This is a genomic window from Amycolatopsis sp. NPDC049253, assembly GCF_040678995.1.
Taxonomy (GTDB): domain Bacteria; phylum Actinomycetota; class Actinomycetes; order Mycobacteriales; family Pseudonocardiaceae; genus Amycolatopsis.
On record NZ_JBFAQX010000005.1, the window covers coordinates 460,650 to 511,396 of the forward strand.

At 70.5% G+C, this 50,747-nt stretch carries 51 protein-coding genes, 1 tRNA gene and 1 pseudogene; 35 read left to right on the top strand and 18 right to left on the bottom strand.

Annotated elements, in window-relative coordinates; translation table 11 throughout:
* Nucleotides 1-474 precede the first annotated feature (474 nt).
* On the top strand, nucleotides 475-2,157 hold the full coding sequence (locus AB0K15_RS15495) for an L-lactate permease (RefSeq protein WP_364049815.1): 1,683 nt from the start codon (nucleotides 475-477) through the stop codon (nucleotides 2,155-2,157).
* 110 nt (nucleotides 2,158-2,267) lie between these two features.
* A complete protein-coding gene (locus AB0K15_RS15500; protein WP_364049817.1) occupies nucleotides 2,268-3,137 on the top strand; it encodes a nuclease in 870 nt (289 codons plus the stop codon).
* A gap of 9 nt (nucleotides 3,138-3,146) precedes the next feature.
* Here AB0K15_RS15500 and AB0K15_RS15505 read toward each other — a convergent pair whose 3' ends face one another.
* From AB0K15_RS15505 to AB0K15_RS15515, 3 genes are read right to left on the bottom strand one after another with little or no spacing between them, the layout of a single operon-like run.
* Nucleotides 3,147-4,397, bottom strand: coding sequence for an RNA polymerase sigma factor (locus tag AB0K15_RS15505; RefSeq protein ID WP_364049819.1), 1,251 nt, complete (start codon nucleotides 4,395-4,397; stop codon nucleotides 3,147-3,149).
* A gap of 54 nt (nucleotides 4,398-4,451) precedes the next feature.
* Nucleotides 4,452-4,802: a YciI family protein gene (locus AB0K15_RS15510; protein ID WP_364049821.1), complete on the bottom strand. Its 351-nt coding sequence runs from the start codon at nucleotides 4,800-4,802 to the stop codon at nucleotides 4,452-4,454.
* On the bottom strand, nucleotides 4,802-5,230 hold the full coding sequence (locus tag AB0K15_RS15515; protein WP_364049823.1) for a YciI family protein: 429 nt from the start codon (nucleotides 5,228-5,230) through the stop codon (nucleotides 4,802-4,804). The genes AB0K15_RS15510 and AB0K15_RS15515 overlap by 1 nt, the downstream gene beginning before the upstream one ends.
* Nucleotides 5,231-5,365: 135 nt before the next feature.
* On the opposite strand from AB0K15_RS15515, the gene AB0K15_RS15520 reads away from it, so the two are divergent.
* Together AB0K15_RS15520 and AB0K15_RS15525 are read left to right on the top strand one after the other, a co-directional pair.
* On the top strand, nucleotides 5,366-6,373 hold the full coding sequence (locus AB0K15_RS15520) for a small ribosomal subunit Rsm22 family protein (RefSeq protein ID WP_364049825.1): 1,008 nt from the start codon (nucleotides 5,366-5,368) through the stop codon (nucleotides 6,371-6,373).
* Nucleotides 6,374-6,377: 4 nt separating this feature from the next.
* Entirely contained in the window at nucleotides 6,378-6,950 is a 573-nt protein-coding gene (locus AB0K15_RS15525; protein ID WP_364049827.1) for a dihydrofolate reductase family protein, read from the top strand.
* On the opposite strand, the gene AB0K15_RS15530 is transcribed toward AB0K15_RS15525, so the two are convergent.
* Nucleotides 6,932-7,075 carry a hypothetical protein gene (locus AB0K15_RS15530; RefSeq protein WP_364049829.1) on the bottom strand — a complete coding sequence of 48 codons (144 nt, stop codon included), beginning with the start codon at nucleotides 7,073-7,075 and terminating at the stop codon, nucleotides 6,932-6,934. The genes AB0K15_RS15525 and AB0K15_RS15530 overlap by 19 nt on opposite strands.
* A 125-nt stretch (nucleotides 7,076-7,200) precedes the next feature.
* Here AB0K15_RS15530 and AB0K15_RS15535 point away from each other — a divergent pair, with 125 nt between their 5' ends.
* The 5 genes from AB0K15_RS15535 (at nucleotide 7,201) to AB0K15_RS15555 (ending at nucleotide 11,304) form a co-directional block, all read left to right on the top strand.
* Entirely contained in the window at nucleotides 7,201-7,551 is a 351-nt protein-coding gene (locus AB0K15_RS15535; RefSeq protein ID WP_364049831.1) for a hypothetical protein, read from the top strand.
* A 168-nt stretch (nucleotides 7,552-7,719) separates the two neighbouring features.
* Entirely contained in the window at nucleotides 7,720-8,571 is an 852-nt protein-coding gene (locus tag AB0K15_RS15540) for an SDR family NAD(P)-dependent oxidoreductase (protein ID WP_364049833.1), read from the top strand.
* A gap of 67 nt (nucleotides 8,572-8,638) precedes the next feature.
* Complete coding sequence (locus AB0K15_RS15545) at nucleotides 8,639-9,397, top strand: maleylpyruvate isomerase family mycothiol-dependent enzyme (protein WP_364049835.1); 759 nt, start codon at nucleotides 8,639-8,641, stop codon at nucleotides 9,395-9,397.
* Between the two features lie 82 nt (nucleotides 9,398-9,479).
* On the top strand, nucleotides 9,480-10,640 hold the full coding sequence (locus tag AB0K15_RS15550) for a histidine kinase (RefSeq protein ID WP_364049837.1): 1,161 nt from the start codon (nucleotides 9,480-9,482) through the stop codon (nucleotides 10,638-10,640).
* Between the two features lie 13 nt (nucleotides 10,641-10,653).
* Entirely contained in the window at nucleotides 10,654-11,304 is a 651-nt protein-coding gene (locus tag AB0K15_RS15555; protein ID WP_364049839.1) for a response regulator transcription factor, read from the top strand.
* On the opposite strand, the gene AB0K15_RS15560 is transcribed toward AB0K15_RS15555, so the two are convergent.
* A complete protein-coding gene (locus AB0K15_RS15560) occupies nucleotides 11,185-11,748 on the bottom strand; it encodes an RDD family protein (protein WP_364049841.1) in 564 nt (187 codons plus the stop codon). The two genes, AB0K15_RS15555 and AB0K15_RS15560, sit on opposite strands and share 120 nt — an antisense overlap.
* 157 nt (nucleotides 11,749-11,905) lie before the next feature.
* Between AB0K15_RS15560 and AB0K15_RS15565 the strand changes: the two genes are divergently transcribed.
* Nucleotides 11,906-13,591: an alpha/beta fold hydrolase gene (locus tag AB0K15_RS15565; protein WP_364049843.1), complete on the top strand. Its 1,686-nt coding sequence runs from the start codon at nucleotides 11,906-11,908 to the stop codon at nucleotides 13,589-13,591.
* A 2-nt stretch (nucleotides 13,592-13,593) separates the two neighbouring features.
* Nucleotides 13,594-13,803 carry a hypothetical protein gene (locus AB0K15_RS15570; protein ID WP_364049845.1) on the top strand — a complete coding sequence of 70 codons (210 nt, stop codon included), beginning with the start codon at nucleotides 13,594-13,596 and terminating at the stop codon, nucleotides 13,801-13,803.
* On the opposite strand, the gene AB0K15_RS15575 is transcribed toward AB0K15_RS15570, so the two are convergent.
* The gene (locus tag AB0K15_RS15575; protein WP_364049847.1) at nucleotides 13,791-15,062 is read right to left on the bottom strand and encodes a cytochrome P450; all 1,272 of its coding nucleotides are present in this window, start codon (nucleotides 15,060-15,062) and stop codon (nucleotides 13,791-13,793) included. The two genes, AB0K15_RS15570 and AB0K15_RS15575, sit on opposite strands and share 13 nt — an antisense overlap.
* 48 nt (nucleotides 15,063-15,110) lie before the next feature.
* Between AB0K15_RS15575 and AB0K15_RS15580 the strand changes: the two genes are divergently transcribed.
* Nucleotides 15,111-15,848: an alpha/beta hydrolase gene (locus AB0K15_RS15580; protein ID WP_364049850.1), complete on the top strand. Its 738-nt coding sequence runs from the start codon at nucleotides 15,111-15,113 to the stop codon at nucleotides 15,846-15,848.
* Nucleotides 15,849-15,868: 20 nt separating this feature from the next.
* Nucleotides 15,869-16,690 (top strand): acyl-CoA thioesterase II, encoded by an 822-nt coding sequence (locus AB0K15_RS15585; RefSeq protein ID WP_364049852.1) that lies wholly within the window; start codon nucleotides 15,869-15,871, stop codon nucleotides 16,688-16,690.
* Here AB0K15_RS15585 and AB0K15_RS15590 read toward each other — a convergent pair.
* Nucleotides 16,659-17,210, bottom strand: a complete 552-nt coding sequence (locus AB0K15_RS15590; RefSeq protein ID WP_364049854.1) for a hypothetical protein — start codon at nucleotides 17,208-17,210, stop codon at nucleotides 16,659-16,661. The two genes, AB0K15_RS15585 and AB0K15_RS15590, sit on opposite strands and share 32 nt — an antisense overlap.
* A gap of 128 nt (nucleotides 17,211-17,338) precedes the next feature.
* Between AB0K15_RS15590 and AB0K15_RS15595 the strand changes: the two genes are divergently transcribed.
* Nucleotides 17,339-17,611 (top strand): hypothetical protein, encoded by a 273-nt coding sequence (locus AB0K15_RS15595; RefSeq protein WP_364049856.1) that lies wholly within the window; start codon nucleotides 17,339-17,341, stop codon nucleotides 17,609-17,611.
* An 81-nt stretch (nucleotides 17,612-17,692) separates the two neighbouring features.
* On the opposite strand, the gene AB0K15_RS15600 is transcribed toward AB0K15_RS15595, so the two are convergent.
* The 3 genes from AB0K15_RS15600 to AB0K15_RS15610 all read right to left on the bottom strand — a co-directional run bounded on the left by AB0K15_RS15600 (nucleotide 17,693) and on the right by AB0K15_RS15610 (nucleotide 18,868).
* A complete protein-coding gene (locus tag AB0K15_RS15600) occupies nucleotides 17,693-17,884 on the bottom strand; it encodes a LuxR C-terminal-related transcriptional regulator (RefSeq protein ID WP_364049858.1) in 192 nt (63 codons plus the stop codon).
* Nucleotides 17,885-18,147: 263 nt separating this feature from the next.
* Nucleotides 18,148-18,220 (bottom strand) — tRNA-Thr (locus tag AB0K15_RS15605).
* A gap of 120 nt (nucleotides 18,221-18,340) precedes the next feature.
* Nucleotides 18,341-18,868 carry an NlpC/P60 family protein gene (locus AB0K15_RS15610; protein ID WP_364049860.1) on the bottom strand — a complete coding sequence of 176 codons (528 nt, stop codon included), beginning with the start codon at nucleotides 18,866-18,868 and terminating at the stop codon, nucleotides 18,341-18,343.
* A gap of 515 nt (nucleotides 18,869-19,383) precedes the next feature.
* Between AB0K15_RS15610 and AB0K15_RS15615 the strand changes: the two genes are divergently transcribed.
* The 6 genes from AB0K15_RS15615 to AB0K15_RS15640 all read left to right on the top strand — a co-directional run bounded on the left by AB0K15_RS15615 (nucleotide 19,384) and on the right by AB0K15_RS15640 (nucleotide 27,494).
* Complete coding sequence (locus AB0K15_RS15615) at nucleotides 19,384-20,889, top strand: threonine/serine exporter family protein (protein WP_364049967.1); 1,506 nt, start codon at nucleotides 19,384-19,386, stop codon at nucleotides 20,887-20,889.
* 83 nt (nucleotides 20,890-20,972) lie between these two features.
* Complete coding sequence (locus AB0K15_RS15620; RefSeq protein WP_364049862.1) at nucleotides 20,973-22,415, top strand: trehalose-6-phosphate synthase; 1,443 nt, start codon at nucleotides 20,973-20,975, stop codon at nucleotides 22,413-22,415.
* A 38-nt stretch (nucleotides 22,416-22,453) separates the two neighbouring features.
* The gene (otsB, locus tag AB0K15_RS15625) at nucleotides 22,454-24,988 is read left to right on the top strand and encodes a trehalose-phosphatase (protein WP_364049864.1); all 2,535 of its coding nucleotides are present in this window, start codon (nucleotides 22,454-22,456) and stop codon (nucleotides 24,986-24,988) included.
* Nucleotides 24,989-25,140: 152 nt separating this feature from the next.
* On the top strand, nucleotides 25,141-25,671 hold the full coding sequence (locus AB0K15_RS15630; protein WP_364049866.1) for a hypothetical protein: 531 nt from the start codon (nucleotides 25,141-25,143) through the stop codon (nucleotides 25,669-25,671).
* Between the two features lie 60 nt (nucleotides 25,672-25,731).
* On the top strand, nucleotides 25,732-26,352 hold the full coding sequence (locus tag AB0K15_RS15635; RefSeq protein ID WP_364049868.1) for a sigma-70 family RNA polymerase sigma factor: 621 nt from the start codon (nucleotides 25,732-25,734) through the stop codon (nucleotides 26,350-26,352).
* Nucleotides 26,349-27,494: a hypothetical protein gene (locus AB0K15_RS15640; RefSeq protein WP_364049870.1), complete on the top strand. Its 1,146-nt coding sequence runs from the start codon at nucleotides 26,349-26,351 to the stop codon at nucleotides 27,492-27,494. The genes AB0K15_RS15635 and AB0K15_RS15640 overlap by 4 nt, the downstream gene beginning before the upstream one ends.
* Here the strand turns inward: AB0K15_RS15640 and radA are convergent, their stop codons facing one another.
* Nucleotides 27,495-28,856: a DNA repair protein RadA gene (radA, locus tag AB0K15_RS15645; RefSeq protein WP_364049872.1), complete on the bottom strand. Its 1,362-nt coding sequence runs from the start codon at nucleotides 28,854-28,856 to the stop codon at nucleotides 27,495-27,497.
* Between the two features lie 35 nt (nucleotides 28,857-28,891).
* Entirely contained in the window at nucleotides 28,892-29,530 is a 639-nt protein-coding gene (locus AB0K15_RS15650) for a hypothetical protein (RefSeq protein ID WP_364049874.1), read from the bottom strand.
* 285 nt (nucleotides 29,531-29,815) lie between these two features.
* Between AB0K15_RS15650 and AB0K15_RS15655 the strand changes: the two genes are divergently transcribed.
* The 8 genes from AB0K15_RS15655 (at nucleotide 29,816) to AB0K15_RS15690 (ending at nucleotide 37,312) form a co-directional block, all read left to right on the top strand.
* The gene (locus AB0K15_RS15655; protein WP_033294400.1) at nucleotides 29,816-30,307 is read left to right on the top strand and encodes a CarD family transcriptional regulator; all 492 of its coding nucleotides are present in this window, start codon (nucleotides 29,816-29,818) and stop codon (nucleotides 30,305-30,307) included.
* A 64-nt stretch (nucleotides 30,308-30,371) separates the two neighbouring features.
* Entirely contained in the window at nucleotides 30,372-31,058 is a 687-nt protein-coding gene (locus AB0K15_RS15660) for a 2-C-methyl-D-erythritol 4-phosphate cytidylyltransferase (RefSeq protein WP_364049876.1), read from the top strand.
* Nucleotides 31,059-31,063: 5 nt separating this feature from the next.
* A complete protein-coding gene (ispF, locus tag AB0K15_RS15665; protein WP_364049969.1) occupies nucleotides 31,064-31,528 on the top strand; it encodes a 2-C-methyl-D-erythritol 2,4-cyclodiphosphate synthase in 465 nt (154 codons plus the stop codon).
* A 457-nt stretch (nucleotides 31,529-31,985) separates the two neighbouring features.
* Complete coding sequence (locus tag AB0K15_RS15670; protein ID WP_364049878.1) at nucleotides 31,986-32,672, top strand: HAD family hydrolase; 687 nt, start codon at nucleotides 31,986-31,988, stop codon at nucleotides 32,670-32,672.
* Nucleotides 32,673-32,714: 42 nt separating this feature from the next.
* Nucleotides 32,715-34,103, top strand: coding sequence for a cysteine--tRNA ligase (gene cysS, locus AB0K15_RS15675; protein WP_364049880.1), 1,389 nt, complete (start codon nucleotides 32,715-32,717; stop codon nucleotides 34,101-34,103).
* 37 nt (nucleotides 34,104-34,140) lie between these two features.
* Nucleotides 34,141-35,100: a 23S rRNA (guanosine(2251)-2'-O)-methyltransferase RlmB gene (gene rlmB / locus AB0K15_RS15680; protein ID WP_364049882.1), complete on the top strand. Its 960-nt coding sequence runs from the start codon at nucleotides 34,141-34,143 to the stop codon at nucleotides 35,098-35,100.
* Nucleotides 35,101-35,296: 196 nt separating this feature from the next.
* Nucleotides 35,297-36,730: an MBOAT family protein gene (locus AB0K15_RS15685; RefSeq protein WP_364049884.1), complete on the top strand. Its 1,434-nt coding sequence runs from the start codon at nucleotides 35,297-35,299 to the stop codon at nucleotides 36,728-36,730.
* Between the two features lie 84 nt (nucleotides 36,731-36,814).
* Complete coding sequence (locus tag AB0K15_RS15690; RefSeq protein WP_364049886.1) at nucleotides 36,815-37,312, top strand: TFIIB-type zinc ribbon-containing protein; 498 nt, start codon at nucleotides 36,815-36,817, stop codon at nucleotides 37,310-37,312.
* On the opposite strand, the gene AB0K15_RS15695 is transcribed toward AB0K15_RS15690, so the two are convergent.
* Together AB0K15_RS15695 and AB0K15_RS15700 are read right to left on the bottom strand one after the other, a co-directional pair.
* On the bottom strand, nucleotides 37,297-37,947 hold the full coding sequence (locus AB0K15_RS15695) for a class II aldolase/adducin family protein (RefSeq protein WP_364049888.1): 651 nt from the start codon (nucleotides 37,945-37,947) through the stop codon (nucleotides 37,297-37,299). The two genes, AB0K15_RS15690 and AB0K15_RS15695, sit on opposite strands and share 16 nt — an antisense overlap.
* 125 nt (nucleotides 37,948-38,072) lie before the next feature.
* Entirely contained in the window at nucleotides 38,073-39,245 is a 1,173-nt protein-coding gene (locus AB0K15_RS15700) for a hypothetical protein (protein WP_364049890.1), read from the bottom strand.
* Nucleotides 39,246-39,629: 384 nt separating this feature from the next.
* Here AB0K15_RS15700 and AB0K15_RS15705 point away from each other — a divergent pair.
* The 3 genes and pseudogenes from AB0K15_RS15705 (at nucleotide 39,630) to AB0K15_RS15715 (ending at nucleotide 43,442) form a co-directional block, all read left to right on the top strand.
* A pseudogene (locus tag AB0K15_RS15705) lies at nucleotides 39,630-40,804 on the top strand (DUF445 family protein).
* Nucleotides 40,805-40,846: 42 nt separating this feature from the next.
* On the top strand, nucleotides 40,847-42,070 hold the full coding sequence (locus tag AB0K15_RS15710) for a DUF445 domain-containing protein (protein ID WP_364049892.1): 1,224 nt from the start codon (nucleotides 40,847-40,849) through the stop codon (nucleotides 42,068-42,070).
* 52 nt (nucleotides 42,071-42,122) lie between these two features.
* Nucleotides 42,123-43,442: a hypothetical protein gene (locus tag AB0K15_RS15715; protein WP_364049894.1), complete on the top strand. Its 1,320-nt coding sequence runs from the start codon at nucleotides 42,123-42,125 to the stop codon at nucleotides 43,440-43,442.
* 319 nt (nucleotides 43,443-43,761) lie between these two features.
* Here the strand turns inward: AB0K15_RS15715 and AB0K15_RS15720 are convergent, their stop codons facing one another.
* Genes AB0K15_RS15720 through AB0K15_RS15730 form a run of 3 tightly spaced genes read right to left on the bottom strand, consistent with a single transcriptional unit; the run spans nucleotide 43,762 to nucleotide 46,412 of the window.
* Nucleotides 43,762-44,649: a metal ABC transporter permease gene (locus AB0K15_RS15720; protein ID WP_364049896.1), complete on the bottom strand. Its 888-nt coding sequence runs from the start codon at nucleotides 44,647-44,649 to the stop codon at nucleotides 43,762-43,764.
* A gap of 3 nt (nucleotides 44,650-44,652) precedes the next feature.
* Nucleotides 44,653-45,489 (bottom strand): metal ABC transporter ATP-binding protein, encoded by an 837-nt coding sequence (locus AB0K15_RS15725; protein ID WP_364049898.1) that lies wholly within the window; start codon nucleotides 45,487-45,489, stop codon nucleotides 44,653-44,655.
* A complete protein-coding gene (locus tag AB0K15_RS15730) occupies nucleotides 45,489-46,412 on the bottom strand; it encodes a zinc ABC transporter substrate-binding protein (RefSeq protein WP_364049971.1) in 924 nt (307 codons plus the stop codon). The genes AB0K15_RS15725 and AB0K15_RS15730 overlap by 1 nt, the downstream gene beginning before the upstream one ends.
* Before the next feature lie 196 nt (nucleotides 46,413-46,608).
* Between AB0K15_RS15730 and AB0K15_RS15735 the strand changes: the two genes are divergently transcribed.
* The 4 genes from AB0K15_RS15735 to AB0K15_RS15750 all read left to right on the top strand — a co-directional run bounded on the left by AB0K15_RS15735 (nucleotide 46,609) and on the right by AB0K15_RS15750 (nucleotide 50,284).
* A complete protein-coding gene (locus AB0K15_RS15735; protein WP_364049900.1) occupies nucleotides 46,609-47,709 on the top strand; it encodes a LacI family DNA-binding transcriptional regulator in 1,101 nt (366 codons plus the stop codon).
* 114 nt (nucleotides 47,710-47,823) lie between these two features.
* The gene (locus AB0K15_RS15740; RefSeq protein ID WP_364049902.1) at nucleotides 47,824-48,315 is read left to right on the top strand and encodes a carbonic anhydrase; all 492 of its coding nucleotides are present in this window, start codon (nucleotides 47,824-47,826) and stop codon (nucleotides 48,313-48,315) included.
* A 15-nt stretch (nucleotides 48,316-48,330) separates the two neighbouring features.
* Nucleotides 48,331-49,215: an A/G-specific adenine glycosylase gene (locus tag AB0K15_RS15745; RefSeq protein WP_364049904.1), complete on the top strand. Its 885-nt coding sequence runs from the start codon at nucleotides 48,331-48,333 to the stop codon at nucleotides 49,213-49,215.
* A 115-nt stretch (nucleotides 49,216-49,330) separates the two neighbouring features.
* Nucleotides 49,331-50,284 (top strand): N-acetylmuramoyl-L-alanine amidase, encoded by a 954-nt coding sequence (locus AB0K15_RS15750; protein WP_364049906.1) that lies wholly within the window; start codon nucleotides 49,331-49,333, stop codon nucleotides 50,282-50,284.
* Nucleotides 50,285-50,338: 54 nt separating this feature from the next.
* Here the strand turns inward: AB0K15_RS15750 and AB0K15_RS15755 are convergent, their stop codons facing one another.
* A complete protein-coding gene (locus AB0K15_RS15755) occupies nucleotides 50,339-50,659 on the bottom strand; it encodes an SDR family oxidoreductase (RefSeq protein ID WP_364049908.1) in 321 nt (106 codons plus the stop codon).
* Nucleotides 50,660-50,747: the final 88 nt, after the last annotated feature.

A 50,747-nucleotide genomic window follows, 5' to 3' on the forward strand; every position in this document is an offset into this window, starting at 1 on the left:
CGAGTCCGGGCTGCGACTCCCGCTCTGGTTTCAGCCTCGGCCGACCGCCTCACCGAACCGGGCATCCGCCAGCCGCATCCGAGTTCTCGGCTCCCTGCGGCCGGCCACAGGCCGGCCCGACCCACCCCCGACGCGGCCGCCACCGCAGCCGAACCGCACCCGCCCGGCCGCCACCGCGTCCGGTGAACCCGCCAACCCCGGCTCGGCCTCGCCAGAGCCCACCGGCCTCCGGCCGGCGCGGCCGCAGCCCACAAGGCCCGGCGCCGCCACAGCCGACAAAGCCCGGCGCACCTCGCCGCAGACAACCCGACCAATCCACCCACCCCAGGCTCGGCGCCAGCCGCAGCCGAGAACACCCGCCGCCAGCGTAGGCCGGCTCGGCGTCCGCCGTGGCCGGTAGGAAAACGAAACCCGTGGGTCTCCCGGAACCGCCGCCGTCGGGAGGGCCGGACGGATCAGCGAAGGGGCTGACGCGTGACCTGGATCCAGGATTACCAACCGGCGGGCGGGCTGTGGGTGTCCGCGCTGCTCGCCGCGCTGCCGATCATCGTGTTGCTGGTGGCGTTGGGCGTCGTGAAGCTGTCGGCGCACCTGTCGGCGGCGCTGGCGCTCGTGACGGCGCTCGGGGTGGCGCTGCTGCTCTACCGGATGCCGGCGGGGCTCGCGCTCGACTCGGCGGTGATGGGTGTGGTCTTCGGCGTGTGGTCGGTGGCGTGGATCGCGTTCCACGCCGTGTACTTCCACAACGTCACGGTGACCACGGGCCGCTTCGACGGCATCAAGCGTGTGCTCGCCGGGTTCAGTGAGGATCGGCGGCTGCAGGCGTTGCTGATCGCGTTCAGCTTCGGGGCGTTGCTGGAGGGAGTCGCGGGCGGTGGGTCGCCGATCGCGATCACGGCGGCGATGATGGCGGCGCTCGGGTTCCCGCCGGTGAAGGCCGTGGTGCTGGCGCTGCTGGCGAACACCGCGCCGGTGGCGTTCGGCGGGCTCGGCAACCCGCTGATCGTGCTCGGCCGCCTCACCGGGCCGATCATGCACCTCAAGCCGGAGGAGGCGACGGCCGCGTTCTCCTCGATGGTGGGGCGGCAGGTGCCGTTCCTGGCGGTGATCATCCCGGCGTTCCTGATCGTCGTGCTGGCCGGCTGGAAGAAGATGCTGGAGGTCTGGCCCGCCGTCGTCACGGCCGGGCTGGCGTTCGCGCTCATGCAGTTCGCGGCGTCGAACTACATCAGCGCGAGCCTCGTCGACGTGCTCGCCGCCCTGGCCGCGATGGCCGCGCTGTACGTGCTCACGCGGTTCTGGCAGCCGAAGACCGTGTGGCGCTTCGCGGGCGAGGAACCCGTCAAGTCGACGAGCCTGGGCGCGGCGAAGTCCGAACGCGGTGCGCTCTACGCGTGGACGCCGTACGTCATCCTGATCCTCGCGATCTTCCTGTCGCGCATCGGCACGATCTTCGCGCACCTGCCCGTGTGGTTGGACCTCACGAAGCTGCTGCACAAGGCCGACTGGGTGTTCGCGTGGCCGGGGCTGCACAACCACGTGATCCAGCACGCCCCGATCACGCCGAAGGACACGCCGTACGCGGCGACGTTCACCGTCGACTTCCTGTTCTCCCCCGGCACGGTCGCGCTCATCGCCACGGTGATCGCCGGCTTCGCGATGGGCGCACGGCCGAAGCAACTGGTGCAGACGTACCGCGACACGTTGCACCAGATGCGCTGGGCGCTCGCGACGATCTTCATGATCCTCGCCATCGCGTTCGTGATGAACTACTCCGGCGCCACGCAGACGCTGGGCCTCGCGCTGGCCACGACCGGCGTGCTGTTCCCGATCTTCTCCGCCTACATCGGCTGGCTCGGCGTGTTCCTGACCGGCTCCGACGCGTCGACCAACAGCCTTTTCGGTCCCATGCAAGTGATCTCCGCGCAGCAGCTGCACCTCAATCCGGTGCTGGCGGGCGCCACGAACACGTCCGGCGGCGTGATGGGCAAGATGATCTCGCCGCAGAACCTGTCGATCGGCGCGACGGCGATCGGGCAGAGCGGCAAGGAAGGATCACTGCTGCGCCAGACGTTCCTGTGGTCGCTCGCGCTCACCGCCGTGGTCGGCGTCATCTCACTGCTGCAGGCGACCGTGCTCGGCTTCATGATCCCCTGACCCGGTTTCGGCGTTTCCGGGCAACCAGTCACCGTCCACTGTGGGCGGTGACTGGGCTGTCCGGATGAAAACCGGACACACCCGGCTCCGCGCGACCTACCGTGGTGCACATGCCACTGACACTGATCAAAGGCACGTTCCAGCTCCTCGGTGCCGCACCGGACGGCGACTCCGTGCGGTTCTACCCCGACGACCCGGCCGCCACGAAGAACGCCGGGCTGCGGGTCCGCCTCAACTCCCGCGGCGGCATGCAGCTGCGCCTCGACGCCATCGACGCGCTGGAGACCCACTACCGCCCGCGCGGCGGCGAAATGCTGCACCAGCCGGCGTCCCTCGGCACCGCCGCGGCCGACCGGCTCGTGTCGCTGCTGGGTTTCACGTCCGTGACGAGGGACGAAGACGGCGTCGTCACGGCGGCGAAGCCGGAGAAAGTCGCGGGGCACATCCTCACGCGCTTCGCCGACAAGTACGGGCGCGCGGTCGCGTTCGCCTTCCCGGGCCAGCGCCCCGGCCGTTCGGTGGACGGCAGCGACGTGTTCCTCGACGCGAAGACGCTGAAGAACTCCGTCAACTTCCAGCTGGTTTCCGAAGGTCTCACCTACCCGACCTTCTACTCGCTGCTGTACGTGGATCTCCGCCAGGCGCTTGCCGACGCCGCGTCGTCGGCCCGCTCGTCGGGCAGCGGGGTGTGGGCTTCGGATGTGACGACTTCGGGTTTCCGGCTCCGGTCTCGAGCCCAGTTGCAGGACGAGCTCGTGCTTTTGCCCAAGCTCTTCCGCCGGCTGGCCGATTACCTCGCCCTGGACGAGACGGGCGGCGTCTCACTGGCCGGCTTCGCCCACTTCCTCGACACCCGCGACGACCGGCTGTTCACCGTCCCGGATGGACACTCGACGGAGCTCGCCACGCTGGTGGAGGTGAAGCGTCAAACGGTGAAGCTCGTCGTGCCGCCGGAGCGGATCGTGTTCGTGGAGGCGTGAGACCGCAGATCAACAAGCCGCCGCGCGGTCCAGCAACAGCGTGCGCTCCCGGGCGTTGCCCGTCATGTCCGCCGCTCGTTCGAACTCGGCCTTCGCTTCGGCCAACCGGCCCAGCTTGACCAGGAAATCCCCCCGGACACTCGGCAGGAGGTGGTAGTTCTTCAACGCCGGCTCGTCCTTCAGCTTGTCCACCAGCTCGAGACCGGCCTCAGGCCCCTCGGCCATCGACACCGCCACGGCCCGGTTCAGCTCGATCACCGGCGAAGGCGTCAGCTGCGCAAGCCCGGCATACAACGCCGCGATCCGCGCCCAGTCCGTCTCCTCCGGCACCCGCGCCCGGGCGTGACACGCGGCGATCGCCGCTTGCGCCGAGTAGGGCCCGTACGCACCCTCGGCGAGTTCCTCCGAACGAGCCAGCGCCGCGAGCCCGCGACGGATCAGCAACTGGTCCCAACGACCCCGATCCTGCTCCAGCAGCAACACCGGCTCCCCGGACGGGCCGGTCCGCGCGGCCGACCGCGAGGCCTGGATCTCCAGCAGTGCCGTCAGCCCGTGGACCTCGGGCTCCGTCGGCATGAGCCCCGTGAGCACGCGCGCCAGCCGCAGGGCGTCTTCGCACAGGGCGGGGCGCAGCCAGTCGTCGCCGCGGGTGGCGGAGTAACCCTCGTTGAAGATCAGGTAGATGACTTCCAGCACGGACGAAAGGCGGGCCATGCGCTCTTCGCCGACGGGGACCTCAAAGGGCACCTTCGCGTCGGCCAGCGATTTCTTCGCGCGCACGATCCGTTGCGCCACAGTGGATTCCTTGACGAGGAACGCACGGGCGATCTCGTCGGTGGTGAGCCCGCCGAGCATGCGCAGCGTGAGGGCGACGCGCGCCTGGGTGGGCAGCACCGGGTGGCAGGCGGTGAAGACCAGCCGGAGGATGTCGTCCTCGATGTGTTCCTCGTCGAGGACCGCGTCGAACTCGTCGAGGTCCGGCTCGAAGACCTGCTGCTCGCGGCCGAGCTCGTCGAGCTTGCGCCCGAACGTCTCGTTGCGTCGGAACTGGTCGATGGCGCGGCGTTTGGCCGTGGTCATCAGCCAGGCGCCGGGGTTGCGCGGCACGCCGGTCTCCGGCCACTGCTCCAGCGCGGCGACCAGCGCGTCCTGCGCGAGCTCCTCCGCGAGCCCGACGTCGCGCACCATCCGCGCGAGGCCCGCGATCACCCGCGCCGACTCGATCCGCCAGACCGCCTCCACGGCACCGTGCGTCTCCACGGGCCCATCAGACAGGCTGGCCCGCCCGAGAGCAAGCCTCGGGCGGGCGCGGCGTCACGGAACGAGCGGCCTGATCTCGACGACCCCCGCCTGCAACTCCGGGTTGGGCGCGCGCTTGAGCAGCTCGACGATCTCCGCCACCGACTCCCCGCGCAGGATCCACAGCCCGGCCACGAGCTCCTTCGTCTCCGCGAACGGCCCGTCGACCACCTGCGGCTGCGGCTCGCCGTCGAAGTAGACCAACCGCGCGCCCTTCGAGCTGGGCGCGAGGCCCTCGGCCTGCACGAGGTGCCCCGACGCCGCCAGCTCTTCGTTGAACTTCCCCATCTGCTCCATCAGCTCGGCGCTCGGCATGACCCCGGCCTCGGAGTCGGCGTTGGCCTTGACCATCACGAGGAAGCGCATCAGGCGTTCTTCGCCGCTTCCGCGCGCAGCTTCTCCTCGGCCTCGCGCAGCTCCGGCGTCAGGTTGTCGCCGAAGTCCTCGGCCTCGGCGATGCGCCGGATCTCGATCTCGTGGTGCGCGCCGTCCGTGTTGGGCACGCGCTTCACCCACTCGATGACCTCTTCCTTCGACTTCACCTGCAGGATCCAGAAGCCGGCCACGAGCTCCTTGGTCTCGGCGAACGGGCCGTCGATCACGGTCGGCTCGGCGTTGCCCGCGAAACGCACGCGCGCACCGTCGGCGCTCGAGGTGAGGCCTTCACCGGCGAGCAGCACGCCCGCCCGCACGAGCTCCTCGTTGAACTTCCCCATCTCTGCGAGCATCTCGGTGGTCGGCAGCTGGCTGGCCTCGGACTCTTCGCTCGCCTTCATGATCACCATGAACCGCATCGGGAGATCCTCTCTCTGTGGTTTGTGCCGTCACGCTTACGTCGAACGGGCGGCCACTGGATCGACAGGGCCCCCGAACTTTTTTCCCGCGGCCGAAACTAGCAGGTCAGGCACCTACCTGGGGACAAATCGGGCGTGGGAGAATTCTCCGTCGTGGCGCACCTTCCCGACGACCTGCGAACCGCCCTCGACAACGAGCTCGGCCGCTTCCCCGAATCCCGGCTCGCCCAGGCGGTCGACAAGCTCAGCTCGCGCTACCGCTCCGGCGAAGCCGCGACGTCACCGATCCTCACCTCGGAGCTCGACGTCGCCGCCTACGCGGGCTACCGCATGCCGGCGACGTACGCGGCGGTCAGCTCGGTGCTCGGTGAAGTGGCCGCGGCCGCCCCCGAGTTCACGCCGCGCACGCAGCTCGACATCGGCGGCGGCACGGGCGCGGCGATCTGGGCCGCGGCCGGCGCGTGGCCGACGCTGGAGAAGTGCACGGTCGTCGAGCAGGTCGCCGGCGCGCTCACCCTGGGCCGCAAGCTCGCGGCGAGCGCCGAAGACGCGGCGGTCCGCGGGGCGACGTGGCAGCGCGGGCTGATCGATCCGGCGTCGCCGCTGCCGGCGGCCGACCTGGTGACGCTGTCGTACGTCCTGGGCGAGCTGCCGGAACGCACACGTGACGAAGTGGTGCGCTGGCTCGCCGCGTCGGGTGGTGCGGTGGCGCTGATCGAGCCCGGCACGCCCGCCGGGTTCGCCCGCGTCCGCGCGGCGCGCGACGTGCTGCGCGGCCTCGGCCACACGGTGCTCGCGCCGTGCCCGCACGACGGCGAATGCCCCGTCAAACCCGGCGAGGACTGGTGCCACTTCGCCGCGCGCCTGCCGCGAAGTGGCGTGCACCGGCGCATCAAAGCGGGCACGCTGGGGTTCGAGGACGAGAAGTTCTCCTACGTCGTCGCGGCTCCGGCGGGCGTCACGGCCGACCGCGCCGACGCGCGAATCCTGCGGCACCCGCGCAAGCACAAGGGCTTCGTGCAGCTCGACCTGTGTACGGTGGATGGCCTCGCTTCCGGCGTCACCGTGTCCAAACGCCACGGTCCCCGCTACCGCGCCGCGCGCGACGCGGAATGGGGCGATGCCTGGACCACGAAGGAGTAGTCCGATGGGGAAGGTCGTCGCGGAAATCAGCATGTCGCTCGACGGGGTCGTCGCCGGCCCGGGCACGGACACCGACAACCGCCTCGGCCGTGACGGCGAGCTGCTGCACACGTGGATGGCCGACGGCAACGAGACCGACCACGACGTGATGGCCGAGTTTTTCACCGACACCGGCGCCTTCGTGCTCGGGCGCACCACGTTCGACATGGGCATCGACGTCTGGGGCCCCGACGGCGCCTTCGAGCGGCCGGCGTTCGTCCTCACCCACCGCGCGGCCGACCCGCTGGAGCGCGGGAAGACCACGTTCACCTTCGTCACCGACGGCCCGGAAAACGCGCTGGCTCAAGCCCGAGACGCCGCGGGCGAACGCGATGTCGTCATCATGAGCGGCTCGGCGATCAGCCAGTACCTGTGCCTCGGCCTCGTCGACGAGCTGCGCCTGCACCTCGTGCCTCTGCTGTTCGGGGACGGCGTGCGCCTGTTCGACGCCCTCGCCGACCACCGCGTGACGCTGGAGCGCACCGACGCCGTCACCACCCCGACGATGACGCACCTGACCTACCGCGTCACTTCCTGAGGACGCGCGGCGTAGCTGTCGAGCATGAAGTCGAGCAACGTGTCCACCGGGCGCTCGCCGTCCTCGCCGACCGCCCGGCGCAACGCCTCCGGCAACCCCCGTTTCGTGCGCGGTGCTCGACGCACGAGCCCAGCCCCTCGCGCGACGCGCCGGCCGGGCCGCGTGCCGGCAGCAAGACCGGAACCGAATCGCACAACCGCTCCGGATCGGCGAGGTACACCGCCGCCACCAGCGCGGCCCGGCCGGCGAAGTGGCGGTAGCGCGTGCCGACGCCCACCCCGGCCTCCTGCGCGGGTCGATCCGGGCCGGGTTCGCCCAGGCGTTGCGCTTCACCGAGGAGCTCCCCGCGTACCGCCACGGCGCCCTCGCCGAGTTCCGGGCGTTCGTGCGCGACGCCGGGCCGGAGGGGTTCACCGGGGATCCGGCTGCCGTCGCCCGCGCCGTCTACGACGTCGGCCGCCAGGACCGGCCGCCGCTGCGGATGCCGCTGGGCGGGGACGCGTTCCACGCGGTCACGGCGGCGTTGCGCGAACGCCTGCGCGCGATCGAGCCGCGGGAAGAGCTCGCGCGGTCCATCGCGTTCGGCGCGGACCCGGCCTGAGTGAGTAGCACAGTCGCCCGCTTGCCGAGCCCGGGAAGGAAAGCCCGAGGCCGACGGACACAACGTGTTCCCGAAAGCCTCCGCCGCCACGCTGCCGGTGCCGCGCCGAACCCCTTCCTCCCAGCCTCGCGCTCGCCTTCCCCGCCGCGCGAGTTCCTGGAGTCGCAGATGAGTGCTGTCCGTCGCTGGTTCGTCACCGGCGCCTCCCGAGGTCTGGGCCGGGCGCTGGCCGAGGTCGTGCTCGACCGCGGCGAACGGGTCGTCGCCGCGGTCCGGCGGCCCGAGAGCGTGGCCGACCTCGAGCAGAAGTACGGCTCGCGGATCGAGGTCGAACAGCTCGACGTCAGCGACCTCCCGGCCATCGACGAGGTCCTCGGCCGGGTCCTGGCCCGCGGGCCGCTCGACGTGGTCGTGAACAACGCCGGCTTCGGCGTGATCGGTGCCCTCGAAGACCAGAGCCCCGAGCTCGTGCAGAGCCAGCTCACCACGATGCTGCACGCGCCGATCGCGATCACGCGCGCGGTGCTGCCCGCCCTGCGCGAGCACGGCGGCGGGCACATCTTCCAGATCTCCAGCATGGGCGGCCAGACGGCCTTCCCCGGCAACACCGTCTACAACGCGGTCAAGTGGGGCCTGGAGGGCTTCAGCGAGTCGCTCGCCCAGGACGTGGCCCAGTTCGGCATCCGCGTCACCATCATCGAGCCGGGTGCCATCCGCACCGACTTCCACCACGCGGCGAGCTTCCCCGAGGGAAACCCGGCCTACCAGGAGGGCGCGGTCGCGGCCGTGCGCGGCTACTTCCGCACGGCGGGCCTCGATCTCTACCAGGGCGACCCCGACAAGGTCGCCGGCGCGATCCACGACCTCAGCACCCAGGAGCACCCGCCGCTGCGGATCCCGCTGAGCAGCGACGCCTTCGATGCGTTGTCCGCCACGCTGCAGGCTCGCCTCGACGCCCTCGCGCCGCTGGAGACGCTCGCCCGCTCCGTGGCCCTCGGCCCGGCTCCGGAGCAATCCTGAGCCACCGTGTCCGGTCGGGGGCACCGGCTCCGACTCCGTGGTGAGCCGAACCGGAAGGACGACCACCATGGACTTCGAACGCCGGGCCGCCGAGATCGTGGCGCAGACCGAGCTGCTGCGAGCCGCCGCGAAAGGCGCTGACCTCGCCACGCGGATCACGGCGTGCCCGGACTGGAGCCTGGGCCGGCTGCTCAACCACGTCGGCGCGGGGCACCGGTACGCCGAGGCAATCGTGCGCACGCGCGCGTCCGCGGCCCCCGCCGACGACTACCTGCGTAACCCCGGCCACGAAATCCGGCCGAGCAGCTGGCTCACCGACGGCGCCGAGGCCCTGGCGACGACCTTGCGTGAAGCCGGGCCCGACGCCGAGGTCTGGACCCCCGTCCCCGCCGGAGCGCCGCGAGCCGCGTTCTACGCCCGCCGATTCCTGCACGAGACGGCGATGCACCGTGCCGACGTGACGCTCGCCCTCGGGCGGAGCTTCCAGCTCGACGGCGACATCGCCCGCGACACCCTGGACGAGTGGCTCGAACTCGGCTCCCTGCCGGTGATGTTCGACTACTTCCCCGAACGCCGCGCGCTGCAGGGACCCGGCCACACCATCCACCTGGCGCCGACGGACCACGCGGCGTCGTGGACCGTCGACCTCACCGGCGACCTGCCCGCGTGGCACCCGGGCGCCGGTGAGGCCCCGGCTGTGACCGTCGAGGCACCGCTGACCGACCTGCTGCTGATCGTCTACGCCCGCGTGCCCGCCACCACCGCGAAGGTCACCGGCGACACGGCGTTCCTCGACACCTGGCTGTCGCTGGTGAGCTTCGGCTGAACACCCGGCTCAGCCTCCCGGCCGAGGCACTTCGCACCCGCGCAGGAGGCGAAGCACGCCCCGGCACGAGACGATCAGGACCATGACCACCCAGCGCGTGGGCCCGCGCATCGCCCTGGTCGCCGAAATCGCGGCGCTCGGGGCACTCGTGGTGCTCGACGCCGTGGTGTTCGCGCGCTCCGGGCCGGCGCAGGGCACGCTCGCGCTGATCGCCGTGGACTTCGCACCCGGGCTGGGGCCCGTGGTGGCAGTGCTCGCCGTGCTGCGGCGCCGATTCCCGGACCACGTGGCGCTCGTGGCGACGGCGGTGTCGTGCCTGTCGTTGCTCGGCACGGCCGTCACGGCGGGCGTCGCGGCGCTGGGCCAGCGGCTGCCGGTGCAACCCAGCGGCGCGGAGGCGCTCGCGATCGCGCTGGTCGTCGGCGCCTGCTGCCATCGGCTGCAACGCCCGCCCGCCGCGACGTTGTCCGTCCTCGGCGGGATCGCGGCCGTGGCGGCGCCGGTGTTCCGCTACGGCATCGGCTCGCCCGCGGCGCTGTTGTCCGCCGCCGCGGCCGTCGCGTGGGGTGCGGCGCTCGCGATCGGCCTGCTGCTGCGCGACGCCGACGCGCGCGCCCGCGCCGAAGCCGTCGAGGTGCGCGCGGCGGAACGGCTGAACCTCGCGCACGAGCTGCACGACCTGGTCGCGCACCAGATCACCGGCATCGTCGTGCGCGTGCAGGCCGCGCATCGCGTGACCGAACGGCAAGGCGGCGACACCAGCGCGTTCGCCGAGATCGAGCAGGCGGGCGCGGAGGCGCTGGCGTCGATGCGCCGGCTGGTCGGCACGCTGCGGACCGATGGCGAGAACTTGTTCAGTCCACCGTCCGGGCTCGCTTCGGCCGTGGACCGCGCGGTGCCCGACGACGGCACCGTCACCCTCGACGTGCCCGACGACCTCGGCGGCCTCAGCGCGACACCCGAGGTCGTGACCACCGTCCACCGGCTGATCACCGAGGCCCTCACCAACGTCCGCCGCCACGCGCCACGCGCCACCGAGGTGCGGGTGAGCGTGCGCCGCGACCTGCGCGACCTCGTGGTGGAGGTCGGCAACGACGGCGCCGCCAAGCCCGCGCGTCCCGGCGGCTACGGCTTGATCGGCATGACCGAACGCGTCACCGCCGTCGGCGGTACGGTTTCCGCGGGCCCGGCGGCCGGGCACCGCTGGCTGGTGGCCGCGCGGCTACCGCTCGAAACAGCCTGAGCAGGAGGAACCCGTGCCGGTGACCGTGTTGATCGCCGACGACCAGGCGATGGTCCGCACCGGCTTCCGGCTGATCCTCGAAGGCGAGCCGGACATCGAGGTGGTCGGCGAGGCCGCCGACGGTCAGGACGCCGTACGGCTGGCGCGGCAGCTGCGTCCCGACGTCACGCTCATGGACATCCGCATGCCCGGCATCGACGGGCTGCAGGCCACGAAACTCCTGGCCGGTCCCGAGGTCGCCGATCCGCTGCACGTCGTGATGGTCACGACCTTCGGGCTCGACGAGAACGTCCACGCGGCCCTGCGCGCCGGCGCGTGCGGTTTTCTCTTGAAGGACGCGGGCGCGACACTGCTGATCGAGGCCGTGCACGCGGCCGCGCACGGCGAAGCGCTCGTCTCGCCGGCCATCACCACACGGCTGCTGGCCCACTTCGTCGGCAGCGCGAGCAAGGAACGGTCCGAACCGGACGGTCCGCTCACGAACCGCGAGCTCGACGTGGTGAAAGCCGTGGCGGGTGGCCAGACCAACGCCGAGATCTGCGAGTCACTCGTCCTGTCGCTCTCCACCGTGAAGACTCACCTCGCGGCCGCCCAGCGCAAGCTGCGGGCTCGCAACCGCACCGAGATCGCCATCTGGGCCTGGGAGACCGGGCTCGTCCGCTGAAGCTGGGACGCGCACGACCAGGGTCCCCGCGACCAGGTCACCGAGGCGTTGCCGGCGTGGGCTGACCAGCATGATCACCACACCCGCGAGACCCCAGCAGAACCCGTCGACCACCATCAGCACCGCGCGGATCACGTAGGCGCGCAACGGCGGCTGCCCGCCGTCGGGCAGCACCACGCGGATCCGCAGCCAGCGCATCGCCGGCGTCTGCCCGCGGTGGCGGTGCGGCCACCAGATCTCGAGGTACAGACTCGCGAGCGCCCAGATCCCGAACGTCGTGAACGCCACGACCTTGATGAACGTGAGCAGCGAGCCGGGCGGGTGCAGGTAGAGCACGACGAGCACCGCGACCACCGCCACGGGCACGGTGGCGAGCAGCTGGTCGAGCACGCGCTGCACGACCCGCCGGCCCACCACGCCGGGGCCGGGCGCGGGAATGGTCATGACCCCAGTTTCCCCGCCGCGGCAGCCTCGCGCGCGTTGGCCCGCCTCGTTCGCACGGCCGAGGCGGCACCGGAAGTTCGTCCGCGAGACTGATCGCCGGCGTCCGCGCGCGCACGAGACTCGACGGCAAGCGGATCACGGACGAAAGGACTTCCCGGTGCGAACTCCCAGAGCAGTACTGGTCTCGGCGGTGGTCGCGGCCGCCACCGCCGCGTCGGTCCCGGCGGTGGCGAGCGCGGCGGACGACCCGCTCGCGCCTTACACGAGCCAGAAAATCACGTGGGGCGACTGCGCGTTCAAACCGGCCACCGGGGCGAAACCCGCACAATGTGCCGAAATCACCGTGCCACGCGACTGGGCCGACCCGGCCGCGGGCACCGACCTCAAGGTGTCGATCAGCCGCGTCGCGGCGACCGGCGACCGGCTGGGCGCGATCCTCGTGAACCCCGGCGGCCCCGGCGGCCAGGGCACCTCGCTGGCCGGCTCGCTCGCGGGGCTGGAGCCGTCCGTGAGCGCGAGCTACGACTTCATCGGCATGGACCCGCGCGGCACCGGCCAGGAAGGCAGCAGCGACAAGGGTTTGCAGTGTGAAGTGCCGACCGGCCGGCTGCCCACCACGGCCCTCGACGCCCGTGACCGCTCCGCCGCCAGCATCGCCGCCCACCAGGCGACGCCGCGGGCGATCGCCGAGGCCTGCCAGAGCGACGCGCTCACGCCGTACATCACGACGTGGCAGACCACGCACGACATGGACCTCATCCGCACGCTGCTGGGCGATCAGCAGCTCAACTACCTCGGTTACTCCTACGGCACCTGGCTCGGCGCGAAGTACGCGTCGATGTTCCCCGACCACGCGGGCAAGATCGTGCTCGACTCCAGCGTGAACTTCGAGGGCCGGCTGCAGGCCGACTTCGAGGCGTTCCCCGAGGTCGACCAGCGCCAGTTCGACGACGTGTACGTGCCGTGGCTGTCGCGCCAGTTCCCAGACCAGCTGGGCAAGACGCCGGAAGCGGTGAAGCAGAAGTACGAACAGGTGCGCGCGTATTACGCGGGGAAGGGCATGTCGCCCGACAACTTCGACCACATTTTCGTCGGCAACGGCAGCAAACTCCAGTGGCTGCTGGGCGCGCTGATCTTCACGCAGGGCGCGGCCGCGCTGGACGGCACCGCACCGGCGCCGCCGAAGGATCTCGCGGCCGACCTCGACGCTGAGTCGCGCACCGCGTTCGGCGTGCCGGCCGCGGACCTCACGGTGGCGAAGGTCGTCGCGGCGACGCCCGACTACGCCCCGGTGGGCGGCACCCGCTACGCCGTGGCCTGCGGTGACCAGCCGACGCGGTCGGCGGCCTGGTACAAGAACCTCAGCGACCGGCAAGGTCCCGCCGACCCGCTCTACGGCTGGTCCTACGGGCTCAGCGAGCCGTGCGGCTACTGGTCGGAAGCGCCGCAGCACGAGTTGCCGAACCTGCCGGCGTCCGTGAAGAGCCACGTCCTCGTGGTGCAGGGCGAATTCGACCCGCAGACCGGCTACGAACAAGGCCGCGCCGCGGCTCGCGCGGCCGGCGTGCCGCTGATCTCCGTGGACGACGCGCCCTTCCACGGCGAGTACGCGATCAACGGCAACCCGTGCGTCGACGGGCTCGTGAACACCTTCCTCACCAAGAACTCGCGACCCGCCTCGACCACGTGCCCTGGCGTGCCGCTGCCGGGTGAGGACGAGGTGCACCCCGTGGCCGGGCCGGTCGACCACCACGTGGGCGTCACGACCGAGGTGCGTGACGCGCTTTCGGACCTGCGCCAGACCGTGCAGGACCTGATCCGCGACCTCAACTCCGGCAGGTAGACATGGGACTTCGGTGGCTTCCCCGCACGCGGGGCACGGCCTGGGCGTACGTCGTGATCGGTCTGCTGATGCTGGGTCTGCTGATCGCGGAGCTGTCCACGGGGTTCGCCAGGGATTCCCTGGTGCAGTATGGAATCCTGGCGTTCGTCTTCCTCGGGTTCACCTCGACCGGAGTCGCCAAGCTCGTCGTGACCCGCGGTCATCCCCACTGAATGGGCAGGCTCTTGAGGCCGTTCTGGAAGTTCGACCGCAGCCGCCGCGGTTCGCCCGCGAGGCGGACCTCGCCGAGCTGCTCCAGGACGGCCTCGAAGAGCGCCCGCATCTGCACGCGCGCCAGGTGCGAGCCGAGGCAGAAGTGCGGGCCGTGGCCGAAGGTCAGGTGCTCGCCCGGCGCGCGGGTGACGTCGAACGCGTCGGGGTCGGCGAACACGGTCTCGTCGCGGTTGGCCGAGGAGAACCAGACCACGACCTTGTCGCCGGCCTTGATGTCCACATCGGACAGCCGGGTGTCCTCGGTGGCCGTGCGGCGGAAGTGCATGACGGGCGTCCACCAGCGCAGCATCTCCTCGACGGCGCCCGGGAGCAGCGAGCGGTCGTCGAGGAGCTTGCGGTACTGCTCCGGGTGGCGGAGCAACGCGGCGAGCCCGCCGGGCAGGCCGTTGCGCAGGGTTTCGTTGCCCGCCACGGAAAACAGCCAGAACAGGTTCTCGAACTCGGCGATCGAGACGCGGCCGCCCTCGTCGTCGACGTGCTGCATGAGGTTGCTCATCACGTCGTCGCCCGGGTGGCTGCGCTTGTATTCGCCGAGGGCATTGGCGTACGCGTAGAGGTCCGGCATCCCGGCGCGTGTGCGCGGATCGGGCATCGAGCCGTCCGGACCCGGTTCGGGCCGCACGGCGAGGGCGGCGCGGGCGAGGTCGGTGAGCTCTTCCGGCCGGACGGTGGCGCTCACCGCGTATTCGGCGTCCTGGAAGCCGATCACGCGGTTGCTCCAGTCGAACATCAGCCGCCGGTCCTGCTCGGGCACGCCGAACACCTCGGCGAGCGTGAGCAGCGGCAGATCAGCGGCCACGTCCTTGGCGAAATCGCATTCGCCGCGGTCCGCGACGGCCGCGACCAGGTCGTGGGCCCAGCCTTCGATGCGCTCGGTGAGCCGGCCGATCGCGCGCGGGGTGAACGCCTTGGTGAGCAGCCCGCGCAGCCGGCCGTGCTCGGGCGGGTCCATGTTCAGCATCATGCGCCGCACGTAGCCGAGGTCGTCGGGCGTCGCGGGGTCCCGGATCTGCGTGCCGCCGAGCTGTGACGAGAACGTGGCGGGGTTGCGCAGCACATCGCGCACGTCGGAGTGGCGCAGCACAGCCCAGAAGTCACCGACCCGCGTCACCGGCGTCTCGCGGCGCAGCTTCGCGAGGACGTCGTAGGGCACGCCTTCGACGTAGGTGTCCGGGTCGGCGATCAGGGCACTCGACACGGTCTCGACCCTAGCCCCGGAACCCCTGCCTGGGGAAAGATCCGACTGGTGGAAACGCTGAAGCTGCGCACCGACGGGTCCGGCGAGCCGGCCGTGCTGCTGCTCCACGGGCTGGGCGCGACCGGCACGGTGTGGGACGGGCTGGCCGAGCTGCTGGACCGGCGCCTGCTCGTGCCCGACCTGCCCGGTCACGGTGGTTCGGCGCCGTTGCCGGCCTACTCGTTCCCGGCGCTGGCGGAGGCGGTGGCCGCGGTGCTCGACGAGGCCGGGCCGGTGGTCGTCGTGGGTCATTCCCTCGGTGGGGTGGTGGCGCTGGAGCTGGCATCCGGGCGGCACGGCCTGGACGTGGCCGGAGTGCTGGCGCTGGGCGTCAAGGTGGAGTGGAGTGCCGAGGACCTGGAGCGCACCGCCGCGATGGCCGCGCGTCCGCCGCGGCGGTTCGCCTCGCGGGAAGACGCCGAGGTCGCGTATCTGAAGGTTTCGGGGCTCACCGGGTTGGCGCCCGCCGATCCCGATGGCGTGGTGGAGACCGCCGACGGCTGGCGGCTGGCGTTGGACTCCGCCGCGTTCGGCGTGGGCGCGCCGGACATGCCGCGACTGCTGGCCGAAGCGACGTGCCCCGTCGTGCTCGCCGCCGGCGCCGAGGACCCGATGTCGCGGCCCGAGCAGCTGCGCGCGCTGGCTGCCGGCTCCGTCACGTTGGCCGGCCTCGGGCACAACGCCCACGTGGCGGACCCCGCCGCGCTGCTGCCGTTGTTGACGCAGCTCACCCCACGTGGCGAGTGAGCGGTCCTTAGGATGACGGGGTGATCACCGACCCCGTGCACCCCGGCATCGACCAGCTCCTCAAGCTGGAACCGCTCGAGCGCAACCTCTTCCGCGGCACCAGCCACGAGGGTTCGCCGCAACGGGCGTTCGGCGGGCAGGTGGCGGCGCAGGCGCTCACGGCGGCGGGCGCGACCGTGCCCGAGGACCGGCACGTGCACTCGCTGCACGGCTACTTCATCCGCGGCGGTCGCACGGATCTGCCGATCGTCTACGAGGTGGAGCGCACGCGCGACGGCGGCTCGTTCACCACCCGGCGCGTGGCCGCGATCCAGAACGGCGAGACGATCTTCAGCCTTTCGGCCTCGTTCCAGAAACCGGCCGACAGCAGCGAACACCAGGCGCGCATGCCCGAAGTCCCGGCACCTGACGACGTCGAGGTCCGCGACGAGGACGAGCTGCCGATCATGCTTTCGGTGATCGAGGCGCGGTTCATCAGCGACCCGGCGGCGGGGCTGCCGGACGTCGGCAGCGGGCCGCGCCAACGCATCTGGGTGCGCGCGAAGGGCCGGCTGCCGGACAACCCGCTGGCGCACGTGTGCGCGCTCACCTACATCTCCGACATCCGCCTCGCGGGCACCGCGGCGCTGCCCCACCGCGACGAGCCTGGGCGCGCGCAGCTGACCTCACTCGACCACGCCGTGTGGTTCCACCGCCCGTTCCGCGCCGACGAGTGGTTGCTGTTCGACATGGAGAGCCGCAGCTTCACCAACGAGCGCGGCCTCACCCACGGCGAGTTCTACACCACCGACGGCCGGCTGGTGGCCTCCGTCACGCAGGAAGTCCTGCTGCGGCGGCGGTGAGCTCACCGTCCTTGATGGACACTCCATTGAGGACTTTGGTCAGGCTTCGCGCCTCGAGCCCCGCGAGCACCGTGTTGGCCACCGCGAGCACGAGGTACACGCCGGCCTGCAGTGAGAGCGTGAACGGGTGCAGCCCCGACGCCCCCGCCAGCAGCACGAAGTGACACACCGCGACGACGACCAGGGACGCGGCGGAGAACACGCCCAGCGCGAACAGCAGACCCCGCAGCACGCGGGCACGGCGCCAGCGCAGGCGGCCGGTCTTCACGAGGTCGGGCGTGCTGACCATCACGAGGCCGCAGCCGTAGCCGCAGAAGCCGCCGAGCACGCCGCCGCCGGCGACCAGCGCCGTGGTGGTGTGGTACGACACGGGCACGCGGTACGCGGCCAGGATCGCGGCGACGCAGACCAGCAGGCCGAGCGGCAGGTGCGGCCACCCGAACCAGGGCAGCCTCCGCTCCATGCGGACGATCGTCGGCAGGTCGACATCACGGTACGACCCGGAGTCAAGCAGGGGCATCTCGCCATTCCTGTTCTTCCGGTGATCGGCGCAGCCTAGGCCAGCGCGCGCCCGGCCGCAAAAACGCGGGTCAGCCGCTCGTCCACGGTGGACGGCTTTTTGTCGGTGGTCGTCGCTAGGGTTCCCCCATGAGTTCCGAGGAAAACTCCGCTCTCGACAACGCCGGGGGGAACACCGTGGGGAACACGATGGGCGACGCTGTGGACGAGGTCGCCGCCGAGGATCTGACGCAGGGCCAGTGGTTCTGGCACGTCCCCGTCCCGGGGCTGGCGGGCTGGCCCCTGCAGGTCGCCACCGCCGAACTCCTCGACGACGCCGTGCGCATCATCACGACGGACGAGGTGCGCGAGCTCGTGTCCTACGCCCGCGACCGCCGCGTCCGGCTGGCCGCCGCGTCCTGACGCGCGGCGGCCGGACCGGCTCGATAGCCTTTCCTGCCAGCAAGTTTGATCAAGCTCCGCTCGGCGCGGTTCAGCACACCGTCACCCGGGCAAGGGAGCTTCCGACGCCGGTCGCACCAGCTCGGTGCGGCGGTGCACGTCGCGCCGGCGCACCATCGACGTGATGTGGTGCTTCACCGCGCGCGGATTGATGTGCCGGTGCTCGCCGATCTCGTGACGGCTCTCGCCACGGCCGATCCCAGGCCCGGTCACTGAACGTGGGCGGTCCGACATGAGTCACCCGCCCGGCGCCGCGACCGCTCACTCGGGATCCGAGGTTCGAACCGGCTGCCGCTCGCGGCGATCTCGCGCGAAATGCCCGGGCACGCGCCCGACTGTGCTCACCGTCGGTGGTCACGGACCATGCCGAACCACACGGCCACTACATCGCGATGATGGCGGCCGTTTCCCCTGCCGGGCCGCGGACCGTTCCCCGCCGGACAGCCGCATCTCAGTCCATTGAGGACTGAAACAGGCTTGGGCGAGGAGAAGATCGGAGCCGGCAAGGGGGCTCGAACCCCTGACCTTCTGTTTACAAGACAGATGCTCTACCAGCTGAGCTATACCGGCCGACGCCCCGCGCAGCAGCCCAGGACGGGAGAAGTATATCGGCCTGCCACCACTCGGCGGCACCCGGAAGGCGGCTGCGGGGGAACAGCCGCGCGACCGGGTGCCGCAGCGCGTGGCCCGTCAGATGCGGCGGGCGTTGTGGAACGGCATCGAGGACAGCGGCGACAGCTTCACCGGGACTCCGGGCCGGCTGGCGTGCAGGACCATTCCGCCGCCGGCGTAGATGCCGACGTGGCTCACGGGCGTGTAGAAGAACACCAGGTCACCGGGCTGCAGCGCGGCCTTCGAGACGGGGGCGCCCGCCGTGGACTGCAGGCGCGAGCTGTGCGGCAGCGCGACGCCGGCCTGCTTGAACGCCCACACGACGAGGCCTGAGCAGTCGTAGGCGTTCGGGCCGGCCGCGCCCCAGACGTAGGGCTTGCCCTGCTGAGTCAGGGCGCGGCTCAGCGCGGTGGCGCCAACCCGAGCGCTGGCCGACGCGGAGGCGGCCGGGGCCGCGGTCGCGGCGGACGCGGTGCTCGCGAGGACCGGGCCGGCGGTGGCCGACATCGCGGCGGCCAGGGCGGTCGCCGTCAGAGCGGCGCGGACGAAGCGCCGCTTGCGGGACGGCGCGGCTTCGGATCGAGCTTCGAATCGGTGGAGTGCCATGTCGGGGTAGGGCTCCTTCTCGGGGGACCGAAATCGCAGGTAACTGCGAGAACACGGGCACATTACGAAACGAAATATGAGAATGCACCAAAGAGTGATCAGCGGCACAGATCAACAATTCCTGGCCGCGAGTCGGCGCAAATACGGAGTGACACCGACCGCGATTTACCGATGGTCAAAACCAGTTCTACCAGCGTAGATGAGCCCAGAAAACGGCACTCGAGATTCACTCAGCGGAATTCCGGAAAACACTTTTCGAAACCGGTTTCACCCAGGAATTCCGCACTCGTGGCACCCGCCGGCCGGAACACCCCGGCACGAGCCTGCCCAGACCACCCCGAACCCCCCAGCTCAACCCCCGAAAACGAGCGCCCTGGACGACCCTGCGAGACGATCAGGAGCAGACGTGGTGCACACCACTTCCGGATCAGTGCAACGGTCGGGACGCGTCGGCCGATGGTCCCCGGGAACGTCGAGGAGAACGACGCCAGATGGACGAGGAGGTGGGATCGATCATGAAGATCAACGAACGCGCCGACCAGGGGATTCACCGCAGACGGTGGCCGATCCTGGAGCCTCCCCGGCCGCGTTCGAACCAGCGGCACCGGCCGAACCTCCTGCGGCGCCGCGCGTGGCACATCCTCGAGGCGCCGACGGCTGAACAGCCGGCCGTCGAAAGCGATGAGGCACTGGGCCCGCAGCCGCCCGACGACGCGACAGTCAACTTCGTCCTCGACCTGACACTGCGCATCGGCGAGGTGCAGATGGCCAGCGGCGCCGGCGCGTCCGACGTCACCGCCACGATCCTCGCGCTCACCGCCGCGCTCGGGCTGCCCCACTGCGAGGTCGACGTGATCTTCACGTCGATCACCGTCACCTGCCACCGCGGCACGGACCTGGCGCCGGTCACCGCGTTGCGCGTGGTGCGAAGCCGCAGCCTCGACTACACGCGGCTCACGCAGGCCGAGATCCTGGTGCGCAAGATCGTCCGCGGCAACATGGGCGCCGAGGAAGCGCACACGGAGCTGGAGCGCATCACGGCGGCGCCGCACCCCTACCCACGCTGGGTCGCCACCATCGCGTGGGGCGGGCTGGCCGCGTTCATCACGCTGCTGCTCGGCGGCGGCCCCGACGTGGCCGTGGTGGCGTTCGTGATCTCCTCGGTCGTCGACCGGCTCGGCCGGCTGCTCAACCGCTACCACCTGCCGTTCTTCTTCCAGCAAGTCGTCGGCGGGCTCGTCGCGACGCTGTCGGCGATGGCGATCGTGAGCAGCAACGTCCTCACCACGGACCGCCCGACACTCGTGGTCGCCGCGGCCGTCACGGTGCTGCTGTCCGGGCTGTCCACCGTCTCGGCGGTCCAGGACGCGATCACCGGCTACAACGTCACGGCCGCCGGCCGCACGATGGAGACCGCGCTGATGTCCGCGGGCCTGATCACCGGCGTGGTGCTGGCCCTGAAGATCGCCGTGATGCTCGGCCTGCCGAGCACGCCGCTGCCGGAGGTCATCAACTCGACCCCGCAGCAGCTGCCCATCGTGGTCATCACGGGCGCCGGCGCGGCCGCGTGCTTCGCCCTGGCCTCCTACTCGACGCTGCGCGCGCTGCTCGTCGCCGCGGCGGCGGGCGCCATCGGAGCGCTCGTGTACGGCTCGCTGATGCTCACGCAGTTCGACGCCGTGAGCTCGTCGGCCATCGCGGCCACGCTCGTCGGCTTCTGTGGCGGCCTGATGGCTCGGCGGCTGCGTGTCACGCCCCTCGTCGTGGCCGTGTCCGGGATCACTCCCCTGCTGCCCGGCCTGTCCACTTATCGTGGTCTATACCAATTGGGGGTCGAGCCCGGCGGCAACATCTCGACGCTGATGACCGCCGTCGCCATCGGGCTCGCGCTGGCAGCGGGCGTTGTCCTGGGTGAATACCTCGCGCAACCCGTCCGGATGCGGCTCGGGCGGCTCGAACGCAAGCTCGCCGGACCACGGATGGCGGGACCGCTGGAGCCGCCGGAGCGCCGTCTGGAGTAGCCGGTTGATCACCAGCCGGTCACCTGGCGCGCGATAGGGTTTCACTGGGGCCGCGACCCGCGGATGACGAGGGAGCAGCTGTAGTGACTGTCGAGCAGAAGACCGCACCGTCCGCCGATTTCGTCGTGGTGGCCAACCGGCTGCCCGTCGACCTGGAGCGCACTTCGGACGGCGGCCAGCGCTGGACGGCGAGCCCCGGTGGGCTCGTCTCCGCGCTCGAACCGTTCCTGCGCTCGCGCAAGGGCGCGTGGGTCGGCTGGCCCGGCGTCCCGGACGTCGACGTCGAGGAGTTCGACGACGACGGCCTGGTCCTGCACCCCGTCACCCTCTCCTCCGCCGAGGTCCGCGACTACTACGAGGGCTTCTCCAACGCCACGCTCTGGCCGCTCTACCACGACGTCGTCGCGCCGCCGGTGTTCGACCGCGCGTGGTGGGACAGCTACGTGAAGGTCAACCGCCGCTTCGCCGAGGCCAGCGCCCAGGTCGCGGCCCACGGCGCCACGGTGTGGATCCAGGACTACCAGCTGCAGCTCGTGCCCACGATGCTGCGCGAGCTGCGGCCCGACCTGCGCATCGGCTTCTTCCTGCACATCCCGTTCCCACCCGTCGAGCTGTTCATGCAGCTGCCGTGGCGCGCCGAGATCGTGCGCGGGCTCATCGGCGCGGACCTCATCGGCTTCCACCGCCCAGGCGGCGCGCAGAACTTCCTGTGGCTGGCCCGCCAGCTCGTCGGCCTCGAGCCGACGCGCGGCGCCGTCGGCGTGCGGTCCCGGCCCGGCATGGTGCAGGTCGGCGACCGCACCGTGCGCGTCGGTGCGTTCCCGATCTCGATCGACGCCGCCGGCCTCGACAGCCTCGCGCGCAGCAAGGGCGTGATCGAGCGCGCCAAGCAGATCCGCCGAGACCTCGGCAACCCGAAGGCGGTGATGCTCGGCGTCGACCGCCTCGACTACACCAAGGGCATCGACCTGCGGCTGCAGGCGCTGCACGAGCTGCTGCACGAGGAGCGCATGCAGCCCGAGGACGTCGCGTTCGTGCAGCTGGCCACGCCGAGCCGCGAACGCGTGGAGCACTACCAGCGCATGCGCGGTGAGATCGAGCAGATGGTCGGCCGCATCAACGGCGAGTTCGCGCGAGTCGGTCACCCGGTCGTGCACTACCTGCACCAGTCCGTGAACCGCACCGAGCTGGCCGCTTTCTTCTCCGCGGCCGACGTGATGGTGGTGACGCCGCTGCGCGACGGGATGAACCTCGTCTGCAAGGAGTACGTCGCCTGCCGCCACGATCTCGGTGGCGCACTCGTGCTCAGCGAGTTCGCCGGCGCGGCCGCCGAACTGACCAGCGCATTCCTGGTCAACCCGCATGATCTGGACGGGGTGAAGAACGCGTTGGTGGCTGCTATTACGCTCGACCCCGCCGAGGGCCGACGCAGGATGCGCGCCATGCGTCGCCAGGTCCTCACCCACGACGTCGACCGGTGGGCGCGCTCGTTCCTGCAGGCGCTGGGTGCGGAGCCGGTCGACTGACCTCCCCCGTACCGCGCTGGACCTCCTGAGGAGGAGTGTTGACCGCCGAGGCGTTGCCTGCGGAGCTACGGCGCGCGATCGTGCAGATCGCCCGTACCCCGCGCCTGCTGGTCGCCTGCGACTACGACGGCACGTTGGCCCCCATCACCGCCAACCCCGACGAGGCCCGGCCGCTGCCGGAGTCCGTCGGCGCACTCAGATCTCTGGCCGGCCTGCACGAGACCACCACAGCGGTCATCTCGGGTCGTGCGCTGCGTGACCTGGCGACGCTGTCGCGCCTGCCCGCCGAGGTGAACCTCGTGGGCAGCCACGGCTCCGAGTTCGACATCGGGTTCATCCACGCCCTCGACGACAAGGCGCGTGCGCTGCACCGCCGGCTCGAGGCGGAGCTGGAGAACCTGGTGCTCGACGTGCCGGGCGTGTCGCTCGAGGTCAAGCCCGCGAGCATCGCGGTGCACGTGCGCCGGGCCGAGCACGAGGCCGGTCGCCGCGTGCTCGCCGACGTGCACGAAGGCCCGTCGACCTGGGAAGGCGTGTCGACCACCGACGGCAAGGAGGTGGTGGAGCTCGCGGTCGTCCAGACGGACAAGGGCCGCGCGCTCGACACCCTGCGCCACCAGGTGGGCGCCACCGCCGCGATCTTCCTGGGCGACGACGTGACCGACGAGAAGGCGTTCGCGCGCCTGTCGGGCCCGGACCTGGGCATCAAGGTGGGCGAGGGCGAGACGCTCGCGACCTACCGCGTGCCCGACACCGTCGACGTCGCACTGGTGCTCGGGTTCCTCTTGGAGGAACGCCGGAACTGGCTCTACGGCGAGTCGGCGCCGCCCATCGAGCGGCTGTCGATGCTGGCCAACGAGCGCTCCGTCGCGCTCGTGACGCCGGACGCGAAGCTCACGTGGCTGTGCCACCCGGGCCCCGACGCGCCGGCCGTGTTCGCCGACCTGCTCGGTGGGCCCGGTGCGGGAGCCTTCTCGATCAAGCCGCACCGCAACGGCCTGCCGCTGGGCCAGCGCTACCTGCCGAACACGATGACGGTCGAGACGCGCTGGTCGCGCCTGCTCGTGACCGACTACCTCGAGCCGGAAAGCCCTTCGCACCGCACGGACATCGTGCGCGTGATCTCGGGCGAGACCGCGGCGGACGTGCTGTTCGCGCCGCGGCCGGAGTTCGGCGGGGTGCCCGTGAAGCTCGTCGCCGAGGGCGACGGGCTGCGCGTGCTGGGCACGTCGGAACCGTTCGTGCTCCGCTCGCCGGGCGTGGAGTGGACCATCACGTCCGACGGCCTGCACGACACCGCGACCGCGCTCGTGCAGCCGACGCCGGACAACCCGGTGGTGCTCGAACTCCGTTGCGGCACCACGGATCTCGGCCCCCACGAACTGTCCGAAATAGACCGCCGCGACCGCGCGGGCCGGTACTGGAGCGACTGGGCGGCCAAGCTCAAGCTGCCGACGGTGCAGGCCGAGCTGGTGCGCCGCTCCGCGCTCACGCTGCGCGGACTGGTCAACACCGACACCGGTGGTGTGCTGGCGGCGGCCACGTCGTCGCTGCCCGAGGAGATCGGCGGCGTCCGCAACTGGGACTACCGCTACTGCTGGATCCGCGACGCGTCCATGACCGTGCGCGAGCTGGTGCACCTCGGGTCCAACGAGGAAGCCGAGGGCTACCTGCAGTGGCTGCACGGCGTGCTGTCCACTTTGGCCGGTCCGGAGCGCCTGCACCCGCTGTACACGCTGGCCGGCAGCGTGATCGGCGCCGAGGCCGTGATCGAGTCGCTGCCCGGGTACGCCGGTTCGCGGCCCGTGCGCGTCGGCAACCTGGCCAACCACCAGGTGCAGCTCGACGTGTTCGGCCCGGTCGTGGAGCTCGTGGTCACCCTGGCCGAGGCGCGCGGCGAGCTGCGCGACGAGGACTGGCAGATGGTGCGCGCGATGGCCGAGGCCGTCACGCGGCGCTGGAACGAGCCGGACCACGGCATCTGGGAAGAGCGGCACGTGCCGCGCCACCGGGTGTACTCGCGGGTGATGTGCTGGGTCACGATCGACCGCGCGGTGAAGCTCGGCCACGAGTACGGCCGCGACGTGCCGGCCGCGTGGCCGGAGCTGCGGGAGCAGATCAAGGCCGACGTGCTGGAGCACGGCTGGAACGACGAGGTCCAGGCGTTCACCACGGCGTACGACGGCACCGACCTCGACGCCGCGTCGCTCTTCGTGGGCCTCACCGGCCTGATCGACCCGGCCGACGAGCGCTTCCAGCGCACGGTGACCGCGATCGAGGCCGAGCTGCGCAGCGGTTCCACGGTGTACCGCTACCGCCGCGACGACGGCCTGCCCGGCGGCGAAGGCGGGTTCCACATCTGCGCCGCGTGGCTGATCGAGGCGTACCTCATCACCGGCCGCCGCAACGAGGCCGAGGAGCTGTTCACGCAGATCGTCGCCTCGGCGGGCCCCACCGGCCTGCTGCCGGAGCAGTACGACCCGATCGCCGAGCGTTCGCTGGGCAACCACCCGCAGGCGTACTCGCACATCGGCCTCATCCGGTGCGCGAACCTGCTCGCCGAGAAGCTGTGAACACCTGTCACCGGCCTAACCGCGTTAGCACAGGTCGGTGACAAGTGCCGTGAAGGTCACCTTGAGAGACCCACCGTCCCTTAAGGTGACCTTCACGAGCATTTGCACGTTCATTCGGCGCTCGGACGCAGGTCGGTGCAGGAGGTGACGGGATGAAGCAGTACTACGGCGAAGCCACGGACTACGCCCCGCTGCCCCCGCTCTTCGCCCGCCGCGTGCGCAGCGGCTCCGTGATCACGGGCATCGCCCTGCTGGTCGGCACCGCATTCGTGTTCGGTCTCACCGCGTTCGTGAACCGCCCGCTGCACGGGCACAGCCTCCCCGACGCGCCCGTCGGCGTCATCGGCCTGCTGCTGCCGACGCTCGCGGTGGTGCTGACGGCCATCGTCGTCTTCGCCTGCCGCAGCTGCCTGCGGGGCGACTACCTCGTGGTCGCCCGCGCCCGAGCCGCGCGCACGGCGCTGGTCGCGTGCTTCACGGCGACCGTCGTCACCTGCCTGCTCGCCCTCACCGCGTCGGCGCTCGTGGACCTGTGGAGCGACCACGACCGCCTCGGCGCCACGGACCTGCTGGCCACCTTCGCGAACTTCGCCCTGGGCGTGCTCGGTTACGCGGCGGGCCTGTTCTACGTCCGCCCGTCCGTCACAACGCTGGAGAAGTTCAGCGACCACCCGATCTGGTGAGTCCGGTCACTCCGTGAGCGCCGCTGCGAACGCTGCGGAGACCTGCGGGCAACACGGGGCATGCAGGTGATCCACGACGGTCCGGAGGCGGCGTTGCCGGACTCGTTCGACCGTCCCGACCTGGGCGTTCCCGATCCGGCGCCCGTGTTCGGGCGGCTCTTCGACGCACATTCGCGCCAGCTGCACCGCTACCTCGCGCGCCGCGTCGGCGACGACGCCGCCCACGACCTCGTGGCCGAGACGTTCCTCGTCGCGCTGCGGCGGCGCGAGTCGTACCGGCCGGACCTGGGCACGGCGCGCTCGTGGCTGTACGGGATCGCGACGAACCTGCTGCGCCACCACATCCGCAGCGAGACGCGGGCGCTGAGGGCGACCGCGCGGCTCGCGGCCACCGGCGAGCACGCCACGGCCGGGCACGATGGCCGCGTCGCCGAGCAAGTGGACGCGCAGACCCGCGCGGCCCAGCTCGCCGGCGCGCTGGCCAAGCTCAACGCCGCCGACCGCGACACGCTGCTGCTCGTGTCGTGGGCCGGGCTCGAGCCGACGGAGGTCGCCGAAGCGCTGGGCGTACCGCCTGGCACGATCCGCTCGCGGCTGCACCGCATCCGGCGCTGGCTGCGGGCCAACGCCGCCTCCGTCCAGAGCACCACCGAGACCGCCGAGGAGGCGAAGGAACTGTGAACGACGACAACGTGCGCCACCTGTGGTCCGACGCCGAGCTCGACGAAGCCCTCGACGTCCTGCACCCCCACGTCCGCACGGACCCCGCGGAGCTGGACCGCGCCCGCGCGACGCTGCTGCGGGCCGCCGCCGCCGAAACCGGCCACGCGCACATCGCTTCCCCGGCGAGGAAGAAGCGTGCCGGCACGTGGCGCTGGATCGCCGTGGCCGCGGCCGTCGCCGTCGTGACCGGTGGCGTGGTCGTGGCCCGCGAGGTCGCCGAGCGACCCGCCACGGTCGCTCCGGCGGCCACGGCGACCGCCGACGTGCAGCCCGGTCCCGGTCAGTACACCCACGTGACCAACACCTACACGGACATCGAGTGGGTGGCCGACCGCAGCGCGTTCGCCGTGCAGCAGAAGGTCGAGTTCTGGATCCCGGCGGACCGGTCGGACCTGTGGATGCGCAAGTGGACCCGCCAGGGCGACCCGGTGGTCATCACGGGCCAGAAGTACGACCAGTCGAGCCTGCCCGGCCCGGACTCCACCACGCAGATCGCCGCGGGCGGCGACTTCAAGGCGCCGTTCCCCTACCCCGGCGGCTGGAATGGGGACGTCCCCGGCGGCTGGGACCGGCCGACCCCGGCGTTCGTCGAAAACCTGCCGACGGCTCCCGCGGCGCTGCTGAAAGACGTCACGAGCACGTCGTCTCCGCCCCAGCGGCTCTCGGACAGCGCCACCGAGATCCTCCCGCCCATGCAGTCGTACCCCGGCCTCTTCGAGGAGCCGACCGGCACGACGACCACGGCGAAGACACCGCAGCCGCCCAGCCCCGGGTCCGCCGTCGCGGCCTACGCGGCACCCGGCGACACCCAGATGCGCCTGCTCACCGTGCTGTCCTCGGGACTCGCGCCGCGCCCGGTGCGGGCGGCGATCATCGACCTTCTGCGCGGCCAGGCCACCAGGTGGAAGGCGGACGCCGGCACCGAGACCTACACGGTCAGCTACGGCAACCACCAGCTGGTGGTGCACGTCGACACCGCGACTTCCGAGCTGATCAGCGCGAAGAACGTCACGAACCAGAACTTCTACGGGATCCGCCCAGGCGAGCCGCTCAGCGCCGCGGACTTCAGCTTCGAGATCACCAGCGAATTCGGGTCGTGATCACTTCGCGTGGTTGGCGGCGTTGAGGGCACTGGCGACGTCGCCGACCTCGAGTGCACGGATGCCGTCGGGCAGCTTGCCGGAGTCGGGTGGCACGAGGGCGTGGGTGTAGCCGAGGCGCGCGGCCTCGGCGAGGCGGCGTGCGACATTGGGCACCCGGCGCACCTCGCCGGCCAGCCCGACCTCGCCGACGGCGACCAGGCGCTGGGACAACGCGACGTCGTGCATCGACGAGGTGAGCGCCAGGACCAGCGCGAGGTCGATCGAGGGCTCGGTGATCTTCATCCCACCGACCGTGGCGACGTAGACGTCCTTGTCACCCAGCTTCAGCCGGCCGCGCTTCTCCAGCACGGCGAGGACCATCGCCACGCGCGAGGAGTCGAGGCCGCTCACCGCGCGCCTGGGCTGCGGCATGCTCGTGCTCGACACCAGCGCCTGCACCTCGCCCAGCAGCGGGCGTTTGCCCTCCATGGCGACCGTGATGGCCGTGCCCGGCACCGGTTCGGCGGTGCGGCTCATGAACAGCCCGGACGGGTCGGGCACGCCGACGATGCCGCCCTCGGTGAGCTCGAAGCAGCCGATCTCGTCGGCCGCGCCGAAGCGGTTCTTGATGCCGCGCACCATGCGCAGCGTCGAGTGCTTGTCGCCTTCGAACTGCAGCACGACGTCGACGAGGTGCTCCAGGACACGCGGACCGGCGACCGAGCCGTCCTTCGTCACGTGGCCGACCAGCACCACGGGCAGCCCGCGTTCCTTGGCGAGCGCCACGAGCCCCGCCGCGACCGCACGCACCTGCGTGACCCCGCCCGGCGAGCCCTCCACCTGCGGTGACGCCATCGTCTGCACCGAGTCGACGATCAGCACACCCGGCTTCACGGCATCGACGTGGCCCAGGACCGCCGACAGGTCGCTCTCGGCCGCGAGGAACATCTCGCCGTGCACGTTGCCCGTGCGCTCGGCCCGCAGGCGGACCTGTCCGGCCGACTCCTCACCCGTGACGTACAGGGAGCGCCCGGCCGTCTTGGCCCACTGGAACGCCACTTCGAGCAGCAGGGTCGACTTGCCGACACCCGGTTCGCCGGCCAGCAGCACCACGGCGCCGGGCACGAGCCCGCCACCGAGCACGCGGTCGAGTTCGGAGACGCCCGTCGCCTTCGCGCGGGCCGTCTCGACGTCGACTTCGCCGATGGGCCGCGCGGGCGCGCTCGGCGCACCCGCGGCCACTCGCGTGATCGCCGGTTTGACCCCGCCCCGCTCCTCGAGCGAGCCCCAGGCCTGGCACTCCGGGCAGCGGCCGAGCCACTTCGCGGCTTCGTACCCGCATTCCGCGCACCGGTAGACGGTGTTGGTCTTCTTCACCACGCGCCGAGGCTATCGGCGGGTACCGACAAAATCCGTCAGGGCTCGACGTGCGCCGGCGCGGCGACCGGCATCGCGACGGTGATCGGGCCCGCGTTGCGGAAGGTGAAGGTGACGTTGATCGTCATGCCCGGCCACAGCGGCTGCGTGAGGTCCTGCAGCACGACCGTGCCCTGACCCAGCTTCGTGGCCGCGCCGCCGTCGCCCGGGGACGCGCTGCTCGTGGCGGTCGGAGCGCCCGAGGAGGTGTCGGTGGGCGGCGTGGAAGCCGAGCTCGACGTGGTCGGCGCGGCCTGCTCGTTGGTCGACTCGACGGCGTCGTCCGGGCCGATGACCAGCGTGTGACCGGCGACGATGTCGGTGGCGCCGCTGATCTGCGCCGGCGACTTCGTGCCCTCCGAGCTGACCGAGACGAGCTGGTCGTCCTGGGCGCCCTGGTTGACGATCGTGAGCGTGAGCGGCGCGGGCTGGCCGGCCGAGTAGGCGGCGCCCTGCGCGGGGTACTGCACCGCGGCGTCACGCAGCACCAGGGTCTTCACCTGCGCGTACGTGCCGTTGACCGCAGGCTGCTGCGTGTCGGTCTGGGTGATCTGACCGGCCCCGCAACCGGCGAGCACCAGCGCGGCACCGAGCGCCGACACACCTGCGCCGAGCACGCGACGTTTCTGCAGCCTCACGTCGGAGTCCTTCCATCTCACGGCCTCGTCACGACGAAGACTAGCCGGGCGCCCGCACGCACGCGGAACCGGTGGGCCCAACGGGTGCGCCGAGACCCAAGATCAACCGTCCATTTAGGATTTCGAACCTGCTGATCAACGCCTTCCCCATCACCTGCATGAGCACGGGCGATTCAGGTTTGTCAACCCCCGCCAAGCCGCTGACCTGCGACGACGATCCCGGGCCGCTAGGTGGCCATCTGAAGACCGTGCTAAGATGGCATCAGCGAAAGGGGCAGAGGACACATGGTTTTCAAGGTCGGAGAGACCGTCGTCTACCCGCACCACGGTGCCGCACTCATCGAAGCCATCGAGACCCGCGTGATCAAGGGCGAGGAGAAGAAGTACCTCGTCCTCAAAGTCGCGCAAGGGGATCTTACGGTTCGCGTGCCTGCTGACAACGCCGAGATCGTCGGTGTGCGTGATGTCGTCGGGCAAGAAGGACTGGACAAGGTTTTCGACGTACTGCGTGCTCCCCACACCGAAGAGCCCACGAACTGGTCTCGTCGGTACAAGGCCAACCTGGAGAAGCTCGCCTCCGGCGATGTGAACAAGGTGGCCGAAGTGGTGCGCGACCTCTGGCGGCGAGAGAAGGACCGCGGACTTTCAGCCGGCGAGAAGCGCATGCTGGCGAAGGCGCGGCAAATTCTGGTCAGCGAGCTCGCGCTCGCGGAAGGCACCGACGAGGACAAGGCGGAAACACTCCTCGACGAAGTTCTGGAAACCGCGACGGTCTGACCCCCGGGGTCAACCGGCTCCCGGCGGAGGCACCGGGCAGCCACTTCTCTACGATCACGACCCGATGAACCAGCAGGTGCAGAGCGTCGCGTTCGTGACTGTCGCACACCACACCGCCGATGAAGAGCGTGCTCTCACGACGGTGAACGGTGAAGTTCTTCTCAAGCACACCGTGCGGGGGCTGCTCGGCACACCGGAGCTCGATCTGGTGCTCGTGTCAGCCCCTTCTCGGTGTGCTGAGTCGTTTTCGGACGCTCTGTTTTCGGGCACAGCGTCGGACCTCGGTCCGGAACTGTCCGATCGCTGCCGGTTCGTCCCCGGCGCGTCGCTCCGGCAGGTTTTCCCTGCCGTCGAGCCCTCACTTTCCCCCGGTGCGGTGGTTCTCGTCCACGACGCCCTGCGCGCCTTTACTCCACAACGGACTGTCCGTGATGTACTGAACACGGTCCGTGCAGGTGCGTCTGTCGTAGTCCCGGTGCTCCCGATGGCGGACACCGTGAAGGCGACCGACGCCGGCTTGATCACCGCCACCGTCGACCGCGACGGCCTGCGCACCGCCCAGACCCCCATCGGCTTCTCGCTCGACGCGTTCCGCGCGGCGCTGGCTTCGAGCCCCACCCCCGGCCTCGACTCCGTGGCCGGCGCGACCACCGTCCCCGGCGATCCCGACGCCATGCGCGTCGCGAGCGCCTTCGAACTCACGCTCGCCGAAGCCCTCGTGGCCGGCGGCGACCAGGAGGCCCCGCTGTGACCGACCTGCGTGTGGGCAACGGCGTCGACGTCCACCCCATCGAACCCGGCCGCGACTGCTGGATGGCCGGCCTGCTCTGGCCCGGCGTCGACGGCTGCGCCGGCCACTCCGACGGCGACGTCGCCTCCCACGCCCTCTGCGACGCCCTGCTGTCCGCCGCCGGCCTCGGCGACCTCGGCGCCGTCTTCGGCACCGGCGACCCCCGCATGGACGGCGCCCACGGCACCGACATGCTCGCCGAAGTCCGCGCGCTCATCGAGGGAGAAGGCTGGCGCGTCGCCAACGCCACCGTCCAGATCATCGGCAACCACCCCCGCATCGGCAAACGCCGCACCGAAGCCCAAGACACCCTCGGCACCGCCCTCGGCGCCCCGGTCGGCGTCGCCGGCACCACCACCGACGGCCTGGGCCTCACCGGCCGCGGCGAAGGCATCGCCGCCATCGCCACCGCCTTGCTGATCCGCGACTGACCTCGCCTCTTCGCCCCTCGCCCCCAACGCGGCATCGGGCGCACCCACGCACCAACGCCACATTCGCTCCACCAGACGCCCCAATGCGGCGTTCGTTGCACCGAACGCACCAATGCGGCATTGGTTGCGCTCAACGCACCGAACGCCACATTGGGGCGCTCCGGCCACTGCCCAACCGCCACCCGCCCACCCAACTTGCGCCCCACCCAGGCCGCGTCCACCCTCACCAACCGCCACCCACCCACGCGACCCAACCCCGCACCCAGCCCCTCCCCCGCACCCCGATCCGAAGCCTCCTGTCAACACAATCCAGCTTCGGGGTGCACCCCCGACGCAACACGCCCTGCGAGGACCTGGGACGGACCTACGCCGACCTACGCCGGACCCGCGAAGAACCAAGAACCCGACCCCATCAGACCAGCTCCCGCAAATCCCACACCTGGCTAAAGTGACCCCCGTGGCCATCAACGCAGTCCTCTTCGACTTCTCCGGCACCCTCTTCCGCCTAGAGCAGGACTCCTCCTGGCTCACCGACGTCATCGACGACCACGGCCAATCCCTCGACCTCGAAGCCCAGACCGAACTCATGCGCCGCATGACCGCACCCGTCGGCCAGGTCGTCGAACTCGACCGCGAATACCAACAGGCCTGGAACGACCGCGACCTCGACCCAGCCCTCCACCGCAAGGTCTACCTCGAGGTCCTCTCCCGCTCCGGCGTCCCCCACCGCGACCAGGCCGAGGCCCTCTACAACCGGCTCATCACCCCCAGCGAGTGGACGCCCTACCCCGACACCGAGGCCGCCCTCAAACTCGGCGCCTCGGCCGGCCGCAAGGTCGGGGTCCTCAGCAACATCGCCTTCGACATCCGCCCCGCCTTCACCCAACGCGGCTGGGACGCGCACGTCGCAGGATTCGTGCTGTCCTTCGAGGTCGGAGCCGTCAAACCGCAGCTCGAGATCTTCCGCACCGCCCTCGACCAGCTGGGCGTGCGCGCCGAAGAGACGCTGATGGTCGGCGACAGCGAAGAGGCCGACGGCGGCGCCCGTGCGCTGGGCTGCGCGTTCGAGCTCGTCGACCCGCTGCCGACCGCCGAACGGCCGGACGCACTTCTCGGGGCTTTGCGCAAGCACGACGTCTTTTGACGTCTTGCGACATCGCCCACACCGACCCCGTACCCTTTATGGGTGGCCCTACACCTGTTCGACACCGCGACCCGTGCCCCTCGGGAGTTCGTTCCCGTCCGCAGCGGAACGGCGTCCATCTACCTGTGTGGCGCCACCGTGCAGGGCGTGCCCCACATCGGGCACGTGCGGGGAGTGCTGAACTACGACGTCCTGCGGCGCTGGCTGCTCCACAGTGGACTCGACGTGCTCCTGGTCCGCAACGTCACCGACATCGACGACAAGATCCTCACCAAGGCCGCCGAAGCGGGCCGGCCGTGGTGGGAGTGGGCGACCACGCACGAGCGCGCGTTCGAGAAGGCGTACGACGACCTGGGCTGCCTCCCGCCGTCGGTCAACCCGCGCGCGACCGGGCACATCACGCAGATGATCACGCTCATGCAGCGGCTGATCGACAGCGGGCACGCGTACGCGGCCGACGGTGACGTCTACTTCTCGGTGAAGTCGTTCGACGGCTACGGCAAGCTCTCGGGCCAGCAGCTCGACGAGGTGCAGCAGGGCGAGACCCCGACCCGCGGCAAGCGCGACTCCCGCGACTTCACGCTGTGGAAGAGCGCGAAGCCGGGCGAGCCGTCGTGGCCGACGCCGTGGGGCAACGGGCGGCCGGGCTGGCACCTGGAGTGCTCGGCGATGTCGACCAACTACCTCGGCCCGGAGTTCGACATCCACGGCGGCGGCGTCGACCTGGTCTTCCCGCACCACGAGAACGAGCGCGCGCAGTCGAACGCCGTCGGCGACCCGTTCGCGCGGTACTGGCTGCACAACGCGTGGGTGACGATGTCCGGCGAGAAGATGTCGAAGTCGCTGGGCAACACCGTGTCGATCCCGGCGATGCTGGAGCGCTACCGCGCCCCCGAGCTGCGCTACTACCTCGTGCAGCCGCACTACCGCTCCACCGTCGAGTACTCCGACGGCGCGGTCGCGGAGGCGGCGCAGGGTTACCGCCGCATCGAGGCGTTCCTGCGGCGCGCGGCGGCCGCCGGCGAGGTGCTCGCGGGCGCCGTGCAGCCGGATTTCGCCACGGCGCTGGACGACGACCTGGCCACGCCGGCCGCGTTCGCCGTGGTGCACAACACGGTGCGTGACGGTAATGCCGCGCTCGACGCGGGCGATACCTCCAAGGCACTCGAACTGGCTTCTTCGGTGCGCGCGATGACCGACGTGCTCGGCATCGACCCGCTCTCGGACCGCTGGGCCGACGGCGGCGGCAGCGAGACCCCCGTCCGCGAAGCGCTCGACGAGCTCGTGCAAGGCTTGCTGGCCGAACGCCAGGAGGCGCGCGCCGCGAAGGACTTCGCGCGCGCGGACGCCGCTCGTGACCGCCTCACGCAGGCGGGCATCGTGGTTGAGGACACCCCGAACGGTCCGCAGTGGACGGTCAGGAACTCCTGATCCGTTCCACTGCGGTGGATTAAGGACTCGGTTACACATGGCAGGCAACTCACGGCGTCAGGGCGCCGTCCGCAAGACCGGCACCAAGAAGGGCCAGGTCGTCGGCTCCGGCGGGCAGCGGCGCAAGGCGCTCGAGGGCAAGGGCCCCACGCCGAAGGCCGAGGACCGGCCCGGGCACAAGGCGTACCGCGCCGCCAACGCCGCGAAGACGCGGGAGCAGGCGCGGCAGAAGAAGGCCGACCGCCCGGAGCTCATCGCCGGCCGCAACCCGGTCGTCGAGGCACTGCGCGCCGACGTCCCGGGCACCGCGCTGTACGTGGCGGTGAACATCGAGATCGACGACCGCGTGAACGAGGCCGTGCGCCTCGCGGCCGACAAGGGCATCTCCATCCTGGAGATCCCGCGCGAGGAGCTCGACCGCAAGACCAACCGCGCCATGCACCAGGGCCTGGGCCTTCAGGTGCCGCCGTTCGAGTACGCCCACCCGGACGACCTCATGGCAGCCGCGCGCGACTCCGGCAACACCCCGCTGTTCGTCGCGCTGGACGGCGTGACGGACCCGCGCAACCTCGGCGCGGTGATCCGGTCGGCGGCCGCGTTCGGCGCCCAGGGCGTGCTCCTGCCCGAACGCCGCAGCGCCGGCATGACGGCCGTCGCGTGGCGCACGAGCGCCGGCACGGCCGCCAAGCTCCCCATCGCCGTCGCGACGAACCTCACGCGCCAGCTGAAGGCGTGGGCGTCGGAGGGCCTGATGATCGTGGGCCTCGACGCGGACGGCACCGTGGACATCGACTCCCTGGAGCTCGCGGCGGACCCGCTGGTCATCGTCCTCGGCTCCGAGGGCCGCGGCCTGTCGCGCCTGGTGCGCGAGACCTGCGACGCCACGGTGTCCATCCCGATGGCGGCGGGCGTCGAGTCCCTCAACGCCTCGGTGGCCGCCGGCGTGCTGCTGGCGGAGGTAGCGCGCCGTCGCCGGGTGGCGGGCCGGCTGAGCTGACGTTTCTGGTCGATTGCTGCCGGGCTGCCTGTTGTCGAGGCGGCCCGGCAGTGGTCTGAACCCCCCGGTGTGACCGGCCCGGTTGCCCCTTCAGCCACCACCCTCAGTGATTCGCACCGGGATCCGACGGGCTTCACTCCACTGGGCCACCCACTCGGGCTAAGGTCAGCTCCGGAACCGAGGGGGTCCATCACCGATGTCGTTCGTCTCGCCGCTGTTCTTGTGGTACTTCATGCCCGCGGTGCTGGTCGCCGTGCTGGTGTGCCCGCGCAGCTGGCGCAACGGCATCGTCGCGGTGGCGAGCCTGCTGTTCTACACGATCGGCGCCGGGCCGTACCTGTTCCTGCTGCTCGGCTGCATGACCGTCAACTTCCTCGCCGGGCCGGCGCTCGAGCCCAGCCCCTGGGACGTCCACGGCAAGCGGCGCAAGCGGATCCTCATCGGCCTCGTCACGCTCGACGTGCTGGTGCTCGTCATCTGGAAGTACGCGGGCTTCGCGACGCAGCAGATCGCGGCCGTCGCGCACTGGTTCGGCGGTGACGTCGGCGTCGCGAGCATCGTGGTGCCGATCGGCATCTCGTTCTACACGTTCCACCATATTTCGTACATCGTGGACATCTACCGCGGCGAGCGTCGCGCGCTCCGCAACCCCGTGTCGTTCGCGGCGTACATCGCGATGTTCCCGCAGCTCATCGCCGGTCCCATCGTGCGCTACCGCGAGATCGCGGACCAGCTGCCGCAGCAACGTTCCCACCGCCTCGACGACATCGCCGCCGGCTTCCCGCGGTTCGCCCTGGGGCTGTGCAAGAAGTCCATCGTCGCCGACTCGCTCAGCCCGATGGTCGAAGCGTGCTTCTCCACGCCCCCCGACCAGATGACGTTCGCGACGGCCTGGCTCGGCGCCATCGGCTACACGCTGCAGCTGTTCTTCGACTTCTCGGGCTACTCGGACATGGCCATCGGCCTCGGCCGCATGCTCGGCTTCCGCCTGCCGGAGAACTTCGCGCGGCCGTACTCGTCGGTCACCATCACGGAATTCTGGCGCCGCTGGCACATGTCCCTGTCCCGGTGGTTCCGCGACTACGTCTACATCCCCCTCGGCGGCAACCGCTCGGGCGCCGGCAAGACCTACCGCAACCTCTGCATCGTCTTCGTCCTCACCGGCTTCTGGCACGGCGCCCAATGGACCTTCCTGGTCTGGGGCTGCTACCACGGCGCCCTGCTGGTCATCGAACGCCGCTTCAACCTGGGCGACACCCCGGCCGGCCCGGTCGCCCGCATCGCCCGCCGGGTGCTGACTCTGGTCCTCGTGGTGTTCGGCTGGGTCTTCTTCCGCTCCACCGACCTGCCACACGCGCTGAGCATGATCGGCCACATGCTCCTCCCGGACTTCGGCGGCCTCGGCGACGTGGTTTCGAGCGCGTTGACCAACCAGCGCCTGGTGATCCTGCTCCTGGCCCTCACCGTGTTCGCCCTCCCGGCGCACCCGGTCACGGGACCGCTGCTCGAATCCTCACGGACGCGTCCGGCGACGGCTCTGCGCGTGGGCGTGATGACGGCGGGGCTGGTGTATGCCGCGATTCTGGTGGCTACCGGGACGTTCAGTCCGTTTTTGTACTACCAGTTCTAACCGGCCGAAAATGGCAAGGAGAACCGGCTGCCGCCTGCGTACCCTAGAGCTCCATGGTCAGTTCTGACGGCCGAAGGGGCCAACTTGACGGCCGATCAGCGGCGGTTCCGCGACCAGCGGCTGACCGCGTGGCATTTCGCCGCCGGTGAGGTGCTGGTGCGGTGCCCACGCTGTGCGGAATGCGCCCGGGTGGTTGTCGTGCCGGGGGCGGATGCGGACCTGTGCGAGGCCCGGCGGCTGGTGTGTGGGCGGTGCGGGTATGCGCGGGGCCAGAGGGGCCGAGCGCGACATGGGCCGGCGCCGTCCAGGACTGTGTGCGATCCGTATCTGAGGGAGCCGCTGTGGTTGCAGGGCGATTGCGGCGGGAATGTGCTGTGGGCGTACAACGAAGCGCACCTTGATTACCTCGAGGCCTTTGTCAGCGCGAGGCTTCGGGAAAAGGTCGTTGTCGGCGAGGGTGAGTGGCGGCGGAGGATGACGATGGTCGCCAAGCTGCCCGTGTGGTTGAAAGCGGCGAAGAATCGCGACAGGGTGCTGCGCGACATCGAGCGGCTGCGGGCAACGCTTCAACCCTGCCCGTAACCACGCAGCTTTTCCACCACCTGCTCGATCTCCGCCGCCGGCAACAACGCCGGCGTGCCGGCCGACCGTGCCAGCAGCCACACCTGACACAGCCACTCCAGCTGCCGAGCCCGGTCATAAGCCGCAGCGAGCGTGGACCCGTAGGTGACGGTGCCGTGGTTGGCCAGCAGGCAGCCGCGGCGGGAGTCCAGCGCCGGGAGGATGTGCGTGGCCAAGGCGTGGGTGCCGTAGGTCGCGTAGGGGGCGACCCGGACGGAGGGGCCGATGGTGGCCACCAGGTAGTGGATGGGTGGGAGCTCGTCGACCAGCGTCGAGACGGCGGTGGCGTGGGCGGAGTGCGTGTGGACGACCGCGTTGACCGGGGCGCCGTCGGGCTCGGTGGCGTGGTTGTAGATGGTCAGGTGCATGGGGAGTTCGCTGGTGGGCCGGAGACGGCCGTCGACCACGTCCCCGTCCAGGCCGACGATGGGGATGTCCGAAGGCGCCAAAGTCGAGTAGTCCACGCCGGTGGGGGTGACGGCGACCAGCGCACCGTCGCGGATGGAGAGGTTGCCGGAGGTGGCGACGGCCAGGCCGTCCGGCGCGAGGCGGCGGGCGTAGGAGCAGAGGGCCGCCCGTTCGTCTTCGAGGATCAACAGACGAAACCTCCGCAGCCCGGCGCCGGTGGACTGGGACATTCTCAGGGCGAACAGCCATGGTGCGCGAGGCGAAGCCGAAAAAAAGCGGGCCCACCGGTGTGGTGGGCCCGCGAAAGGGTGGGTCAGCGAGTGGCGGCAGCCGAGTCCTCGGAAGCAGCGTCCTCAACGGACTCCGGCTCCGTAGCCGCCTGGTCCGCCGGATTCAGCAGGCGCAGGGCTTCCTGAACGGCGACATTGGTAGCCGCCAATCGGTCCGCCACCTTTGCACGCAGGTCGAGCGCCAGGGTGCGCGCTTCGGTGGCCTCGGTCTGCTTCTCGAGCGCGTCGGCGAGAGCGGCGTCCGTCTGCGAGCGCTTGCCGGCGATCTCCTCGGACGCGACGCGGTCGGCCTCGGCGCGTGCAGCGGCGGAGGCGGCTTCGGCGGCGGCGTCGGCCTCGACGCGGGCGCGGGTGGCCGCTTCGTCGGCTTCGGCGCGGGCGCGGTCGGCGGCTTCGTCGGCTTCCGCGCGGGCGCGGTCGGCGGCGGCCGTGCGGGTCGCGATGTCCTCGTTGGCGGCTGCGGTGCGCGTGGCGATGTCTTCGTTCGCAGCGGCGGTGCGCGTCGCGATGTCCTCGTCCGCCGCAGCCGTGCGCGTCGCGATGTCCTCGTCCGCCGCCGCCGTGCGCGTCGCGATGTCCTCGTCCGCCGCAGCCGTCCGCGAAGCGATGTCTTCATTCGCCGCAGCCGTCCGCGAAGCGATGTCCTCGTCGGCAGCCCGGGTCCGACGCTCGATGTCCGCGTCCGCGGCAGCCGTGCGCTCGTCGATGTCCGCCTCGGCCGCGGCGATCCGGGACGCGATGTCCTCCTGCGCCTCCGACAGCAGCCGCTCGCGCTCGGCTTCCGCCTCCTTGCCCAGACGCTCGACAGTGCGCTGCGACTCGTGCGCGTACTTGTCGGCCTCGGCGCGCGTGGCGGCGGCGTCGGCTTCAGCCGCGGCGCGGAGGTCGGCGATTTCCTCCTCGGCGAGTTGCATCATCATGCGCACGCGCTCGGCCATGGCGCCGGCGCCGGACGGGCTCGAGCTCAGCCGCACGAGCGCGGCCTTCGTCTCGGACAGCTCGTTCTGCGTGGTGGTGAGCGCCTTGGACAACTCGCCGGCCGTCGCGATGGCCTCGTCACGGCTGTGGGACGTCTCCCTCAGCTCGCGCGAGAGCGCCGTGAGCCGCTCGTCGACCTGGCGTTGGTTGTAACCCCTGACGGCGACGGCGAACGGGGCGCTCTTGGGGTTGGCTTCGGACTTCTCAGGCGCGACCATCGGGCCACCTTAGTGAGGGCAGGTCCGTGTTTACGTACCGCCAAACGGCTGCATTACAAAACGCACAACCCCCGGTCACGCATGGCATCGCAGACGAGGAGGGACGACAGGGCGAACAATACGGAAACGACGGGAGACCGGAATGGACGGTCCGCGCCGCCGCGCCGGATCGATCTTCGGCCCGACCGGCACGAGTCCGGTGAATTCGTGGCCCCGGCGAGCCGCCACCGTTGATCCGCGGCCGAGCAAGCCCGAAGCCGGCAGAGCCCGAACCGGTGAACGCCCGACGCGGCTCCCCGACGCAGTGCCCGCCGCCCGCTACCGTGCGCGTGAGCGCGATACGGGGAGGCAAGCGCGGTGCACCATTGGCAGGTCTACGCGACGATGCCGTTCATCGCCGCGCTGATCGGCTACGTCACCAAGCGCGTGGCCATCGAAATGATGTTCCGCCCGCTGGAGTTCGCCGGCATCAGACCATTCCTCGGCTGGCAGGGCGTGCTGCCAGCGAACGCCGAACGCATGGCGACGACCGCGACGGAAATGCTCACCACGACCCTCGTCGATCCGAAGGAGATTTTCGCACGTCTCGACCCCGCGCAGGTCGCCAAGGAAATCGAAGAACCGCTGCTCGAAGTCGTCGAAGACGTCACGCGTGAGGTGATGGAGACCTATCAGCCGCGGCTGTGGGAGGTGCTGCCGACGGCCGCGCAGCAGTTGCTGCTCAAGCGCGTGCAGGCCGAAGCGCCGCGCGGGATCACGAAGATCATGCGGGAAATCGCGGCCGACATCGAAGATGTGCTCGACCTCAGGCACATGGTCGTGGCCAACCTCGTGCGCGACAAGGCGCTCCTCAACCGCCTGATCCGGGACATCTCGAAGCCCGAAATGCGGTTCATCGCGCGTTCTGGAATCGTGTTCGGCTTCATTCTGGGCTGCGTTCAGCTGCTCGTGTGGACGTTCACGAAATCTCCGATCGTGCTGCCGCTGTTCGGTCTCGGCATCGGCTGGTTCACCGACTGGCTCGCGTGTAAGATGATCTTCCTGCCCCGCGAGACGAAACGGTTCTTCGGCCTCTTCATCTGGCAGGGCGTGTTCCAGAAGCGCCGTGACCAGGTCGCCGCCGACTACGGCGACATGATCGCGCGCGAGATCATCACCGTGCCCAACCTGCTGGAAGCCGTGCTGGCGGCCCGAAGTCCGACCGTCTGTTCACCATGATCACGCGCGAGGTGCAGAAGACGATCGACGCGCAGGCGAGCGTGGTGAAACCGTTCGTCGCGATCGCCGTCGGCACGAAGCGCTTTCAGGAAATGAAGCAGACGGCCGCCGCGATCGCCGCGCAACGCGTGCCCGAGACGATCCGCCACGCCGAGGACTACGCCGTGAACGCGCTCGACGTGCGCAACACGATCGTCGACCGGATGCGCGAGCTCACGCCGTGGGAATTCGAACAACTGCTGCGCCCGGCGTTCCGGCAGGACGAATGGAAGCTGATCGCCGTCGGCGCGGTCATCGGCGGGCTGGTGGGCGAGCTCCAGGCGCTGGTCCTGTTGCACTGACAACTGCGATACGGTTTCTCCGGCGAGTGGAGGGAGGCCGGTTTGGACGCAGTCCTCGACGACCTCGCGCGGCACTGGCCGATCTACGCCACGATGCCGTTCATCGCCGCGCTCATCGGCTACGTCACCAAGCGCGTCGCGATCGAGATGATGTTCCGCCCGCTGGAGTTCGTCGGGATCAAGCCGTTCCTCGGGTGGCAGGGCGTGGTGCCCAAGCACGGCGGCCGGATGGCGGCCATCGCCACCGACCTGCTGACCACGAACCTGCTCGACCTCAAGGAGATCTTCGAAAAGATCGACCCGGTCATCGTCACGCGCGAGCTGGAGCAGCCGCTGCTGCGGGCCGTCGACGCGATCGCGCGCGATGTGCTGGAGCAGCACCACCCGAGGCTGTGGGAAGTGTTGCCGACGCTCGCACAGGAGCTGCTGATCAAGCAGGTCCAGGCCAACGCGCCGCGGCTCGTGCGTGAGTTCCTGGAGGACGTGCGCGACAACCTCGACGAAGTGCTCGACGTGCGGCACATGACCGTCGAAAGCCTCACCCGCGACAAGGCCCTGCTCGTGCGGCTGATCCGCGAGACCTCGCGGCCCGAGATGGCCTTCATCGCCCGCGCCGGCATCTTCTTCGGGTTCGGCCTCGGCATCGTGCAGGCGATCGTGTGGGCATTGACGCGCGAGCCGCTCGTGCTGCCGATCTTCGGCGGCTGCATCGGCCTGTTCACCGACTGGCTCGCGATCAAGATGATCTTCCTACCCCGTGAGCCCGTTCGCGTGGGCCGCGTGATCCTGCAGGGCAAGTTCCAGCGCCGCCGCGCGGAGGTCGCCCGGCAGTACGGCGAGCTCATCGCCGGCGAAGTCCTGACCACGGCGAATCTGCTCGAAGCCCTGCTGCGCGGCCCGAAGTCCGACCGGCTCGTGGCGATGGTCGAACGCGCGGTGGGCCACGCCGTCGACGAGCAGGCCAGTCTCGCGAAGCCCGTGCTCACGCTGGCCGTCGGCGGGCGCCGGCTGCAGGAGATGAAGCACGAGGCCGCGCGGCGGGCGCTGGCGGAGTTGCCGCAGACCGTCCGCTACGCCGAGGGCTACCTCACGCAGGCGATGGACGTCGCCAAGGTCATCGAGCAGCGCATGCTCGCGATGACGCCCCTGGAGTTCGAAGGGTTGCTGCGCCCGGCGTTCCGCCAGGACGAGTGGAAGCTGATCGCCGTGGGTGGTGTGATCGGGTTCATCGTCGGTGAGCTGCAGGTCCTGCTCATGCTCGGCTGACTTTTCGGTGGTTGCCCACACCCCGTTCACCCGAAGTGGCTACCGTGATCGAGTGGCGTCCCAACCCCATCAGCTGCCAGCCGTCCACGAGGCGTACCTGCCCCGCGAGCACGCGCTGCACCGTCCGCGGCACGGCAAGCGGCAGCTCACAGCGCTGATCTGCGCGCTGCTGTTCTTCACCACGCCCACGCTGCTGTGGGTGTTCGGCGTGCGCCCGACCGAGATCGAGAACCACAAGCTCGCGGGGTTCCCCAGCATCTCCGACGGCTTCGGCTTCTTCACCGGCCTGCCGACGTGGGCCGTCGACCAGCTGTCCTTCCGCGCGAGCGCCATCAACGCCGCCGACGGCGTCAGCCGCGCGATCTTCGGCGAGGACGCGCCCCTCGACCAGGGTTCGTCGTCCGACTCCGGCCCGATCCCCGCGCCGCCGCTGCAGCAGCCGGGCGCGCCCAACCAGGGCCCGGCCACGCCGAGCCTGCCGGGCAGCAACCAGGCCGGCTACCGCAAGGTCGTGCAGGGCCTCGACGGCTGGCTGTACTACGGCTACGACGCCGAGGCGAAGTGCACGCCCACGCAGGACATCGACACCACGCTCAAGAAGGTCAACGAGCTGCGCACCGCCGTCGAGGCGTCCGGGCGCAAGTTCATCTTCGTGGTGACACCGGACAAGACGACGATGGTGCCCCAGTTCCTCCCCGGCAGCTACCCGGGCAAGGAGTGCTCGCAGGCCGCCGCGCCGAACGACTGGTACAAGATGACCACCGTCGGCCACTCCCTGGACCTGCGCCCGGCGCTCGCCGCGTCCGCCGCCCGCGTCGGCCACCCGATCTACGCCCCCAACGACACACACTGGCGCGACGAAGGCGGCCTCGTCCTGACGCGCACCGTCGCCGAGGCGGTGCAGCCCGGGGTCACCAAGAGCTGGCTGTCCACTCCGGACGGCACGTACGACGGCGTTGCCGACCTGCCGCTGCTGATCGGCAAGTCGGGCACCAAGTCGAACACGCAGTACACCCTCGAGCCCGACGGCGTCACCGACCGCGCGGCCGGCTTCATCTCCAACATCGACACTCCGGTGCATCGCACCTCGGCGCCCCTGCCCGGCACGATCGCCGAGCCGACGCTGGTCTACGGCGACTCGTTCAGCCTCGCGTCCTCGCGCTACCTCTCCGCGGCGTTCACGAACCTGACCTACCTCGCCTACTCCACCGACAAGACGCCCCAGGCGGCAGCGGTCAACGAGTTGGTGAACTCGCGGGTGGTCGTGCTGCAGGCCGTGGAACGCAACGTCGTCGGCGGCCTCGTGCCGTTCACGAACGACGGCTTCATCAACGCGGTGAAGACGGCGATGGCCGCCCACCCGGTGGGCTGATCACCCGATCCAGGCAAAGCGGTCACAACGACACTGCAGGGCTGCAGCGACCATGGCGCCTATCGCAACTGCCGCACCGCGGCCAACGGCGGGTTCGTGAGCGTCATCGCTTACCCCGGGACCGTGAAAGCCGCCAAGAGCCGGCCGGCCGACGTGTGGATCGACAGCGACCGGACCGACCACTTGGCCGTCGGCCAGGGCTACACGGATTACCGCCGGCCGATTGGCGGCCCCCGTTACCGGGCTTGCGCCTGGTTCCCGAACCCGATCACGGACAACCAGGAAGTCGTCTGCACGGCCTGGGTGCAGGGCTACGGAGTCAGCCGACCGGGACCGGACGGCGTTCGGCCGGTGCGGTCACGCGGACGCCGGTGCGGCGGTCGCGCGCCCAGGAGATGACGCGGCAGACCAGGTAGATGAGGAACGAGATGGCCGTGACGAAGGCGCTCACCGGTTTGCCGGGGGCGAGCGACAGGATGATGCCGCCCAGGGCCGCGACCTCCGCGAAGATCACCGACAGCACCGTTGCGCGCAACGGGCTGGCCGTGACGCGGGCGGCGGCCGCGGCCGGGGTCACCATCAGGGCGACCACCAGCAGCGACCCGACGATCTGCACGCTCAGCGCCGTGGCGACGCCGACGAGCAGGGAGAACACCACCGTCAGGGTCTTCACCGGCACCCCGCGCGCGACGGCGACGTTGCGGTCCACGCTGGCGAACAGCAGGGGCCGGTAGACGCACGCCAGCACGGCCAGCACGGCGACCGCCGAGATCACCAGTGACGTCAGGTTCGTCGAGTCCACGGTGATGATCTGGCCGGTGAGAATGCCGAACTTGTTGGCCGACCGTCCCTTGTAGAACGACAGCAGCAGCACACCCATGCCGAGGCCGAACGACAGGATCACGCCGATCACGGAGTCGCGGTCGGCATCGCGGGTGCCGAGGATGCCGAGCAGCAGCGCGGCGGCCACGGCTCCGAGGAGCGCGCCGTACTCGACGCCGACACCGATCAGCAGCGCGCCCGCCGCGCCGGTGAAGGCGAGCTCCGACGTGCCGTGCACCGCGAAGGACATGCGGCGCATCACGATCAGCGGGCCGAGGATGCCGGCGAGCAACCCGAGCACGGCAGCCGCGATGAGCGCTGTCTGCACGCCGTCCAGCTCGGTGATCAGCTCCCACGTCTTGGCGAAGTCGAACATGCCGTCCAAGGCTCAGCCCACTGCTTCCTGCTCGTGGTGGTGTGGTTGGTCTTCGCACAGGGAGCTCTGCGAACCCGCGATGTGGATCTGCCCGCCGACGCGCAGCACCTCGACGCGCGTGCCGTACAGCTCGGACAGCGTCTCGGAGTTCATCACCTCGTCGGGCTTGCCGACGCGGAACGAGCCGTTGACCAGGTACAACACGCGGTCGACGAACTGCAGCACCGGGTTGATCTCGTGCGTCACGAACAGCACGGCCGTATCCGCCGTGCGCCGGCGCCGGTCGATCAACTCGCTCACGGCGCGCTGGTGCGCGAGGTCGAGCGAAAGGAGCGGTTCGTCGCACAGCAGCACGGACGGGTCACCGACCAGCGACTGCGCCACCCGGAGGCGTTGCTGCTCACCACCGGAAAGCCGGCCGATCGGCTGCTTCGCGTACGCGGTGCCGCCGACGGCCTCGATCGCTTCCGCGACGCGACGCCGCCGGTCGCGCATGCCGAACACGCCGGTCCCCCAGCGGTGCCCGTCGAGACCGAGGCCCACGAGGTCGACGCCGCGCAGGGTGAGGCCGTCGTCGATCGCGCGCTGCTGCGGGATGTAGCCGACCTTGCGGTTGGCGCCGCCCGGGCGGCCGCCGGCGATCTCGATGCTGCCGGCCGAGAGGCTCTGCATGCCGAGCAACGCCTTGAGCAGGCTGCTCTTGCCGGACCCGTTGGGGCCGAGGATCGCGAGGAACTCGCCCTGCTCGACATCGAGGTCGAGCCCGGACCAGAGGGTGCGGCTGCCGAACGCCAGGCCCGCCCCGCGGACGCGAACCGCGGGGCGAACCGTCGAGAGCGCGGCGGACATCAGCTGTTCAGAGCCCCGGACAGCGAGTCCACTTCCTTGGTCATCCAGTCAATGTAACCCGTGACGTCGGCGGGCAGCGTCTCGGCCACATCGACCACGGCGACGTTCGACGCCTTCGCGTCCGACACCACCTGCTGGGTCAGCGGGGTGACCGTCTGGACGTTGTTGATCAGGGCCTTGACCTGCTTGTTCTTGATGAGCTGCGTGAAGTCGTTGACGGCCGTGGCGGGCACGTCCGTCTCGTTCTCGACCGCGTCCGAGAAGGCCTTCGGGGTCGCGTCGGTGATCTTCGCGGTCTCGAGCAGGTAGTGCGCCACGGGCTCGGTCACCACGACCTTGGTGCCCGGGTGCGCGGCGCCGAGGGCTTCCGTCTTCTTGACCAGCGCGTCGATCTGGCCCTTGAACGCCTTGGCGTTGTCGTCGAAGGTCTGCTTCGACGCCGGCTGGATCGTGCCGAGCGCCGAGGCGACCTGGTCCGCCACCTTCTCCACGCCGGGCAGGTCGAACCAGACGTGCTCGTTCTCGTCGCCGGTCGCGGCGATGTCGTAGGCCACGAGCTTCTTCGCGCCCGGCGCCTGGTCGGCCAGCTTGGCGAAGAAGTCGTCGTAGCCGCCGCCGTTGGCGAGCGTGAGCTGCGCGTTCTTGGCCGCCAGCGCGTCGTCGGCCGTGGACTCGTACGAGTGCGGGTCGGCCGTCGGGTCGTGGATGATCGACTTCACCTGCACCTTGTCACCGCCGACGGCCGTGACCACGCTGCCCCACACGTCCGTCGCCGCGACGACGTTGATCTGGCCCGACGTGGAGGCGCCGGAACCGGAACCGGTGCCGGCGCCACCCGAGTCGGTGCCGGAGCACGCGCTGAGCGCGAGCACGGTCAGAGCCGAAGCGGCGGCGAGCACGCCGCGGGCGCGGCGGGTACTCAGGCGGGAACTCATCGAAGACTCTCCTGGGTCGAACCGATCAGCTAATGGAAATCGTTGTCAGATTCACTTTACCCCATCCGAAGGACAGGACCCGCTCCACCGGGTGGCAGAAGGCCCGTCCGTCACTCAGCGGATCGAGACACTCACCACAGGGGTGTCGCTTCTGGAAAACGATCTGAACCGTTACGGTTTGCGGATGGGCCGTCCTATTCGCACCCGGAGGCAGGCGACATTGGCGTCGCTGGCGGCGGAGCTCGGGGTGTCAAGGACCACCGTGTCCAACGCTTACAACCGCCCCGACCAGCTGTCTCCCGAACTGCGCCGGCGCATCCTCGAGACCGCCCGCCGCCTCGGTTACCCCGGCCCGGACCCCGTAGCGCGTTCGCTGCGCACCCGCAAGGCCGGCGCGGTCGGACTGCTGCTCACCGAGAACCTGTCGTACGCGTTCCGTGACCCGGCAGCGGTCGGTGTGCTCGAAGGCCTCGCCCTCGCCTGCGAGGACGCCGGGGTCGGCCTGCACCTGGTGCCCGCGAGCCCCGGCCGCGAAGACGTCGCCGCCGTGCACCGCGCCGGCGTCGACGGATTCGTCGTCTACTCCGTGCCCGACGACGATCCGCACCTGGCCGCCGTGCTGGAGCGGCCTGTCCCCACGGTGATCATCGACCAGCCGCGCATCGAAGGTGTGGACCGTGTCGGCCCGGACGACGCGGCGGCCGTCACGCGCCTAGCCGAGCACCTCGTCTCACTCGGCCACCGGCAGGTCGGCGTGCTGTGCATGCGCCTGGCCCGCGAGCGCAACGACGACTTCGTGACCGCGCAGCGCCAGAGCAGCGCCCACTTCCACGTGCAGCGCATCCGCCTCGAAGCCCTGGCCACGGCGTTCTCCGCCGCCGGTGTCGACTGGGCCACCGTGCCCGTGGTCGAGCGCTTCGACCACACCGTGGACGACGGCGCTTCCGGCGCCCGCCAGCTGCTCGACGCGTACCCGCAGGTCACGGCCGTGATCTGCACGTCGGACATCCTCGCGCTCGGCGCGCTGGCCGAAGCGGAACGACGGGGCCTGCGCGTGCCGCTCGACCTCACTGTGACCGGCTTCGACGGCATCGCCGAGGCCGAGCGCCTCGGGCTCACCACCGTGCACCAGCCCGTGCTCGAGAAGGGCAAGGTCGCGGGGCGGCTGCTGCTCGGCTCGGCCGAGCGCGTGGGCCCGAAGGTGATCACGCTGCCCACCGAGCTGCGGATCGGGCGCACGTCAGCCCCGCCGCGGACGGTCGAGGAGCCGTGGTTCGGCGGCTGACGGGTCCCCTGTTTTCCCGTGACTTCGGACCTATCCCGTTGTAACGGGCGCTCCGGACGGGTTCGATGGGAGGGACCGCCCGCGTAGTCGGGGAAGCGTGGCCGAAAGGTGACCATGACCTCCATCGACGTTCTTCTCAAGCGCAACGAGGAACTCGGCAACGTCGTGCCAGGCGACCGCTCGTCGCCCAAACCCTCGTTGCACGTGGCCATCCTGACCTGCATGGACGCGCGCGTGCGCGTGTTCGAGATCTTCGGCCTCATCCAAGGTGAGTCCCACGTGCTGCGCAACGCCGGCGGCGTGGTCACCGACGACATGATCCGCTCCCTCGCGCTCAGCCAGCGCAAGCTCGGCACCCGCGAGGTCCTGATCGTGCAGCACACCGAGTGCGGCCTGTCGATGGTGACCGAGGACGACTTCAAGGACGAGCTCGAACAGGCCACGGGACTGCGGCCCACCTGGTCGGTGGAGGCGTTCCGCAACGTCGAGGACAGCGTGCGCGTGTCGATGGAGCGGGTGCGGCGAAGCGACTTCCTCCCGCACACCGACAACGTGCGCGGATTCGTCTACGACGTGAAGACCGGGAGCCTGACCGAGGTCGTCTGAGCCGCGTCGGTTTCAATGGTCGGCGTGGCTGTGGACACGGACGTTCTGATCGACTGGTTCGGCACGCACGGGCGAGACCTGCCGTGGCGGGAGCCGGAGTGCTCCGCGTGGGGCGTGCTCGTGAGCGAGATCATGCTGCAGCAGACGCCGGTCGCGCGGGTGCAGCCGATCTGGCTCGAGTGGATGGCGCGCTGGCCGGTGCCCTCGGCGCTGGCCGCGGAGACCACCGGCGAGGTCGTGCGCGCGTGGGGCAAGCTCGGTTACCCGCGCCGCGCCCTGCGGCTGCACGCGGCGGCCACGGTGATCGCGGCCGAGCACGGTGACGTCGTGCCGTCCGATGTGGACACCCTGCTCGCACTGCCCGGCATCGGCGCGTACACCGCGCGGGCCGTGGCGGCTTTCGCCTACGGCAAGCGGGCGCCGGTCGTCGACACGAACGTGCGGCGCGTGGTCGCGCGGGCCGTGCACGGTGCCGGCGACGCGGGTCCGGCGTCGAACACGCGCGACATGGCCGACGTCGAGGCGCTGCTGCCGGCCGAGGACGCGCCGGCGGCGAAGCTGTCGGCGGCGTTGATGGAGCTGGGCGCGCTGATCTGCACCGCGCGTGCACCGCGCTGCGCCGACTGCCCGGTGTACGACACCTGCACGTGGCAGCACAACGGCCGCCCGGAGTACGCGGGGCCGGCCAAGCCCGTGCAGAAGTTCGCGGGCACCGACCGGCAGGTGCGCGGCCTGCTGCTCGACGTGCTGCGCGGCAGCGAGGGGCCGGTGGAGAAGGCGCGGCTGGACGTCGTGTGGCACGAGGCCGGGCAGCGCGACCGGTGCCTCGACTCCTTGCTGGTCGACGGATTGCTGGAGCAGACGGACAACGGGCTGTTCGCGCTGCCGGGTGAACACTGACGGACTGGTTCTCACGGGGTACGACGAAAGTCGGCAAAAAGTTGTCATGATCTCCGCCGCGGGTTAGCTTTCCCCCGACGCCGTTCCAGCGCTGTTTCCGGCGGAGGAGATTCGCATGGGGGAAGCCACTCGCCGTGCCGTGCTCAAGGGCGGGCTCACGGTCACCGCGGCGGGCGCGTTCGGCCTGGCCGGGGCGCGAACGGCGACAGCGGTTACCGCGCCGCAGATCCGCCCGACGCACGAGTGGAACGCGCGGCCCGCGACGGGCGCGATCGTGGTCGAGAACCACAAGCCGACGTACATCGTGGTGCACCACACCGTCGACCCGGGCAACAACACCGACTATTCGCTGGCCCACGCGCTGCAGATCTCACGCGACATCCAGAACTTCCACATGGACACCCGCGGCTGGATCGACACGGGCCAGCAGTTCACGAACAGCCGCGGCGGCTACGTGACGGAAGGCCGGCACCGCAGCCTGGAGATCCTGCGCGGCGGCAAGCAGCACGTGCAGGGCGCGAACGTCGGCAACCACAACAGCGAGTGCCTCGGGATCGAGAACGAAGGCCTGTACAGCACGGTCGACGTGCCGGTGGCGCTGTGGAATTCACTGGTGTCCCTGGTCGCCTACATCGCCGATCAGTACGGGATTTCGCCGGATTTCATCAAGGGCCACCGGGATTTCAATTCCACGGAGTGCTGCGGGCAAGTGCTGTACGATCGGCTCCCGGAGCTGCGGACGGCCGTGTCGCGCGTGCTTGGTGTCGCGGTTTCGCGGGCTGAAGTGCCGGAGTGGCCGTTGCTGAAGCCCGGCGACGTGGGGGCTCAGGTACTTGCCGCGCAACGGTTCTTGCGCGCCGCGGGTTACGGCGTGCCGACCGATGGTGTGTTCGGACAGTCCACAACGGACGCCGTGGCCGCGCTCGCGGCCGAGCACGGGCTTTCCCGCGACAGCTGCACGGCGGCGCGGGCGGCGGACGAATCGGGGTTTCTCGGGTCGGATGTCTGGCCGCTCATCGTGCCGTCGGGCAAGTCCGCGGCCGCGTGGCGGGTGGAGCTCGCACAGTGACCCCGGCGGGCCACGGGTACCGGCGAGGGCGGTACCCGTGACCCGCCGGATTTTTCAGACCTGAACGGTGCCGCCGTCCACGAACAGCTCGGATCCGGTGACGAAACGGCTCTGGTCGGACGCGAGGAAGAGGATGACGTCGGCGACGTCATCCGGCACGCCGATCCGGCCGAGCGGGATCCGCGAGATCAGGAAGTCCAAGATCTGCGGACCCTGCTCGGGGTCGGCCTCGACGCCCGACCTGATCATGGGCGTGTCGATGGTGCCGGGGCTGATGGCATTGACGCGGATGCCGCAGCCTTTGAGCTCATTGGCCCAAGTTCGCGCGAACGAGCGCAGCGCCGCTTTGCTGGCCGCGTAGACACCTAAGACCATGTCTCAGTAGGTGAGTTTCTTGTAGCAGGTGAGGGTGGCGGCGAGGGTGAGGAAGGCGCAGAAGTGGTTGGCGTAGCGGTCGTATCGG

Coding starts and splice junctions, on each gene's coding strand:
- AB0K15_RS15500 (WP_364049817.1), top strand. CDS start 2,268: ATGCCACTGACACTGATCAAAGGCACGTTCCAGCTCCTCGGTGCCGCA.
- AB0K15_RS15510 (WP_364049821.1), bottom strand. CDS start 4,802: ATGCGCTTCCTCGTGATGGTCAAGGCCAACGCCGACTCCGAGGCCGGG.
- AB0K15_RS15515 (WP_364049823.1), bottom strand. CDS start 5,230: ATGCGGTTCATGGTGATCATGAAGGCGAGCGAAGAGTCCGAGGCCAGC.
- AB0K15_RS15525 (WP_364049827.1), top strand. CDS start 6,378: ATGGGGAAGGTCGTCGCGGAAATCAGCATGTCGCTCGACGGGGTCGTC.
- AB0K15_RS15540 (WP_364049833.1), top strand. CDS start 7,720: ATGAGTGCTGTCCGTCGCTGGTTCGTCACCGGCGCCTCCCGAGGTCTG.
- AB0K15_RS15545 (WP_364049835.1), top strand. CDS start 8,639: ATGGACTTCGAACGCCGGGCCGCCGAGATCGTGGCGCAGACCGAGCTG.
- AB0K15_RS15550 (WP_364049837.1), top strand. CDS start 9,480: ATGACCACCCAGCGCGTGGGCCCGCGCATCGCCCTGGTCGCCGAAATC.
- AB0K15_RS15560 (WP_364049841.1), bottom strand. CDS start 11,748: ATGACCATTCCCGCGCCCGGCCCCGGCGTGGTGGGCCGGCGGGTCGTG.
- AB0K15_RS15570 (WP_364049845.1), top strand. CDS start 13,594: ATGGGACTTCGGTGGCTTCCCCGCACGCGGGGCACGGCCTGGGCGTAC.
- AB0K15_RS15590 (WP_364049854.1), bottom strand. CDS start 17,210: ATGCCCCTGCTTGACTCCGGGTCGTACCGTGATGTCGACCTGCCGACG.
- AB0K15_RS15595 (WP_364049856.1), top strand. CDS start 17,339: ATGAGTTCCGAGGAAAACTCCGCTCTCGACAACGCCGGGGGGAACACC.
- AB0K15_RS15600 (WP_364049858.1), bottom strand. CDS start 17,884: ATGTCGGACCGCCCACGTTCAGTGACCGGGCCTGGGATCGGCCGTGGC.
- AB0K15_RS15610 (WP_364049860.1), bottom strand. CDS start 18,868: ATGGCACTCCACCGATTCGAAGCTCGATCCGAAGCCGCGCCGTCCCGC.
- AB0K15_RS15615 (WP_364049967.1), top strand. CDS start 19,384: ATGAAGATCAACGAACGCGCCGACCAGGGGATTCACCGCAGACGGTGG.
- AB0K15_RS15630 (WP_364049866.1), top strand. CDS start 25,141: ATGAAGCAGTACTACGGCGAAGCCACGGACTACGCCCCGCTGCCCCCG.
- AB0K15_RS15635 (WP_364049868.1), top strand. CDS start 25,732: ATGCAGGTGATCCACGACGGTCCGGAGGCGGCGTTGCCGGACTCGTTC.
- AB0K15_RS15655 (WP_033294400.1), top strand. CDS start 29,816: ATGGTTTTCAAGGTCGGAGAGACCGTCGTCTACCCGCACCACGGTGCC.
- AB0K15_RS15660 (WP_364049876.1), top strand. CDS start 30,372: ATGAACCAGCAGGTGCAGAGCGTCGCGTTCGTGACTGTCGCACACCAC.
- rlmB (WP_364049882.1), top strand. CDS start 34,141: ATGGCAGGCAACTCACGGCGTCAGGGCGCCGTCCGCAAGACCGGCACC.
- AB0K15_RS15685 (WP_364049884.1), top strand. CDS start 35,297: ATGTCGTTCGTCTCGCCGCTGTTCTTGTGGTACTTCATGCCCGCGGTG.
- AB0K15_RS15700 (WP_364049890.1), bottom strand. CDS start 39,245: ATGGTCGCGCCTGAGAAGTCCGAAGCCAACCCCAAGAGCGCCCCGTTC.
- AB0K15_RS15725 (WP_364049898.1), bottom strand. CDS start 45,489: ATGTCCGCCGCGCTCTCGACGGTTCGCCCCGCGGTTCGCGTCCGCGGG.
- AB0K15_RS15735 (WP_364049900.1), top strand. CDS start 46,609: ATGGGCCGTCCTATTCGCACCCGGAGGCAGGCGACATTGGCGTCGCTG.
- AB0K15_RS15740 (WP_364049902.1), top strand. CDS start 47,824: ATGACCTCCATCGACGTTCTTCTCAAGCGCAACGAGGAACTCGGCAAC.
- AB0K15_RS15745 (WP_364049904.1), top strand. CDS start 48,331: ATGGTCGGCGTGGCTGTGGACACGGACGTTCTGATCGACTGGTTCGGC.
- AB0K15_RS15750 (WP_364049906.1), top strand. CDS start 49,331: ATGGGGGAAGCCACTCGCCGTGCCGTGCTCAAGGGCGGGCTCACGGTC.
- AB0K15_RS15755 (WP_364049908.1), bottom strand. CDS start 50,659: ATGGTCTTAGGTGTCTACGCGGCCAGCAAAGCGGCGCTGCGCTCGTTC.